We start from the raw sequence: 57,671 nt of genomic DNA, 5'->3' as shown, positions 1-57,671 counted from the left end.
CTGGGATCGAGTCGCGAAGCCCCATCTCACGTTCCGAAGCGGCGACGCACACCCGGTAGTCGCCCTGACGGCGGAAGAGCTGCGAAGACTCCTTCGTGTGGTCGCGCAGCGCCTGGAGCACGGGCATAGAAGCAGCAAGAAGACGATCCTCGCCTGCCGAAGAGGCGAGCTCTTGGAGGCGCGGGCCCAGAACGAAGCGTCCCTGCATGTCTCGGGCGACCATGCGGTGATACTCGAGGGCCACCGCAAGACGGTGGGCGGTCGGGCGTGCCAAACCTGTCGCGGAAACCAGTTGGGCCAAGGTGGCGGGACCCGCCTCCAAGGCGCCGAGAACCAGCGCCGCCTTGTCCAGAACACCGACTCCGCTCGTTGTCGAGTCCTCCATGCTCCACAGTCTGCCATCTCAAACGGTGAGACTTCAAGTCTTCGAATAGTGGAACGGCAGACGATGAATATCAATGGGGAAGAACGAATCGCACCCGACGACTCCACTTCCCCCACTCGCAGTTCTTCGCGCGAGGCGCGGAACAAACGCGAAATGCCCGGACCAAGGAGGAAGCGTGACCGGCACAATGGCAGAGAAGGTGTGGCGCGACCACATCGTGAAGCAGGGCGAGGGCGGAGCCCCCGACCTGCTCTACATCGACCTCCACCTTGTCCACGAGGTGACGAGCCCCCAAGCCTTCGAAGGGCTCAGGCTCGCAGGCCGCAAGGTCCGCCGCCCGGAGCTGACGATCGCCACCGAGGACCACAACACTCCGACCCTCGACATCGACCTGCCGATCGCCGACGAGACGAGCCGCCTGCAGATCCACACTCTTCGCCACAACGCGAAGGAATTCGGGATCCGCCTGCACTCCCTCGGCGACGCCGACCAGGGAATCGTGCACGTCGTCGGCCCGCAGCTCGGACTGACGCAGCCCGGCATGACGATCGTCTGCGGCGACTCGCACACCTCCACACACGGCGCCTTCGGAGCCCTCGCTTTCGGCATTGGGACCAGCCAGGTTGAACACGTCCTCGCGACCCAGACCCTGCCGCTCGCCCCCTTCAAGACGATGGCGATCACCGTGAACGGCTCTCTGCCTCAAGGTTCGACCGCGAAAGACATCATCCTTGCCGTCATCGCGAAGATCGGAACCGGTGGGGGGCAGGGCTACGTCCTCGAATACCGGGGACAAGCGATCCGCGAACTCTCCATGGAGGGGCGCATGACGGTGTGCAATATGTCGATCGAGGCCGGTGCCCGAGCCGGAATGGTCGCCCCCGACGAAACGACCTTCGAATACCTCAAAGACCGTCCGCACGCACCCGAGGGCGAGGAATGGGAGCGCGCCGTCGAATACTGGAAGACCCTTCCCTCCGATGAGGACGCCGTCTTCGACGCCGAGGTCATCCTCGAAGCGGCCGACATCGAACCCTTCGTCACCTGGGGCACCAACCCAGGCCAAGGTGTTCCCCTCTCCTCGAAGGTGCCTGACCCCAAGGACTTTAGTGATGAATCACAGCGTCTCGCCGCCGAAAGGGCCCTGGAATACATGGCTTTGAAAGCCGGCACTGCGATGCGCGATATCCGCATCGACACGGTCTTCCTCGGCTCGTGCACGAACGGGCGCATCGAGGACCTGCGGGCCGCAGCGGCCATTATCAAGGGACGCAAGAAAGCCGACTCCATCCGAATGCTCGTCGTGCCCGGTTCCGCCCGAGTCCGCCTGCAGGCCGAAGCCGAAGGACTCGACAGGGTCTTCACGGAGTTCGGAGCCGAATGGCGTAATGCGGGCTGTTCGATGTGCCTGGGAATGAACCCCGACACGCTCAGCCCCGGCGAACGCTCCGCCTCGACCTCGAACCGTAACTTCGAGGGCCGACAGGGCAAGGGCGGGCGCACCCACCTCGTGTCGCCACTGGTCGCCGCCGCCACAGCGGTGCGCGGAACCTTGTCGAGCCCGGCGGACCTCTAAGACTGGCGCGGAAGGAGAACACTCATGGACAAGTTCACGACTCACACCGGCATCGGAGTCCCGCTCCGCCGTTCGAACGTCGACACCGACCAGATCATCCCCGCGGTCTACCTCAAGCGCATTACCCGCACGGGCTTCGAAGATGCGCTCTTCGCTGCCTGGAGGAACGACCCGAACTTCGTCCTCAATCAAGACGCCTACCGCTCGGGCTCCGTCCTCATCGCAGGCCCCGACTTCGGGACCGGTTCTTCTCGTGAGCACGCGGTCTGGGCCCTGAAGGACTATGGCTTCCGCGTCGTCCTCTCCCCGAAGTTCGCGGACATCTTCCGTGGCAACGCGGGCAAGCAGGGTCTTGTCGCCGGGGTCATCACCCAGGAGGACTGCGATTCCCTGTGGAAAGTCCTCGAGAACGAACCGGGCACCGAAGTGACAGTGTCCCTTGAGGCTAAGACCGTCACCGCAGGTCCCGTCACCGCGTCCTTCGAGATCGACGACTATGCGCGCTGGTGCCTCTTGGAGGGCCTCGACGACATCGCCTTGACCCTTCGCGACGAGGACGCGATCTGCGCCTACGAAGCAAAACGTCCTGACTTCAAACCGACAACGCTTCCGGCGAAGTACTTGCCAAAAGAAGAGGTCGTCTCCGCGCGTCCTGTGAATCTTGGTGTGCCGAGTCTTCACGCAAGTGGAGGAAGGGGAGGCTCTTGTGGCGGGAGACTCTGCGTATAAGCCGAGTCTTCACGCAAGTGGAGGAAGGACCTGCTGCTCGGTCAAACGCGAGTGAAAGACGAGGATGAAGGCCCTGAATAGGCGCACATGTGGGGGAGTGAACGTCCCGAGGTGAGCGCTCGAAGCGCGTCCTGTCCTAGAGTTGTGCACAGTTCTAAAGGACAGATCGAGGAGACGATGACCATGCCCTCCGTGCTGCGCGTTGAAGGCGGCTACCCCCTCCAGGGAACCATCACAGTCCGTGGGGCCAAGAACTTCGTCCCGAAGGCGATGGTTGCGGCCCTTCTCGGCGATGGCCTCTCTCAACTGTCCAACGTCCCCCTCATCCGTGATGTCGACGTCGTCTCTGATCTTCTGCGCCTGCACGGCGTTGAGGTGAACTTCGACCAGACATCCGGCGTGATGACGCTCGACCCGAGGAATGTGAAGATCGCTTCGCGTTCGGATATTGACTCCCTTGGCGGGGCATCGCGCATTCCGATCCTCTTTTGCGGACCTCTGCTCCACCAGCTCGGGGAGGCTTTCATCCCCGAGCTGGGGGGCTGTAATATCGGCGGTCGCCCGATCGACTTCCACCTTGACACTTTGCGCCGTTTCGGCGCGGTCGTGGAGAAGCGTCCTGATGGTGTACGTATCCGCAAACCCGCTGAAGGACTTCGCGGTGCCCTGATCGAGCTTCCCTTCCCCTCCGTTGGCGCGACCGAGCAGACCCTCCTCACTGCTGTTCGCGTTGAGGGCATCACGATTTTGAAGGGTGCTGCCGTTGAGCCGGAGATCATGGATCTCATTAACGTTTTGCAGAAGATGGGTGCGATCATCTCGGTCGACACCGATCGGACGATCCGCATTGAAGGGGTCTCGACTCTTCACGGATACCGCCACAATGCCCTTCCCGATCGGATTGAAGCCGCATCCTGGGGGGCTGCGGCCCTCGCGACTCGCGGCGATATTTATGTGCGCGGCGCCCACCAGCCCGATATGACGACTTTCCTCAACACCTACCGCAAGGTCGGTGGTGCCTTCGATATTGACTCCGAGGGGATCCGCTTCTACCACCCGGGCGGTGAGCTCAACTCGATCGCCCTCGAAACTGCGGTGCACCCGGGCTTCATGACCGACTGGCAGCAGCCCCTCGTTGTCGCCCTCACGCAGGCGAGGGGTCTGTCGATCGTTCATGAAACCGTGTACGAGAATCGTTTCGGCTTCACTAAGGCCCTGCGCAAGATGGGTGCGAATATCCAGGTCTACCGCGAATGCTTGGGCGGCACCCCCTGCCGTTTCGGACAGCGCAACTTCTTCCACTCTGCGGTGATCTCCGGTCCGACGCCTTTGCACGCCGCAGACATCACGGTCCCGGATTTGCGCGGCGGATTCTCCCATCTCATCGCGGCGCTCGCCGCCGAGGGAACATCCACGGTCTCCGGCATTGACGTCATCTCCCGGGGCTATGAGCATTTCACGACGAAGCTCAAGCAGCTGGATGCTCGCGTCGGATACCTCGACGCATGAGCGCCATCCGTCACGAAGACAAGCCCGAGGAGCGCGTTTCGAGTCCTGTGCGTCAAGAGGGCAGGAGCATCCACGTCCTCGTCTCTTCCATGTCCGCAGGAGGACGCTCCGTCGCAGTCGGCCCCAATGTTGTGCGCGCCCTTCGCGCCGGAGGGTGGTCCGTGCGCGTATCTGTGACGACCGCGAGTGATGATCCCGTGGCCCTGGCGGCCGCATCCGAAACCTCAGTCGTCGCAGGACTAGGTGGAGACGGTTTCCTTTCGGCCATCGCCCGTGGATGCCACGAAGCGGGCCTGCCCTTCGCGCCGATCCCCGGCGGACGCGGGAACGACTTGTGTCGGGCCCTCGGCATCGGTCACGACCCGATGCAACGCGCCCGCTCACTGGCAGAACTCGGTTTTCGCTCATCACAATCGGATCAGGAACTGGCCTTACGCCTCAAGCCCCTCGATGGGATGTGGGTGAAGAGCGAGGACGGGCGCACGACCCTCGTCCTGGGTTTGGTGTCCTTGGGTTTGGATGCGAGGGCGAATATCCTCGCGAACGACTCTTTCCTCATCTCTGGGCCCCTCGCTTACGGCTACGGGGCTTTTGGCGCACTCGCCTCTTATCGTCCCTCAAGGATTCTCGCGATGGTGGACGGAGTCGAACGCGAATTCACAGGGTGGATCACCTCGGTGTCGAACTCGGGTTGTTTCGGTGGAGGTATCCGCCTCGTGCCCGAATCCGACCTGCACGATGGGCGGATCGAGCTGTGCCACGTTGGGGCCCTTCCTCTTCGGCAAGCGGTCCCGGTGCTCGCAGGTGTGGTCGTGGGGCGAGCCGAAGGACACGAGGTCATTGAGGTTGAACGTGTTAAAGAAGTGGAGATCCTCGAGCCTCGTGGCATGACCGCGATGGCCGACGGCGATCGAGTTGCCGACATCCCCTTCACGGTGATCGGCGCGCCCCATGCGGTGGACGTTCTCGTCTGAGCGGCGCTCCTCGCTAGACTCAAGGCCATGACGAGTTCAATCACGGGTTTCTATCGCTTCGCTCAAGCCGTTTTGACGCCGATCATGACTCCTTGGGTGAAGATCAGGGCCACGGGAACTGAGAACATCCCAGAAAAGGGTCCCTATCTGCTCGTGTTCAACCACTTGTCGGATGTGGATCCGCTGTGCGTCTGCTGGTATTTCATGAAACGGGGTGTCCCCGTGCGTTTCCTTGCGAAGAAGTCCATGTTCGGCGTGCCCGTCTTCGGCAAGATCATCAACGGTATGGGATTGATCCCCGTTGATCGGGAGAAGAACCCATCCCAGGCTCTCCTTCCTGCGACCCGAGCCTTGAACAGTGGTGAGGTCGTGTGCATTTGGCCTGAGGGGACTCACACCCAAGAACCGGATATGTGGCCGATGTCCTTCAAGACGGGTGCCGCTCGCCTCGCACTCGACACGGGTGTGCCCGTCATCCCGGTTGCACAGTGGGGGCCGCAGGACATTATGGATCGTTTCGCCTCAGTGCCCGATATGCGCCCTGGCCAGAAGGTCTCTTACACCTTCATGCCCCCTGTGAAGATGGACGATCTCATCTCGGAAGCCGGCTCGAAGGACCACGAGGCCGTCGAAGAACTCACCACGCGGATCCGCGATGCCGTTACTGCGGGTGTTGAGGACCTTCGCGGGGCGAAAGCTCCGGAGCGGATCTGGAAGGCCTACACGAAGGCCGGCCCCTGGTGGGAAGACGAGCAGAAGCAGAGGGCGAAGAAGGCGAAGAAGGCCGCGAAGAGGAAGAGGAGCTGAGCCACTCGGATCTTGGGCCGACTGGGGTCTTGAGGTTGGCCCGCACGGGGGGTGCCTTGAATTCAGGCTCCCCTTCTCCCAGAGCTCCACCTCAGCGCTTCACTTTTGAATGTCAATGACCATTCGAGTCGGGTTCTTCAAAAAGCCGATCTGGAACTTCCTCGCCTGGTCCATGCCGATCACGATATGCGTCGTGTCTTCGAAGGTCCCATCCTCGCGAACATCAAGGGGCCCGAGCTCAAGATTGCGCTCGCCCGCGTAATACTCGGCGTTGAGTTCATCGCTTGAGGGCATCGCTGTGCCCGTGATCGCGAGGTCGAGGAATGCGTCACCTGCGACAGGAAGCGGTCGGCCTCGGCCCAGTTCGACAGGAGCATCCGTCCAGGATTGGAAGTATCCGGGGACGCCTTCGCCGCTGAATTCGACGACGACCCGGTAAAAGCCCTCGTGATCGCCTAGACGTAGATCATGGAAGACCATGGGCGCCTCGCCCACCTGAGCCATGAGAGGCTCAAGGGAGGTGACCCACTGCTCGCCGTTGATCGCTGAGAGGGCTTGGGTTTCTGCGGGGTCTTGAGTGGAGGGAAGAGCCGAGGACTGGGAAGAGGACTGCGCGTGAGGTGCAGGGGTGCTGTGAGCGGATTGGGGAGCCTGCGAGGAGGACTGCTCGCCTGGAGTCGCCTGGCAAGCTCCGAGGACGAGCAGCGAAGCAATGAGAAGCGGGGCAGAGATGAAAGGACGAGACACTACTGACTCCTTGAGCACTGTGAGGCGAGGACTACAGGTAGGCTCTCACACATGAGTGATGAACGTGCCTACTCGCGCGCCACAGTCCTGGGCACCGGAGCCTGGGGAACGACTTTCGCCCAGATTCTCGCCGATGCGGGACTAGAGGTCTCGATGTGGGGTCGCAACGCGGACGTCGTTGAGTTCATTAACTCCGGTGAGAACGCGAGCTACCTGCCAGGAATTGAACTATCGGAGCGGATCAGCGCGACCAGCGACATCGCTCAGGCCGTCGAGGGCTCGCAGATGATCGTCGTGGCCGTGCCGGTCGCTGCGGTCCGTCCCACCCTCGAGTCCGCTCGCGACCACCTCGCTGAGGATGCGGTCTTCCTTTCTCTTGCCAAGGGGCTCGAACTCGAGAGCCTGTTACGCGTGGACGAGATCATCGCTCAAGCGAGTGGAGCCGATGAATCGAGGATCGCCATCCTCTCCGGCCCCAATCTTTCGCGCGAGATCGCCGAGCACAACCCCACGGCAACCGTCATCGCCTCGACGAATCTTGAGCTTGCGAGTTCCCTCGCGAAAAGCTGCCACACCTCCTACTTCCGTCCCTATGTGTCGACCGATGTCATCGGCTCAGAGATCGCGGGAGCTGCGAAGAATGTCATCGCCGTCGCGATCGGCGCCGCAGAAGGCATGGGCTTTGGCGTGAACACGAGGGCGACCCTCATCACCCGAGGTCTTGCGGAAATCACTCGCCTGGGAACTGCGCTGGGCGCGGACCCCCAGACTTTTTCGGGGCTCGCGGGAGTGGGGGATCTCATGGCGACCTGCTCCTCGCGCCTGTCACGCAACTTCTCTTTCGGCCACCGGGTTGGTCAGGGGATGAGCGTCGAAGAGGCGATCGCCCTTTCTCCCGGCGTCGTTGAGGGTGCCCGTTCAGCAGAACCGATCCTCGCCCTCGCGAAGTCTTTGAACGTGGACGTGCCGATCATCAGTGCCGTCGTATCAGTCGTCCGAGATGGGGCTTCCATCGAGCAGATGGGGCAGATGCTCCTCTCGCGTCCGCAGAAGATGGACGGATGGAGGATCGAACTCGTTTAGACATGCTCCTTCGAGGCGATACTTAACGCGGGTTGGCCCTGCTTGAAGTGGTGTGAACTGCGGTCTTGAGGGGACGGCGCTGACTCTGGTCTAAGGCGCGCGGCCCCTCGAGTGGGGGAGGAGACTTCCTGGGCGATACCCTGGTGCCCATGACTCAAACCTCCAAGCGTCGCGTCCTCATCGTGTTCGGCGGTCGTTCGGGCGAGCACGAGGTCTCGTGCGCGACGGCAGCCGGAATCCTCAAGGCCATTGATCGGACGAAATGGGATGTTCTTCCCGTCGGCATCACCCACGAGGGCGAATGGGTCCTCGTCGAAGACAACCCCTCACTCTTGGAGTTTCGCGAGGGGCGCGGACAATCGGTTCAAGCGGGCGCCTCGAGAGTCGTCCTTGCTCCCGGCTCTGGTTCTCTCCTGGAAGTCACCTACGAGGGCGATCCCGCGTCCCCCGAATCGAAGGTTGCGAATGTGCGCGACTTGGGGCATGTGGATGTGGTTTTCCCACTCCTGCACGGACCCTACGGTGAGGATGGAACAATCCAGGGCCTGTTCGAGATGGCGAATGTGCACTACGTCGGCTGCGGCGTCACCTCGAGCGCGATTTCAATGGACAAGCATCTGACGAAGACTGTCCTGGCAGCTGCGGGCATTGATGTCGGAACCTGGGAGCTCATCACCCCGATGGACTGGGAGGATGACCCTGAGGAGTGCGCGAGGCGCGTAGGGGAACTCGGCTACCCGGTGTTCGTTAAACCTTGCCGGGCGGGCTCCTCGATCGGCATTACCCGAGTCGATTCCCCTCAGGGTTTGGCGACGGCGATTAAGGAAGCGCAGAACTCGGATCCGCGTGTCATCGTGGAGGCGGCGATTTCGGGGCGCGAGATCGAATGCGGCGTCCTTGGGGGCACTGGAATGCGTCCGAGGACCGCTCCATTGGGTGAGATCGAGGTCCCTGAAGGCGAGTTTTACGACTACGAACTCAAGTACATCGACACCGAAGCGATCGGCCTGGTCTGCCCGGCGAAGGTTGCTCCCGAGTTCGAGGCGCAAATCCGTTGGACCGCAGCGAAAGCATTCGAAGCCCTCGAATGCGAGGGGCTTGCCCGGGTGGACTTCTTCCACGACGAGGAAGCGGGCACGGTCATCATTAACGAGGTCAACACAATGCCCGGTTTCACTCCGATCTCGATGTATCCGCAGATGTGGAAAGCGGCAGGAATGGGCTATGCAGCCCTGATCGACGCGCTTCTTGAGCAGGCTCTTGAACGCGACCTCGGTCTTCGCTGAGCCCCTGGGGTCTGTGGGGCGCAGACTGAATGGGACCGAACTCATGGGACTTCGGCCCCGAAGGGACAGTCATCGCGTCCTCGGCGATGAGGAATGCCGGGTATCTTTGAACGTATGACAACGAAGCCAAAAGTTACTCTTGCAACTTCCTCCGCAATGTCGAATCTGTACCACGGCGAGGAAGGCCTACTCGACGCGCTCGCTGAACGCGGCTGCGACCCGAGCATCAAGATCTGGAATGACCCGGATGTTGATTGGACGGACGCTGGAACAGTCATTGTCCGTTCGGTGTCGGACTATCCTCTCCAGCGTCAGGCTTTCCTTGAGTGGACCAAGAAGGTCCCAAGGATCTTGAACCATCCGGATATTCTCGAGTGGAACACCCACAAGACCTACTTGCGTTCCCTTGAAAAGCGCGGTCTTCCCACGATCCCGACGGCGTGGCTGGAACCGGAGCAGAATCTGTCGAAGCATCAGATCCACACGCGCTTCCCGGCTTCCGGCGAGTTCATCGTCAAACCGGCGGTGTCTTCAGGCGTGCGGGACATTGGCCGGTACACGACCGTATCGACGGCGCAGCGCCAGGCCGCTATTGCTCAGGTTCAGCAGCTCCTGGGCGCGGGACGTACTGTCATGCTTCAGCGTTATCTCGAAGAGATCGATACGCACGGTGAGATTTCGCTCGTGTTCTTCAATGGTCTGGTGTCCCACGCCGTTGAGAAGCGAGCGGTCCTCCACCCTGCGACGATCACCGAACCCACTATGCACGAGGCTGTGGTCACTGCGGAAGCCGCTGATCACATTGCCTGGCAGTGGGGCGAGCGGATTCGTCGGGTCCTGCACGCGTATGTTCGTGAGCGCATTGGACGCGACGAGCAGTTCCTCTTCAACCGTGTTGACATTGTGCCCGATGACGAGGGTTCCTTCCGGGTGATGGAGGTGTCGCTCGTCGATGCCGACCTCTACCTTGCGGCAACTCCTGAAGCGCTCGGCAATTTTGCTGACGCGATCTCCGTGCGCGCCCACTGGTGATGAGGAGTCTGGCTGAGCGTGCCTGTTGAAATGAGCCCCCAGGCTTTCGAGGATCTCGTCGCTGAGGCTCTTGAGGAGATCCCCGATGAGTTCTGGGATCGCCTGGACAATGTCGCGATCTTCGTCGAGGACGAGCCGCCTGCCGATATGGAGCCCGATACTCTCGGCGTGTATGACGGCGTTGCTTTGACGCAACGATGTGATTATGTGGGTGTTCTGCCTGACAGGATCCTTGTGTTCCGCAAGCCGACTCTGGCGATGTGCGAAACGGAGGAGGAAGTCGCCAAAGAAGTCCGCATCACCGTGATCCACGAGGTCGGACACTATTTCGGAATCGACGACGAGGCCCTCCACGAGCTGGGTTGGGCGTAGACGTTGGAAGCTGGGCAGGGCGCGTCCCTTACGGGGCGCGCCCCGTTTTCTGCGTTGAGGTTTTCCTTGTCGTGGAGCGGGGGGGAACTAGTGACGTGCCGGATGCCACTTGCCCCTGATCCTCCTGGATTTCGCGTGGCGCGCATTCTTTGCTAGAGTTCCCTTCGTTGCGTGTGAAGCGCATCGATGGTGGCTGTAGTTCAGTTGGTAGAGCACCTGGTTGTGGTCCAGGACGTCGCGGGTTCGAGTCCCGTCAGCCACCCCAGATAAGACCCCCGGAAGCCTGCATTCCGGGGGTTTTGCGTTGCACTGCTTGGGACGTGTTCTCCAATTGGATCGTCGGCTATGCGATCGGGTCCCACACGAAAAGGCACTCCGCATTGCATGAGATGCGCCTGTTCAAAGCCCTTTTTGTATGCCAGGCGACCTTGCTGGATGCATTGTGCGCAACCGTTCGGGAGTGGCCAGTTTCGGTCGAAGGGAACTCCACAAAGCTCTCATCCCTAGTGTCACCACAACCTGCACCAGAACTCCTCCGGTTCCGTATTACCGTCACAGCTGAAACTCGGTTAGGCTGTCCTCACTTTGTTGTGTGTCCTATTCTCCAGAACGAGGTTCCCCATGAAATTCCGTCGTCCATTCGCTGTGTCTGCGGTCACCGCCGCCACAGTGGTCGGAGGTGTCTTCCTCTCGTCTGCCACCGCGCTCGCTGCGGATCAGCCGCCCTTAGCGTGTACCGGTCTGGGATTCCAGTGTGCAGGTCCGAACTCCTTCGGCAGTCTCTCCGCCTCCTATACGACTGACCAGCCTGGACCTGACACAGTCTGGAGCACCCCGCAGGTCGGCCTACTAGACTCGCCGCCCGACGCCCTGGACGTCGACCCAAGCGCCACGGTCACGAGAACCTACGAGATCACCATCCCCTCTCAGGTTTCACCGACCTCGCCGCATAGGGTCTCGCTGCTTATTGAGAACGGCAACGGCTTGTTCGCCCACCCCGCGGACATGCGCTTCCACATCACTGACGCCTCGGGGAACGAACTGCCTGGCGGAACGTGCTCTCCCGAGGAACAAAAACTTCACCCGGGTGAGCAGACGACCGTGACCTGCACGGTCCCCGAAAGCGGAGCGCGGCTCACCGCGTTCCGTCGTGGGGATTTCGGAGGGGAGAACCTGGCCGCCTGGACCTTGGGCTCTCAGACGCAGCCCGCGCCGGCGGCCCCGGAAGCCCCTAGCGTTGAGCCTGTGGTCACTGCCGACGGCCTGGCCGTGACCGGGAAGGTGGACGGCGAGGGGACATGGCGAGCAAGCGTCTCTGTCACCCGTCAGGCCCCCGATGCCAACGGCAAGGAGGCCGTCTACACCCCGGAGATCACCGTGGACGACAAGCCCGTGGCGGCACCCTCCTTCCGCATCACCACCAAGGCCCCGGCCCCGGCCTCGAACGGATCATCCAGCGCCTCCACAGCACCCAGCGATGCGACTCCCCCCGCCGCGTCGGATGCCAATCCGACTAAGCCGGTGACCAAGAGCGCCAAGAACTCTGGGAGACTGGCCAGGACCGGTGCGATGAGCGTTGGCCCACTCGGTGCCGCACTCCTGCTGACCGCAGTCGGCACTGTGGCGTTGGCGTTCAAGCGCGGACGCCGCGTCTGAGCGAGCCTGCGCGACCTCCGAACAAGCGCCCCAGCCACAACCACAGGCACCAGCACAAGTTGGTGAAAACCAGATGAAACACCCTCTATAAAACCTGGGGCTTGACGTTTTAGGGGCAAGCTCTGACGAGCCCCGTGTGCCACGGGCCGATAGGTGCACGAAAAGAGCTTGAGGAGCTGGCGCCTCTTCGAACACTGGATTATCGTCCCGCCGAGCTGTCGATCAAGTGCTTGGCAGCGGAATAGTGCGAGGTGGACGACACACTCCAGCGATCATTGAGGCGCTGCTCCTGAAGCATCGTCTATGAAGGTCCGAAGCACCGTCTGTGAAGGTGGGGTCGGGTAGACTCATTCGAAGGCTCTTGGCGGGGCATCCTGCTACGAAGGTCCAGCCTCGCAAGGGCGCCGAATCACATGTGGCGAGGTGCGAGAGCAATGACACCCACGTCTGAAACCCCCATTCCTGTGGCCATCGCATTGAGTGAAGTACAACGGGCTTCGCGCAATGCGAGACGATTCTGGAACCTCCTCTACGCCGTTGGCACCGCCACAGCTATGGCCTTGATAGTGGGGATACTCCTTGCCACTTTGGGGCACTCGGTTCAAGCGATCGTCACCGGGGTGGCCACACTCCTCGGAGGTGCTGGGAGCGCCTTCTTAGTGAAGATGAAGAACGATGCTGTGGAGGAGCTCGAGCGTGCCAAGAGCACACTGCTGGAGCATTGGAAGGAAGCGGGGACAACCCGTTCAACCACTCGAGGAGTCGGCGAGGGCATGGGTGACCTTGTTGAGAGCCTCATGTCCATCATCTAGGTCTGAGGAGGGCACTAGCCCTGGCGCGAGGGCCCTCGCCTCAATGCGGGACCTCCGCCGATATCGATCGCGCTTGTGCGTCTAAGAGAGGTACTTCGGATCGTGAATCGTGGGGAATGCAGTGTTGATCCGGACTTGCCGCTCACCTGCCGCTGACTTGAATCGAGCCGCTGCCTTCCTCAAGACATCAGAGAGAAGCTTCGGAGCGCTCGTGCCACTCACATGGCTCAATCAGTGAAGACCGGGGGAGTCGCAAGCAAGAAGCTCATTTGACGTGAAAAGCCCCGGAATCTCGAGGATTCCGGGGCTTCCTGGAGCGGATGACGGGAATCGAACCCGCGTGATCTGCTTGGAAGGCAGAGGCTCTACCATTGAGCTACATCCGCAACGCACGAGGCGTGCAGGCACAATCTTAACCGGCAAAGCGCTCGATTGCGAATTATCCGCTTCGGCCCCTTATGATCTAGGAAGCGAAGAGCTCGTACAGGCTCTGTCACGGGGTGTGGCGCAGTTTGGTAGCGCGCCTGCTTTGGGAGCAGGATGTCGCAGGTTCAAATCCTGTCACCCCGACTTCTCACAAGCCCCAGAACCTCATTTCCAGAGGTTCTGGGGCTTTCTCGCGTATCCGATGCGACTAGTCAGTGCACTGCGAGATGCGAGCCGCAGGGTCACCGGGAAGAGACGAACGCAACCTGAGAAAGGCGATGAGTGCTCGCGCCTTGAGTGGGGAAGAGAATCGACGGAGAAGAGCAACGGCGAAGAAGAATCAGTGTTTGCAGCTTGAAATCTCGTGTTCGGCATGCGTGCGGGACTCGAGTTGGAAGGTCGAATGCTCGATCGACACGGGGAAATGCTCGGCGACGCAGTCTTGGAACTGGTGGAGAAGAGTGGTGGCGTGCCCATCGGCGAAGCACTCATCAGCGAGGACGATGTGTGCGGTCAAGACGGGAAGGCCCGTGGCGATCTCGTAAGCGTGCAGATCGTGAACGTCGAGAACATGGGGGACTGAGGACAGATGCTCGTGAACCTCCGACAGGTCGAGGCCCTTGGGGGTCGATTCCATGAGGATCGAGCCTGCTTCACGGATGATTGTGATCGCCCTGGGAACGATGAAGGCAGCGATGAGCATACCGGCGATTGCGTCTGCGCGGGTCCAGCCGGTCAAGGCGATGATGGCGGCGGAGGCAATGACTGCGACCGAACCGAGGGCATCGTTGACGACCTCGAGGAAAGCGGCGCGCATATTGAGGTTCGCGCCGCGCCCACTCGCAAGGATAAGGATTGACGCGACATTGCCTACCAGGCCCACGATGCCGAAGACCAGGAGCCCGACTGAGGCGATCGGGCGCGGGGTGATGAGCCGTTCGATGCCCTCAATGAAGGCGAAGGTGCCGACTCCGAGCAGAACAGTGGCTTGTGCTCCCGCCGCGAGGACTTCGGCTCTGCGCAGCCCCCAGGTGTGCTCCGAGGTTGCGGGTTTTTCAATGAGCGAGGCCGCGGTCACAGCGATGGCGAGTCCGGCGACATCGGTGAGCATGTGCCCGGCGTCGGCGAGAAGGGCCAGTGATGAAGTCCAATACGCCCCGATGACCTCGGCAATGAGAATTGTCGTCGTGATGATGAGCGTCAAGATGAGGCGTCCGCGATGCGCGGAGGAGTGAGAGTGAGAGTGAGCGTGAGAGTGGCTCATGGGAGATGAATGCCTTCCTTCTGCCACTCCGTGGCCCCCCTCAAAGGCGAGGAGGCAAGGGTGACCTTAGTAGTGGCGTCCCTGCTCAGGGTACACATGATGATCGCCTTCAGGAAAGGAATGCTGAAGCTCGCGACTGCTCAAAGCTGGGGTGAGGAGAACGCTCGGCCCATACGGATAGTGCAGAGGCTCACAGGCGGATAGCGCAGAGGCTCGCATACGGATAGTGCAGAGGCTCACGCCGGCAGATTCGCCTTGGAGATCGTGGCTCGCACGTCAATACTCTGATTCGCCCTGGCAGGAATCGCCGCCAGCGAAAGCTTCTCGCCCAGAAGCTTCGCGAGCGCCTTCGTCGAGTCGTCCTCGCCGTGAACGCAGAAAACCTGCCGGGGAGCGGGCTTGAGGGCCCCCACCCAATCGAGCAACTCAGAAGCATCCGCATGCACTGAGAACTCCTCGTCTCGCACGACCCGGCAGCGCACCGCCACCTCCATTCCGTGCATCTTCACAGAAGTCGCACCATCAAGGAGCGAGCGTCCTCGCGTCCCGATCGCCTGATAACCAGTGAGGATGACGCAATTGTTCTCCCCGGGCAGCATGCGCTCGAGATGATGCAAGACTCGGCCCCCGGTCGCCATGCCGGATGCGGAAATAATGATCGTCGGCCTGCCGAAAGTGTTGAGCGCCTTCGATTCGTTCACGCTTCGTACTTCATGCAGATCCAGGTGGGACAAACGCAATCCCCCCGCCTCCTCGCAAAGCTCATCGGCCTGGCTTCGCGCCCGATAGATCTCCAGGGAAGACAAAGCCATCGGCGAATCGACGAACACGGGCACATCCGGGATGCGCCCCTCGCGCAACATCTCATCCAAGGCGAGCAGGACCACTTCCGTGCGATCCACGGCGAAGGCCGGTATGAGGATGCTGCCGCCTAAATCCACAGTGGAACGGATCGCCTCCGCAAAGGCTTCGTGGGCGGGACCTACAGGATCAGGATGTTCACGGTCACCGTACGTCGACTCGACGAGAAGCAGGTCCGCGCCTTCAGGGATCTCCCTCTGACGCAAGACCGGATGGGTGGCGCGCCCCAGATCGCCCGAGAAGAGGATCGAACCGTCCGGGGTCGACAGGCGGATCGAGCCCGAGCCGAGGATGTGCCCCGCCCTCGTCCAAGTCGCTTCCATACCGTCCCCGAGGTCGAGGGGACGAGCAAACTCGATCGTGCGGAACATGGGGAGGGTACGCTCAACATCCCCGATTCGATAGAGGGGCTGCGCGTTCGCATGGCGTGAGAAGCCGTGAGCGTTCGCGAAGTCCGCGTCGCGTTCCTGCAAGAAAGCAGAGTCGCGCAAAATGATCTCGGTCAGCGCGAGGGTTGAGTCCGTCCCCCAGATCGCGCCATTGAAGCCCTCTTTCACGAGCCTGGGCAGATACCCCGTGTGGTCCATGTGTGCGTGGGTGAGGAGAACATCGCTGATCGACGAGGGCGGAACGGGGAATCTGGACCAGTTGAGCAGGCGAAGTTTCTTCTGCCCCTGGAACATGCCGCAATCGATGAGGATTCTCCTGGGACCTGAGGGAGTGTCGAGGTCGATGAGGTACTTCGAGCCGGTGACCGTGCCAGCTCCTCCGAGGAAAGTCAGACGTGTCGCAGCCATGACACAAGTGTGCCTTGCGTCACTGCCTGGTGGGGGAGTTTCGTAGGCGGGGCGGGCAAAAGGGTACGACGACGAGTGGAATCGGCTGCATTACAGCCCTGAGGCGCCTGCGACGGCGACACCGCCCGCCGCCTGTCGTAGACTGGCCGAGTTGTCATGCGCCCTTTCGGGCGCCCCATACCCGTAAACGTTTTGGAGTGCACGCACGTGAAGAGCACCGTTGAGACTCTCGAGCCCACCAAGGTCCGCCTCACCGTTGAGGTCCCCTACGAGGAGATGTCCTCCGAGATGGCCAAGGCCTACAAGGATATCGCCGAGCAGGTCTCCATCCCCGGCTTTCGCAAGGGCAAGGTGCCGGCCCGCATCATCGACCAGCGTTTCGGCCGCGCCGCCGTCATCGAGCAGGTCGTGAACGAAGTCCTTCCGGGCCACTACTCGGACGCCGTCGCCGAGCAGGGACTTCGCCCCATGGCTCAGCCCGAGGTTGAGGTTACCGAGATCCCGAACACCACCGGCGAACAGGGCGGCCAACTGATCTTCACCGCCGAGGTCGCCGTCGTCCCGGACTTCGAGCTGCCCGAATTCGACGAGAACACCGTCATCACCGTCGACTCCACCGAGGTCACCGAAGAGGACGTCACAGCCGAACTCGACGAGCTGCGCGGACGCTTCGCGACCCTCAAGACCATCACCCGTAAGGCGAAGACCGGCGACTACGCGACGATCGACATGATCGCCACCGTCAACGGCGAAGAAGTCGACTCCGTCTCCGAGGTTTCCTACGAGATCGGTTCGGGCACGATGCTCGACGGCCAGGACAAAGCCCTGCGCGGCACCAAGGCCGATGACGTCGTCACCTTCGTCTCCACCCTCAAGGGCGGCGAACACGAAGGCGAAGAGGCCGATGTCACCATCACGGTAAAGAACGTCAAGGCCCGCGAACTGCCCAAGGCCGACGACGACTTCGCTCAGATGGTCTCCGAGTTCGACACGATGGACGAACTCATGGAAGACCTCAAGACCCAGGCCGCCTCCTCGAAGTCCTCCCAGCAGGCCCTCCAGGCTCGCGACAACCTCCTCGACCACCTGCTCGACAAGGTTGAGATCCTCCTGCCCGAATCGGTCGTTGAGCACGAGCTCAGCCACCGCCTTGGCGAGGACGCGAAGCCGAAGGAGAAGAAGGAGACCCGCGCGGCCATTGAGAAGGAGATGCGCTCCGAGCTCCTCTCCGAGGCGATCGCCAAGAAGCTCGACGTCCAGGTTTCACAGCAAGAGCTCATCGACTACGCGATCCAGATGTCGCAGAACTTCGGCGTTGACATCAACCAGCTCTTCTCCTCACCGCAGCAGATGTCGGCCGTCATCGCCGACCTCGGACGCGCGAAGGCCCTCATCGAGGTCCTGCGTCTCGTGAGCGTCAAGGACTCTGAAGGCAATGACGTTGACCTGTCCGCCTTCCTCGGTGACACCGCAGAGGAGGCTTTTGAAGCTGAGACGCTTGAGGAGACAAACGTCGAAGCCGCAGATGGGGAAGAGACCTCCGTCGAGGAGTGAGCTTCTCAACTGTGAGAGTGTGGGCCGACATCCTTAGGTGATGTCGGCCCACACTCGTCACCTGGCCACTCGCCCTCGAGCTTCGGATGCGCCGACAGCGAAAAGAGGGCGCGCGGGCCGCGCCCAACGATCCACAAGCGGTAGCTTGGATGCCAGCAGGATCCGATAAGAGGATCCATCGAATAGAGGAGGAGCACGTGAGCGACGCGCAGATGGCCAGGGGAGGCGCCGATTCAATGGCGAACCTTTCCGACTCCGTCTACCAGCGACTCTTGAAAGAGCGCATCATTTGGCTCGGAGGAGAAGTGCGCGACGAGAACGCGAATGCGATCTGCGCGCAGATGCTTCTCCTGGCAGCCGAAGACGCCGAGCGTGACATCTACTTGTACATCAACAGCCCCGGCGGCTCCGTCACAGCGGGCATGGCGATCTACGACACGATGCAGTACATCAAGCCCGATGTGGTCACCGTCGGGATGGGTCTTGCGGCCTCAATGGGGCAGTTCCTCCTCACCGCAGGAACACCCGGCAAACGCTATATCACGCCGCACACTCGCGTCCTCCTCCACCAGCCCCTCGGTGGGGCGGGGGGTTCCGCAACCGAAATCCGCATCAATGCCGACCTCATCCTCAAGATGAAGAAGGAACTGGCGGAGATCACCGCGCAGCGCACCGGCAAGTCCGTCGAACAGATCGAAGTGGATGCGGATCGCGATCACTGGTTCAGCGCGCGCGAGGCCCTCGAATACGGTTTCGTCGACCGCGTCATCGAGACCCCGCAGGAGATCGGTCACCGCGTTGAAGAAGGAGCGAAGTGATGAGCACCACCCCGTATTTCGAGGGCATCGCCCGCACCATGCCGCAGTCTCGCTACGTCCTGCCGAGCTTCGAAGAACGCACCGCCTACGGCTATAAGCGTCAAGACCCCTATGCCAAGCTTTTCGAGGATCGCATCGTCTTCCTCGGCGTCCAGGTCGATGACGCATCCGCCGATGATGTCATGGCGCAGCTCCTCGTCTTAGAGTCGCAGGACCCCGATTCCCTCATCACGATGTACATCAACAGTCCCGGCGGTTCCTTCACCGCTCTGACTGCGATCTACGACACGATGCAGTACATCAAGCCGCAGGTCCAGACCGTGTGCCTGGGGCAGGCCGCTTCCGCTGCCGCAGTGCTGCTCGCCGCAGGTTCGCCCGGCAAGCGCCTCGCACTGCCCAACGCTCGTGTCCTCATCCACCAGCCTGCGATGGAAGGCGTGCAAGGGCAGGCCTCCGATATTCAGATCGTCGCTGATGAGATCGATCGGATGCGCCTGTGGTTGGAGGAGACTCTCGCCAAGCATTCGGGCACACCGGTTGAGCAGATTCGCCGCGATATTGAGCGCGACAAGATCCTCACTGCCGCTCAGGCGAAGGAATACGGTCTGATCGATCAGGTCCTCGCCTCCCGCAAGGGCGAGTAATACCGAGAATCGCTTTGGGGGTCACAGCATCATCGGATGCTGGGACCCCCAACACTTATTCGATTACGGGGTGCTCAGTGTGGCGAATGGCGTCACATGGAGGCCTCAATTAGGCTGAAACTGTGAAGCGTGTGCCCACCATCGTGGGCGCCCCGAAATAGTGGGAGGCCAGCCGTGGCTCGATTGACCGACGGAGCTGAACTACTCAAATGCTCCTTCTGCGGGAAGAGCCAGAAGCAGGTTCGCAAGCTCATCGGCGGTTCCGGTGTCTACATCTGCGACGAGTGCATTGAGCTGTGCAACGAGATCATCGAAGAAGAACTCGGCGAAAAGTCCACTGAGACCTCCTCAACCCCCCTGCCCACGCCCCGCGAAGTCAAGGAGTTCCTCGATTCGTGGGTGATCGGCCAAGACAGAGCCAAACGTGCACTCTCTGTTGCCGTGTACAACCACTACAAGCGGGTTCGCTCGCGCGAGGCCGGTAATGAGGAGGACATGCTCGGCACCAAGTCGAATATCCTCCTCCTGGGCCCAACGGGCACCGGAAAGACGCACCTTGCGCGCAGCCTCGCCAGGCTCTTGCACGTCCCCTTCGTGATCGTCGACGCGACTGCCCTCACAGAAGCCGGATACGTCGGCGAAGACGTTGAGAACATCCTCCTACGCCTCATCCAAGAGGCCGACGGCGACATTAAGAAAGCCGAGCGCGGCATCATCTACGTCGATGAGATCGACAAGATCGGGCGCAAAGGCGAGAACGCCTCCATCACCCGGGATGTCTCTGGCGAGGGCGTCCAGCAGGCCCTCCTCAAGATCATTGAAGGGACGGTCGCCTCAGTGCCCCCGCAGGGCGGGCGAAAACACCCCCACCAGCAATTCCTTGAAATCGACACCTCCGGGATCCTCTTCATCGCCGCCGGCGCCTTCGCAGGCATTGAAGACATCGTGAAAGCCCGCATCGGGCAGCGATCCACAGGTTTCGGTTCCGATTTGAAATCGAAAGCGGAGATGGGGGACCTGTACGAGGCGATCACCCCGGAAGACCTCCATAAGTTCGGCATGATTCCCGAATTCATCGGTCGTCTCCCCGTCCTGACCTCCACGAAGGAACTCGCCGAGGAAGACCTCGTGAAGGTGCTGACAGAACCCAAGAACTCTTTGCTGCGCCAGTACCAGCACCTCTTCGAACTCGACGGGATCGACTTGGAGTTCACTCATGAGGCGCTGCTCGCCATTGCCGCCCTCGCCAATGAACGCAAGACAGGGGCGCGTGGCCTGTCCTCGATCATGGAACAGACCCTGTCGGACCTCATGTTTGAGCTTCCCAGCCGAGACGACGTCGCACGTGTCGTCATCACCCGCGAGTATGTTGAGGGAACAGGGGAGCCTGAACTCTACGCGCAGCGAGGCGACGACATTCGCTCCGCTTGAGGGGCGGGGAAATGAACGGGGGAGAAGCCATGAGTGAGTCGGGGCACGAAGCGAATCGTGTCAATCATGGGCCTGCGGATCCTGCTGGTCTTGACATCCCCCCAGAGCTCGCCGCTGCGCGCCAAACGATTGACAATATTGACGCGGCCCTCGTCCATATCCTCGCTGAACGCTTCCGCTGCACTCAGCGTGTCGGCCACATTAAAGCCCTCAACGAACTGCCGCCCGCTGATCCTGCCCGTGAGGCTCGTCAGGTTGCCCGCCTGCGGGCCCTCGCCGAACAATCTGGTCTCGACCCTGATTTTGCTCAGAAATTCCTCGCCTTCATGATTACCGAAGTCATCCGCCACCACGAGGACATCAAAGCCGAGTACGAGAGCGGCGAGTAAAGCCAAGGCGGGCATGATCTGCGCTGGCCTCATTCTCTCTGTAGGGCCTGGCCTCATTCTCTCTGTAGGGCGGGGGACAGCATCCTGTGCTCTTAGGCGCTGATCCTCTCGCTTTAGGGTAGCGTCCTTCACATTTTGCGCATTCTTGGCTGAGTTGCTGCTTCCTTCGAGGAAACTCCCAGAAAAGCTCCCTTAAATGTCAGACAGCGAGCGGGACCCGCCGCACTGACACCGAAAAATACAAGGAGTCTTCACATGAAGAATCACCGATCCGGCCACATCCTTGTCGCTGCCGGCCTGGCACTCACCATGGGCCTTCTCGGCGCCTGCTCTTCCAATGCCTCGGGCGACAAGCCCGGTGCCAACGCCTCGAGCACCGTCAAATCCGCAGAGGACGCGACCCTCATCTTTGCCCAGTGCATGCGCGACAAGGGCTTCGATGTGCCGGACACCGGTCTGACCGCAGACAACCTCAACGACACCTCCGACGCCTTCAACGATGCGATCAACGAGTGTCAGCAGAAGGTCGGCCCCGCCCTCGGCGAGGAGAACGACCTCACCAAGGATCCCGCGGCTCAAGAACAGCTCGTCAAGGGCGCTGAATGCCTGCGCGACCTCGGCTACGACGTCGCAGATCCCGAGGTCGGCAAGGGCCTGAATGTGAAGGACATCCCCTCCGATGCCCTGCAGAAGTGCTTCAGCAACCAGGGGGCGCAAACCAAATGACCGCGGAGTCAACAGACACGAAACCCGCGCGTAAGCGCCGCAAGGTGATCATCGGCGCCACCATTGTTCTGGCATTAGGGCTCGTCGGAGTGGGAACGGCTGCCGCCCTCGGCACCTTCTCCGCCGCTGAGAAGAACGAATCAGAAGGGAACGTCTTCACGGGCTCCACTGATGTCGTCACGCGCGGCACCCTTGAAGGCGAGACCACGGCAGTCGGGACCCTGCACTACGCAGACCGCTACAAGTTCCGCGGCGCCTTTGAAGGCGTCGTCACGAAGCTGCCAACCCCCGGCACGACCCTGACACAGGGCGACATGATCCACCAGATCGGTGACGAACCCAGCTACCTCATGCACGGCAACACTCCTGCATGGCGCACCTTCGAACCCGATATGAGTAACGGTGAGGATGTCACCCAGCTGGAAACCGCGCTCCAACAGCTCGGCTACTTCACTGGGGAACCGAATTCTCACTACGACTGGCTCACACGTTCCGCGATCCAAAAGTGGCAGAAAGACAACGACCTCGTCCAGAACGGCATCCTGCCGCTGGGCCGCGTGGTCTTCGCACCTGAGGACCTGCGCGTGGGGACCATGATCGCTCGCGTCGGGGATCGCGCGAATGCCGAGACGGACCTGTTCAATGTCTCAAGCACGCGCCAGATTATCAGCGCCAACCTCAAGCTTTCCGACCAGAAGCTCGGTGTGGTGGGCAATAGCGTCAAGATCCGCCTGCCCGGCGGGGAGACGACCACGGGGACGATCTCCGCTGTGGAGCCTCCGACGGATAAGTCCGCTGCGGGTGACCAGAAGAACTCTGATTCTTCGCAGGACTCGAGTTCCGAAAAGGAACGGATTATCCCGATCACTGTGACGCCCGACGACCCGGAGGCGACGAAGAACCTGCAAGAGGCTTCAGTGACTCTCGGACTCATCAGCGAAAAGCGCGAAAACGTTTTGTCGGTGCCCTTGAGTGCCCTCATCGCCCTCACTCCCGACCAGTTCGGAGTCGAGGTGGTGAATGATGACAACACCACGCGCAAGGTGCCGGTGACAACTGGCCTCTTCGCCGGGGACCGTGTCGAAGTGACCAGCGACGAGCTGTCTGAGAACCAGCGCGTGGTGGTGCCCGACCGATGAGCCGAATCCTGTCACTGCATGACGTGCGCCGCACCTATGGCGAACCGCCCGTGGCGGCCTGCGCCGGGGTCAGCCTCGCAATCGAGCGGGGGGAATTCGTCGCGATCGTCGGCCCGTCGGGGTCGGGCAAGTCCACCTTGCTCAACCTCATCGGGACCCTCGACCGTCCCACCTCGGGCACGGTTGAGATCGATGGGATCGACGTCTCGCGGCTCTCGGACCGCAAGTTGTCGGCTCTGCGCGCTCACCTCATCGGCTTCGTCTTCCAGCAGTTCCACCTCTCTGAAGGCATGAACGCGATCGATAACGTCGCCGACGGCCTTCTCTACCTCGGGGTACCACGCGCTGAAAGACGACAGAAAGCTGAAGCTGCTCTCATTCGCGTTGGACTGTCCCACCGCCTCTATCACAAGCCCCATCAGATGTCGGGCGGCGAGCGTCAGCGCGTTGCCATCGCCCGCGCTGTTGTCGGCGATCCGCCGCTGCTGCTGGCAGACGAGCCCACGGGCAACCTCGACTCCGTGTCGGGTGCGTCCATCGTAGAGCTGCTCCATGAGCTCCACGAACAGGGCACCACCATCGTCGTCATCACTCACGACAACGATCTCGCCTTGCAGCTGCCCCGACAGATCGCCATCAAGGATGGGCGCATCGTTCACGATTCCGCCGCCAAAGAGGTGGCCCATGTCTGAGCACTCCATGAATATGCATTCAAAACTGCGTTGGTCTGACGTGGCGCGCCTGGGTGGAACCGGGATCCGCGCCCGTCCGACGCGCGCGATTCTCTCCGCACTGGGGATCGCCATCGGTATCGCCGCCATGGTGGGCGTCATCGGCGTTTCCACATCCAGCCAGGCGCAGCTCGCCGAACAGTTGCGTGCACTGGGCACCAATATGCTCACCGCTCAGGCCGGTAACGACCTGTCTGGTGTGTCCACGAAGCTGCCCAGTGACGCAGTCGGACGAACCCGCCTGATTGATGGCGTTGAGAAGGCGACCTCCACCTCCACGCTTTCGGGAGTGTCGGTCTACCGTTCCCGCCTCGTCGACAAGAACGCGACGGGCGGTACGATCACCATGGCTGCCGAACAGTCCCTGCTTGACGTTGTCGCCGGTTCGGTCGCAAAGGGCACGTGGCTCAATGACGCCACAGCCGGCTATCCTGCGACGGTTCTGGGAGCCAGAGCCGCTCAGCTGCTCGGCGTCGTCAATCCGGGCACCCAGGTCTGGATCGGCAACACATCCTTCACGGTCATCGGCATCCTCGACCCCGTGACCCTTGCACCCGAACTGGATAATGCCGCGCTGATCGGCACGGAAATTGCGAAACAGCAGTTCGACTACAAGGGTGAGCCGACCACGGTCTACGAGCGTTCGGCCGAGGACAAGGTCGAGGACGTGCGTGCCCTGCTGGGCCCCACCCTCAGCCCGAAGAATCCGACTTCGGTCGAGGTTTCGCGCCCCTCTGACGCCCTCGCGGCCAAGAACGCGGCAGATCAGACCTTCACTGCTCTGCTGGTCGGAGTCGGTTCGATTGCTCTGCTGGTCGGTGGCATTGGCGTGGCGAACACGATGATTATCTCGGTGCTGGAGAGACGAAGGGAGATCGGCTTAAGGCGCTCTCTGGGCGCTATGCGCGGTCATATCCTCATCCAGTTCCTCGCCGAAGCACTTCTGCTGGCCTTCTTGGGCGGAGCCGCCGGGTGCGTGCTCGGCATTGGCGTCACGCTCGGCATGAGTGTCGCTAACGGCTGGCCCTTCACCCTGCCGTGGTATGTCGTCGTCGCGGGCCTGTCGGTCACGATGCTCATTGGCGCTGTCGCGGGTCTCTACCCGGCGGTTCGCGCCTCGCGTACCCCTCCGACCGCGGCGCTCAACGCCCAGTAGGAGCTCAGCTCAAAAGGCGCATCCAGCCCTGGAAGGGGTATTCACGCGAACAGTTGGGCCCGCCGACCATATGGTCGGCGGGCCCAACTGCATGCTGCCAGCATCCTGCGCCCCAGGGTGCGGTCACCAGCTTTCGCTCCCGTAATCGGGGGCTCAGGCTTGCGTGGGACTCAGGCTTGCAAAGGTGACTCAAGTGCGGAGGGAAACTCGGGCTTGTACAGGGAACTCATGCCTGAACAGGGCCGCCGTAGAGCTCATCAATGATGGGGGTGAGACGCTGCACCGCCTCACCGCGTTTGACTTTCAAAGAGGGAGTGAGCATCCCATTCGCCTCGGTGAAATCCGATGCGAGGACCGTGAACTTACGGATCGACTCGGCGCGGGACACATGAGCGTTCGCAGAGTCCACAGCCTTTTGCAAGGAGGCAAGAACTTCGACGTTCGTCCTCGCATCGGCAACACTCATGGGAGGCAGGCCGTGAGACTCCAACCACACGGGAAGCATTTCCGCATCAAGGGTGATGATCGCCGACACGAAGGGCCGCTGATCGCCGACAACGAGGACCTGCGAAATCAAAGGATGAGAACGCATCGGGTTCTCCAAGAGGGCCGGGGCGACGTTCTTGCCCCCAGCGGTCACGATGATCTCCTTCGCACGCCCCGTGATCCGCACATAACCGTCACGATCCAAAGAACCCAAGTCTCCTGTCTTGAACCATCCATCTTCGGTGAAGCAAGCAGCGCTCGCCTCGGGGTCGTTATTGTAGCCATGGAAAACAGAGGGACCTTTGAGGAGAATCTCGCCCTCGTCGGAAATCTTGAAGGACATAGGCGGCAATGCGGGGCCCACGGTCCCGATCTTCGACAGACTGGGGGTATTGACCGACACCGGCCCCACTGTTTCCGTCAGACCGTAGCCCTCCAAGACGGGGATGCCCAACCCCCGGTAGAAGTGGCCGAGCCAGGTCGCCAAGGGAGCGCCGCCCGACACGATGTAGCGCGCGTTACCGCCCACCAGTTTCACAATATTCTGGTAGACGAGTTTGTCCGCCAGAGCACGCTGGGCTCGCAGCGAACGCGAGGGCCCCTCAGCGGTGTCCAAGGCCTTGGAGTATTCAATCGCCACATGGGCCGCCCAGCGGAAGATTGTTTTCCTCGCGCCTTTCGAGGCTTTAGCGTCAGCCGAGTTGTAGATCTTCTCCAAGACGCGAGGCACCACCAGCAGGTAGGAAGGCTTAAAGGACGCGAGGTCGGGCAGCAGGTTCTTAATATTCGGAACATGGGCCAAAACCCCGTTACCGCTGATTTGGAAAACCTGTAAGAAACGGGCAAACACATGCGCGAGGGGAAGGAAGAGCAAGAGGCGCGAGTCCTTCCCCGCTGCGATTTCCGGCATCCACGCGTGGGCGTTGAGGCACAGGTTCGTGAAGTTCTCGTGGGTGAGCACGGTGCCCTTAGGGGTGCCGGTCGTTCCCGAGGTGTACACGATCGTGGCGATATCGTCTTTCCTCAGGGCATCAGTGCGCGCCGTGACTTGAGTGCGGGGAATGCCCGCGCCCTCTGCGATGAGGGTCTCAATCGCTTCGGAGTCGAGGGAGAGAACGGTGACGCGGTGGCGGCCGCTCCGCTCAGCGGCGGCGCGCACGATCTCCGCCATTGACACGGTCTCGGTGATGACCAGGTCGACTTCGGCATCGGAGAGGACATGGGTGACTTGCTCGATTGAACTCGTCTCGTAGATGGGCACCGGGATCAAACCCGCGCTCCAGGATGCGAAGTCCAGGAGAGTCCACTCGTAGCGGGTGCGGCTCATGATCGCGATTCTTTGACCTGGCGCTAATCCTCGTGCGATGAGCCCGGCCGCGACCTGTTGGACTTCCTCGTAAAAACCTCGGGCACTCAGGGGCCGCCATGCATCGCCCATGCCAAGTTTTCGCAGGATCAGGGGACGAGGAGCTGAACGCTGCACTCTTTGCTTGAGGAGGAAAGGAATTGTCGTTGAGTCGTCGATGCGCACGAGGGTCGGAGCATGCCATTCGAGGGCGTTCGTCGCGCCCTCTTCTGCGAGTTCGGCGTCCTGAGCGAGGTCCTCCTCGACGGGATTTTCATCTGGGGTCATCGGAGCTCCTATCCGGGTGTGCATGAGGGGAGTGCATCCAGCCTAAACCGTGTGTCGGCTTGGATAAGGGGGAAGAGAAGATGATGAGGAAGGAGGATCGGATGCCTCAAAGGGCACGATCAGCTTCGCTCCAGCCACCACTAAGGACAGCGGGCCTGAGATGCTGCGCTGGGAAAGAGGGGTTTTGTCGTAGTAGCGCTGAGGTGGACGGAAGACGAGAAGAACTCTATTCGGCGAGGGTCGTGCGGCGTTGGATGAAATCGTGGAAGCCAGGGACTGTGAAAGCGACTCTGCCGAGCTCGGGTGAGTAGATGAGACCCTTGGAGATGAGAGAGGCCCGGATGGGCCCGAGAGACTGCACCTTCTTGCCCAAGCGCTCGGCAATGGAAGAAGTTGTCGAGGGCTGAGGGCCGTCGAATACCATCGCCGATAGGTAATTCCGTTCTGCGGGCGTCGCCCGATCCCAACGGGCCGGAAAGAAACCCGAGTCGAGCTGTGCGAAACCGAGAAGAAGAGCGTTACGGGCGTCGTGCACGGTGAAAGGAGAACCCTCGGCGACCCTCCACATGGCGGAGCCGAGCTCCTGGATGAAGTAGGGGTAGCCTTGGGAGGCCTTGGCAAGGATTCCGAGAGCTATATCGTCGAATTCTGCATCCATGGCGTGTGCGGGGCCGAGGAATGCCGCACGGGTCTCTTCGGCGTTGAGGGAATCGATAATACGAACATTGAACATCCTCTCCGCGTAGGACTTCGTTTCTGCGAGGATCTTGGGAAGATTCGGTAGTCCCGCTCCAATGATGTAGAAAGGCAGTGCACGTTGGCTGCACTCGTGCTGGCACGAGAGCAGAGCTGCAAGCAGACCGGGGTCGAGGTCTTGGAGTTCGTCGATGAAAAACGCGATTCCCTTGTTTTCGTCGCGGAGGACCTCTGCGGTGTCGATGACGGCGTCGAGTAGATTGAGTTCATAGTTGCTCGTCGACGCCCGACCGGGGTCTCGGGCAACGCCGAAGGACACATCGGTGAGCCCGAGGGAGATGTTGAAAGATGTGATCGTGGCGAGCATCTGACGGACGCGCGATGTGGATGCCTGTGCGGATCGGGCGAAAGATGCGGCGTTCAATCCCTGGATGAGGATCTGGCGCGCCGTGGTGGCCCCGGCTGTTCCCGGACTGGCTTCAAACTTCACTGCAACCCAGTCCGCGTTCTCTGCCTCCTGAAGCATACGGTTGAGCAGCACCGTCTTGCCGACGCCGCGCAATCCGAGGAGGAGAATCGGCTGATCGGGGCCAAGACTACGGGCGCTTCGGGTGATGAGTGAAGAGAAGAGCTTAAGATCCTCGTTACGGCCGACCAGCTCAACGGGCGGGCGGCCAGAGCCGGGGGTGTAAGGATTCGATGACGCGTCCATGCACTGATTATAGCTTCGTATAACCCTGTATAGGGTTTTGTTATACAGGGCTATACAAAGCTATACGGGCGAGCTTGCGACGTGTGAGAGCCAGCGCTCCTCGAAGCACCAATGACGCCAAGTGGGCACCGGCGAATGCCGATGCCCACTGGTCGGGATCACAAGGATCAGGCCTTCTTGCGCTTGGCCGGAGCCTCGCCGAGTTCGAAGGAGACGACGCGAGTTTCAGCCTCGCCATCTTCGGCCGCCTCGTAGGAGACAAGCTCAAAGGACCCCTCGACCTTCGACGCGGCGCTGAGATCCGCGAGAACCCCCTCGATCGCCGCCTTCGAAGCCTGTGGCACCTCAAGGCTGACCTTGAGGAAAGGCGTACGAGGAGACACCTTCGCCTCCGACTTCACTCGGCGCAGCGCAATAAGTGCTGCGGATGCGGCGCGCAGCACCTCCGGGTCACCGGCCACGTCCTCGAGCCCCTCAAGCGTCGGCCACGGAGCACGATGGATCGAGCCGGGGCGATACCACGACCAGACCTCTTCCGTCACATAGGGCAAGAAGGGGGCGAGCAGGCGGATCACCGTGTCAATGACAATCGCGAGCACGGTCCTGGCTGAAACGGCCTCGTCCTCGGCCCACTTGCCATCGCGGTTGTAGGCGCGCTCCTTCACGAGCTCCAAATAGTCATCACAGAAAGTCCAGAAGAAAGACTCCGTGACCTCCAAAGCGCGCGAATGATCGTAAGCGGCCAGAGCATCGCTCGCCACCGAAATAACACGACGCAGCTCGGCGATCACCGAACGATCCAACTCCAACGAGATCCGAGCCGGATCAAGATCAAGAGCCGTGTTCTCCCCGCCCATCGTCAAAGCGAACTTCGAAGCGTTGAAGACCTTGATCGCAAGGCGACGGCCGATCTTCATCTGTGCCTCATCGAAGGTCGCATCAAGGCCGAGCCTGGCTGAAGCCGCCCAATAACGCACCGCGTCCGAACCGTACTTCTCGAGCAGGCCCATCGGCGTGACGACATTGCCCTTCGACTTGCTCATCTTCTTATGGTCAGGATCGAGGATCCACCCGGAGATGCCCGCGTGCTGCCACGGAAGAGCCTCGAACTCAAGGTTCGCGCGCACGACCGTGGAAAAAAGCCAGGTGCGGATAATGTCTTGACCCTGAGGACGCAGATCCATCGGGTAGGTCCGTTCGAACAGGTCCTCGTCATGAAGCCAACCGCAGGCCAACTCAGGGGACAGGGACGAGGTCGCCCAGGTGTCCATGATGTCGAGCTCTCCGACGAAGCCGCCAGCCTTGCCGCGCTGCTCTTCGGAGTAACCGGCGGGTGCATCGGTCGAAGGATCAACCGGGAGGGCGTCTTCACGAGGAGTGATGACCTTCGAATAGTCGACCTCGCCGTTCTCATCGACCTCGTACCACAGCGGGAAAGGAACGCCGAAGAAACGCTGCCTGGACACGAGCCAGTCGTTATTCAGGCCCGTCACCCAGTTCTCGTAGCGGACCCGCATGAAATCCGGGTGGAACTTCAGGTCGCGGCCACGGCCCACCAGCTCCTCGTTGAGGTCCAGCCTAGAAGCCGGATTCGTCCAGGGCTTACCGCCATTGCGGATATACCACTGGCGAGAGGTCACGATCTCAAGGGGCTTATCGCCCTTCTCGAAGAAATTCGTCTGACGCACGGTTTTCACCGGTTCGCCGCGCAATTCACCAGACTCCCTCAAACGGGCGACCACGGCCTCGCGGGCACTGAAGGTTGTCTTGCCCGCAATCTCGGCGAAAGCCTCGCGCCCGCCGTCGGAGACGATCCACTCGGGAGTCTCAGCCTGGATGCGCCCATCCTTGCGCAAGATCGCGCGCAAAGGCAGCTCAAGATCGCGCCACCAGTCGATGTCGGTGGTGTCGCCGAAGGTGCAGCACATGGCGATGCCCGCGCCCTTGTCCATTTCAGCTGCGGGGTGGGCCAAGACGGGAACCTCCACACCGTACACGGGCGAGGCGACCTTCGTGCCGAAGAGCGGCTTGTAACGCTCGTCATCCGGGTGGGCGACGAGGGCGACGCAGGCGGCGAGAAGCTCAGGGCGGGTCGTTTCGATGCAGACGTCCTGGCCGTTCTCGATCGGAGCTCCAAGGGCCGATGCTTTCGCACCCGCATCCGCATCGCACAGGTGGAAGGCGAGACGATGATAAAAGCCCGGGTACTCGCGGGATTCGAGCTCGGCCTGGGCGACCGCCGTCTGGAAGGTGATGTCCCACAGGCCCGGAGCTTCGGACTGGTAGGCCTCCCCGCGTTCGAGGTTGCGCAGGAACGCGGCCTGGGCGATCTTGCGGGCGCGCTTACCGATGGTCTGGTAGTTCTGCTTCCAATCGACTGAAAGCCCCAGGTAGCGCCACAGGGCCTCGAATTGCGCCTCGTCCTCGACGGTGAGGCGTTCACACAGCTCCACGAAGTTCTTGCGGGAGATCGGCTGCTGGTCACGCGCCTTGATGGACTTGCCCTCACCGCCCTCGTGCGGGGGAACGAAATCCTCAACGTAGGGCAGGGTCGGGTCGACGCGCACACCGTAGTAGTTCTGCACGCGGCGTTCCGTTGGCAGGCCGTTGTCGTCCCAGCCCATCGGGTAGAAGACGGCCTTACCGGTCATGCGCTGGAAGCGGGCGACGACGTCGGTGTGCGTGTAGGAGAACACGTGGCCGACGTGGAGGGAGCCCGAGACCGTCGGCGGGGGAGTGTCGATCGAGTAGACCTGTTCGCGGACCGCGGTGCGATCGAAGGCGTAGACGCCGTCTTCCTCCCAGGTCTTGCCCCATTTGGCTTCAAGGCCTTCAGCGCCGACGCGCTCGGGCACCTTCGGGGCGGGAACTGAGGTCGCAGTGGTGTCGGGACGCTCGCCCATAGTCTGTATTCTCCATCCGAGTCGTGGACATGTACCTGCCAAGCTTAATCGTCCGAGATGCCCTGGGCCAAAGGCTGATGCCGCGTCAATCCTCACGAGGGCGGCATCGGTGGCAAGGAAAAAGGGGACTAGCAAAAAGAGGAAGGAAAAAGGGATGTCACTCCAGCTCAGGCGCCGATGTGGGCGGACAGTGTCAGGAGGCTCGAGGCGTGAAGGGGCCCCGGATCCTCAGGCTTAGGGGAAGGCTCGGACGACCTCGACCGTCTGCGTGACGCAGGGGTTCCGGCGAAGCCGCCTACGCGCCTATCTTGTGCGGGTGGAGATCTCGGCGTCGCGCGCGATCGCAGCTTCGACGGCGCTGATCAGGCACGTCGACATGCCCTGCGCTTCAGCGGCGAGCAGCCCCGCGATCGTCGTGCCCCCGGGTGAGCAGACCCTATCGATGAGCTCGGAGGGAACCGTGCCCTGCTCGGAGGCCTCGAGGACGAGCTCGGCCGAGCCCGCGAGTGCCTGAGCGGCGATTGCAACGGAGACCTCCTTCGTCAAACCGTGCTTCACCCCCGCCCTGGCTAAGGCCTCGATGATCTGGAAGACCCACGCGGGAGAGCATCCTGCGAGGGCCTGGAAAGCAGGGAAGTCCTTCTCCTCAATACGGATCGAACGACCCACCTTGTTCATGAGAGCCTCGACCGCAGCCACCTGCTCCTCGGATGCGCCTAAGGAGCAGATCGCGCTCATCGAGCGGCCGATCTGCGCGTTCACGTTCGGCATAACGCGGATGATCGGTACGGCCGCGCCGAAGTCCTTCGCGATCGACTCCACGGTGCGTCCGGCGGCGAGGGAAACGACGCACATTTCGGGGCGCTCGCGGACGATATGCGCGATCATCTTGATGACCGCGCTTTGCACATGGGGTTTCACGCCGAGGATGAGGATGTCGACTTGGTGGGCGAGGGAACCATTGGAGGAGGCGACGCTTGCGCCGAGCTCGGCTGCGAGCGCGGGAGCGTGGACCCCGTGAGCGTCGGTGAAGAGGAAGTCCGAAGCGTTCATTCCGGCTGCGACGCCACCTCTGGCGATGGCGGCGACCATGGCACCTGAACCGATGAATCCGATGCGCATGATGGGGTCCTTCCTGGTTGAGGGAGCGATATGAGAGCTCGGACACACCCTAGTACGTGCATGCTCGGTGGCGCACAGGCGTCCACGAGCGGAACTGGCGGAGACTTTAGCGGCGACGAGTCCCGAAAACGGAACGGGTGATCTCCGAGCCCGCAGTCCGAAGCACTTGGCCGATCACGGATTCAACCTGCTTCGCACGACGCTCGGCCTTGCGTTGCCTTTCGGCCTCCGCCTTCTCGCGGGCCCGCTCCTCGGCCCGTTCAGCCCGTTCCTTCTCCTTGGCGAGAGCCCGTTCGAGGGCGGCTCGCTCCTTCTCCTCTTGCTTCGCCTGCATCGCCGCTGCTTTCTCGGCCTCGAGGAGTTCTCGCTTCTCAGCTTCGAGTCGAGCCTTTTCAGCCTCGGCCTCTTCCATGCGCTGCATGAGCTTTTCTTGCGCAGAATCGGGATTCACTGCGGTCGAGTACTTCGAAGCGATCGGGGAAGCGGAGAGGGTCAGGGCCAGGGTCTGTGCAGAGGCCGGACCCATGAGGGAGGCGGGCGCCCACATGGAGGTCGGAGACACGGGGGTCGGTGTGCCGTGCTCGTTGAGAACCGTGACGACCGCTTGACCGGTGCCGAGGTTCGTCAGGATCTCCGCAAGATCGAGGGAGGTGTTCGGGAAGGTCTGAACACTCGCTTTGAGGCGCTTGTGCTCATCGGGGGTGAGTGCGCGAAGCCCGTGCTGGATCCGCGAAGAGATTTGGGCGAGGACATCGGCGGGAATGTCCTTCGGGGTTTGAGTCACGAAGACGACGCCAACTCCTTTTGAACGGATGAGGCGCACGGTTTGAACGACTTGGCGGATGAACTCTTTCGTCGCATCCGCGAAGAGGAGGTGGGCTTCGTCGAAGAAGAACACGAGGCGCGGGAGCTCGAGGTCACCGACCTCGGGAAGTGTGGAGTACAGGTCGGCGAGGAGCCACATGATGAGTGCGGACACTAATGCGGGACGCTGGGAGATGTCTCCGACGTCGAGTAGAGAGATCACGCCTCGGCCCTCGGGGGAGAGGCGGAGGAGATCATGGGTGTCGAAGCTGGGAGCGCCGAAGAATTGTTCGGCCCCTTGAGATTCGAGGACCGTCAGAGCCCTAAGGATGACACCCGTGGTGGCCTTCGAGACTCCGCCGATGTTCGCAAACTCGGGGGCTCCTTCCTCGGAGGTGAGGAAGGAGATGACTGTGCGCAGATCCGGAAGGTCGATGAGTTCGAGTTGTTCTTTGTCGGCCCAGGCGAAGATGAGCTGGAGGGCCTGTTCCTGCGTGGAATTGAGGCCGAGTGCTCGCGCCAGGAGGAGGGGGCCGAAATCGCTGAGGCTTGTACGAATCGGAATGCCCGTGAATTGGTTTTTCGCATCACCGAGGGTGAGCAGATCGATAGGGAAGGAGTCGGGGGTCCAGTCTTGACCATTCGCTGCGGTGCGGGCGAGGAGTTTTTCGGAGGAGGCGCCCTTCTCGGCGAGGCCGCTCAAATCGCCCTTCACATCGCATAGAAGGACTGAAGAGCCCGCTGCGGATAGGCCTTCACTGAGGAGTTGAAGAGTGCGGGTCTTGCCCGTCCCAGTCGCTCCGGCGACTAGGAGGTGACGGTTGAACATGGAAAGGGGCATCTTCGTGGTCGTGCCGACAACGCGCGTCGTACCGTCGAGAAGAGTACCGATCGTGATCGAGGGGGTGGAGAAATCGTAGGCTCGGCGGATCTCATCAATGAAAGCCGAGGACGAGGGAGAAGAATCCGATGAGGAAGCCTCTTGTGGTGAGGAGTCTTCTGCGGATGAGTGTCCTTGACAGGGGGCTTGTGGGGAAGGTTCTTGTGGGGAGGACTGTGCGTCCGCCGGATCGGGCTCACCAAGCGAATCGGACCCTGCAGCGCTGACAGCTTCGAGTTTGAGGCGCAGCGCCTCCGCCTGCGCATGCGCCGCTTCGGCTTCCGCTTGTCTCGCCCGGGCCTCGGCCTCGGCGAGTTGAGCCTTGAGATCGTCGATGTTCTCGCTCATTGCGTCCCTTTCCCCGGGCATCTTCGCACCGTTGTGAACATCGTAGGGGGAGGAAGCGTCATGTGCGCTCCCCCAGACAGAATCCAAGAGCGCAGGACACTACCGTCCACATACGCAGGAGGTCGAAATCCCCGATCCACAACGACAGATGACTTCAGGTGAAGCTGAAGGAAACACCCCCTAGCGTCACGGCATGGACCTTCTGAGGAGGCTACGGCTGAAACGCTTGACCCGCGCGGTCTACAGCGCGAAGGAAAGTGCCTCGCGCGAACGCCCAGAACGTGTCATCAGGCTCCTCCCTTCGCCTTTATCTGCCCTTGTCCTCGTCCTTCTCCTCCTTGTGCTCGCAGTTTTCGGCATCGTGCGCGCACAAATGCCGGGCAACGCGCACGCCATCGATTCGGCGAGCGACTCAAGGCAAGAGCCAGAAAACGGGCAGAGAGCCCTCCTCATGGACGAGGAGTACGGGGGAGCCGGAATGAAGAAAGATCCAGATGAGGATGGGAAGGAAAGCCCAGGAGCTTCCGGCTCCCCATCATCCTTTCCAAGTGGCGGCAACAAGGGCGGCGCTCTTCTCATCGTTCACGTCGCCGGGGCGGTCAAAGACCCGGGCGTCGTGCAAGTGCCCGCAGGCTCCCGGGTCATTGACGCCCTCAACGCCGCCGGAGGAGCCCTGCACGAGGCGAACCTCGACGCCGTGAACTTGGCGCGGCCGGTGAACGACGGGGAACAAATCCTCATCCCCACAATCGGGGATCTGGGGGCGAATGGACTCGAAGGAACGCAGGCCTTTGCCCATCCCCAGGGCGCCTCCGCCTCTTCGTGCGTGGACATCAGAACCGCCGATGCCGCGGCTTTCGAAACCCTCGATGGGATCGGGCCGAAGCTCGCCCAAAGGATCATCTCCTTTCGCGAATCCTCCGGCCCCTTCGAATCGGTCGAAGACTTGGACGCCGTCCCCGGGATCGGACCGGCCCTGCTGGCGCGCCTGCGTGAAGGAGTGTGCCAATGAGCTCCACCGAGCACGAGGCCATCCCGATCATGTTGGATTGGCGCCTGTTCCCCGCAGCCTTGACGACATGGGCGTGCACCTGGTGGGCGGTGTCCAGGTCGTGGGGAGGGGCTCATAACCTCCTCATGCTCGGCTTGTTCATCGTCGCAGCCGCTTCGACTCATTCCCTGTGCTCCACACCCCGAGTAGGAGGACGCCACCAGCTCACACCCGCAGGTTCCATCAGAAGCGCCCTCCTCGCTCTCGCAGCGGCTGGCTTGGCGGCGCTCGCGGTCGGTGGACTCGCCCGTGCCTCCCTCCAATCGTGCGAGGCGAATGAGGCGGCTACAAGGGGAGCTCTCATCACCCTGAATGGCCGCGTCGACGCAGACCCCAAGATCTCACACGGCTCTTTCGGGGCGAGGAAAGAACACGTGAATATCACGGTCCTCAGCGTCGGGAAAGAGGAACTCCCTTCGCCTCCTGTGCGCCTCATGCTCCGAATACAAGGCGGACACGAGCTCTACTACGGTGACATCGTGAGAGTCAGAGGCCTCATCGATCCCACTTTCCCTGGCGCCCTGCCCTATGCGGGGAGCATGAGTACGACTCCGGTTCTTCTGGAAAGACCAGGTGGTTATGTGGGCATCACGAGGCGATTCCGTCTCCACCTCGAAAGGGCTGTCGAAGGGCTCGACGAACAGGGCCGAGCCCTCGTCCCAGGAATGGCGATCGGCAATGACCGGGCAATGAGTGAAAAACTGGAAGAGGCATTCCGTGCGTCCAGTTTGAGTCATTTGACCGCAGTGTCGGGCTCGCACATGGCAATCGTTCTCTCAAGTGTCCCACTCCTCCTGCCCAGGAGCCGACGCGCAAGAATCCTCGGCGCGCTCACGGTCCTTGTCCTCCTCGTCATGGTGGTCGGCCCAACTCCGGCGGTCATGCGAGCCGCCGTGACAAGCACAGCGGGAATCCTCGGACAGGCTCTGTCGCGCGGAGGACAGGGCCTTGCCGCACTGAGCCTGACAGTCCTCGTCATTGTGCTCCTCGACCCCTGGGCGGCCAGAGATTTCGGCTTCGCCTTGTCCGTTTGCGCGACCTTTGGAGTGCTCGTTCCCGCTGCGGCCTGCCGGAGATGGGGCAAGAAACACCTGAAAATCGAGGGCCGAGTAGGGCGCTTCTTCAATCGACTCTTTGAACTCGTGTGCGTGTCGGCTTGGTGTCAGATCATGACGATTCCGATCCTGCTCCTGCTCGACCCGGCCCTCCCCGTCTATTCCCTCGCGGCGAATATTGCCGCGGCTCCCGCTGTCGCGCCAGCGACTCTCCTCTCCCTGAGCGCTGCGCTTGCCGCTCCTTTTTCGCTCCAGGCCGGAAAGGTCCTGGCTCTCCTCGCCTCTTATGCGACCGCCTGGATCGCGAAGGTCGCGCTCGTCTTCTCCTCCCTCCCAGGGGCGAGGAGCGAGCCGAAGGACCTGATCGGGGTGGTGCTGATCGCACTGGTTTTGGGCGTTGGTGTCCTGATCTTGCGCTCGCTTCGAGTAGGGGCGCGTAATGCCTGGGGGACGTGCGACACTTGAGGTCGCATTCGAGGGAAGGGATTTCATGGCGGCACCTAGAGGGAAGAAGACTCCCGTCCCAGTCGAGCTCGCGCCGGTGGTCCTCATCAAAGGCAAGGAGGGCCTGCTCATCGACCGGGCTATGGCCACGCTGCGCGCTCAGGCCTATGAACAAGACCCGAATCTGGAGCGTAGCGATGTGCAGGCCTCGAGCTATCAGGCCGGTCACCTGGACGTCCTCACTTCCCCTTCGCTCTTCGGCGAAGCGCGCCTCATTCTCATTCCCGAGCTTGAACAGATGTCGGGCGCCCTGGCTGATGACCTCCTTGAGTATGTGTCCTCTCCGGCGCCCGATGTGTGGATCATCGCCATCCACCCGGGCGGCAATGCTGCGGGTAAAAAAGTCGTCGAAGCGATCGCGAAAGCCGGATTCCCCGTTATTGCGGCCGAGGAGATCAAGAATGACCGCGACAAGCTTGAGCTCATCAAAGAGGAAGTCCGCAGCGCTCATCGCAGGATGAACGCGGACGCGATGCAGGCGATCGTTGACGCGCTCGGATCTGATTTGCGTTCAATGATGGCGGCGGTCAATCAGCTCCTCACAGATGTCGAGGGAAACGTGACAGTGGAAGATGTACGCCGCTATCACGCCGGTCGGATTGAAGCGAGTGGTTTTGATGTCGCGGATGCCGTGATCGCGGGCGATGCGGCGAGGGCCCTCACGTTGCTGCGTCACGCTTTTGCGACAGGTGTCGAGGGGATTCCGATTGTCGCGGCCATCGCGATGAAGATTCGCGCTATGGCGAAGGTATCGGCATCGGGGACGGGCAAAAGGCTTGGCATGGCCCCCTGGCAGATTGATCGTGCGAGGCGCGAGCTGCGCGGGTGGAGCGACCCTTCCCTCGCCGGGGCGATCAAGACATTGGCCTTGGCTGATGAGGAGCTGAAGGGCGCGTCGAAGGATCCTCAGCGGGCTGTTGAAAAGGCCGTCATCACCCTGTGCCGTCTTCACTCGAGACCTTGAGTGGCGCTGGGCGTTGAAGGACGCTGGGCCTTGTAGGGTGCTGGTGCCCCAGGCGAGAGCCGGGACGCGAACCGCCCTACACGGCAAGAGCTGGAGAGTGCTGATAACGCAGGCGGGCCGCCCCGCTCGGGGCGGCCCGCCTAGCACAAGAGGCTGGATTCAGCCGAGCTTGGAGACGCGTCGAGCAAGCTTGGACTTGCGGTTCGCGGCCTGGTTCTTGTGGATGACACCCTTCGAGACGGCCTTGTCGAGCTTGCGGGAAGCGGCCTTGAGGCACTCAACCGCTGCTTCCTTATCGCCGGCCTCGACGGCCTCGCGGGTCTTGCGAACGAGCGTCTTGAGCTCGGACTTCACAGACTGGTTGCGCAGGCGGCGCTTCTCGTTGGTGCGGATCCTCTTGATCTGGGACTTGATGTTTGCCACGGTGGGAAAACTCCTTGACAGATTGAAAATGCTGGGTCGGTGAGGGCTGTGTCAGAACCGGGACCGGGACGTGGGGACATCCGCAAACGGTTCAGACCAGACCCCCTGCCCGACCGGGCTGGGAGTCCGACTAACAAGATTACCAGCGTCGCAGACGCGCATGCTAATCACTGAAGGCTCGCGGCGCGTGAATGCGCTCACTTCACGCCTCGTACATTCTCCTGTCTTCACGTCGGGGACGAGTCGCGTTCCCGGTGATGGGGCCACAGCTCTCAGGTGCGAAAGCGGCTGTAGCCGATCCACAGAAGCGCCGGGCGCCTCGCCTATCCACAGCTTCGAGCTCCCTGCCTCGACGAGACAGATGAATCCACGGACAGTGGAGTCACGGCACAGACATACAGCGCCCTGGGCGCTTGGCGAAGAGGAATGAGCATGAGCATGAAGACGGGATCGCCCACGAATGCCGCCACAACACAAGACCAGGAAGAAACCTCCGCCCCTCGGATCAGCCCGGAGCAGGCGGGGATTGAAATGGCGCTCGACCTTGCTTCGAAAGGAGACCTCGAGGGTGCACTTCAACTCGGCCGGGTTCTTCTCGACGAGCTTGAGGAAAGCGAGGAGCCCCTCGCTCGTATGGCTTTCTATCGCCTCCTCGTCGAGTGGAGCTCACAGCTGGAACGACCAATGGACTGCAAGAAATTCGCGTCGCGCGCTGTTCAATGGGGATCGAGGACGCTGGGGGAGACTTCACAAGCAGTGCTGATGGCGCGCAACTCCGAGCTCTACTGGATGTGCGAGGTCGGCTACGACCGCCTTGCCGCACGGCGATTCCCCGCTCTACTCGAGGACGTGAGCCGCGCGCTCGGAGCGGATTCAGAACTGGCATGGGCAGTGAGGGTGAACTCCGCGATGCCCCTCAAAGCCTCAGGAGACTTCGAAGGTGCGAGCATGCTCTACCGCGAGCTCATCGTCGACATGGCGAGAATACTGCCCGCCGATGACGTCCTGCTCATGACGGTTCGCGACAACCTCGCCGAAGTACTGGAATTGGCCGGCCACTACGGGGAGGCCAAAGTGATATTCGATTCCCTGCTCGAAGAGGCGAAGCGCCTATGGGGCGGAGAGGATCCGAGGGTCTTGAGGATCCGCACTGAAATTGCGCGCCTGCGTTTCCTCCTTGGGGACGAGGAAGGGGCGGTAGAGGAATGGAAGGAACTCGGAGAGCTCAGTACGCGCCTTCTGGGGCGCCACCATCCGCGCAGCGTCCAGATCTTCTCCCTCCTTTTAGCGGCAGCCCTCGACCTCGAGGATGAGGAGATGGTGAAAGAAGTTGCTGAGCGCTTCATCTCCGATCCACCCCCGGAGTTCGATGCTCTGGATCTGGAGGGTTTTGCTTTGCTACTCGGCGAAGAGGCGGTGCGCAAGAGCGTGCGCATTCGCGGTGCCGGGCGAAGCGGGGAAGAAGACGGGATAGTGTCCTGATGGGAGCAGCACGCAGATAGACAGGAGTCGGAGGCCGGAGAGGAATCGGGACTCGAATGGGAGTCGGGGGCTCGGAGGGAAGCCAGTGTCTGGAGAGGAGTCGAGGCCTGGAGGGGAGTCGGGGGCTCGGAGGGGAGTCGAGGCCTGGAGGGGCGTCAAGGCCCCGGATGTGCCCGACTTCGCCCCAAGGCAGTTGGCGCCGGTAGCGGGGATGATGGGACGATGGAGAGGCTAATTCGATGGAGGTTGATGTGCCGATCCCTACGCCCACTCAAGTTGAGTCGATTCGACCTGCTCACACCGAGCAGAGCCGCATCCGAAACTTCTGCATCATCGCGCATATCGATCACGGCAAATCGACGCTCGCGGACCGCATGCTCCAACTCACCGGGGTCGTTGAACAGCGCGACATGCGCGCCCAATACCTTGACCGCATGGACATTGAGCGTGAACGCGGAATCACGATCAAATCCCAGGCCGTGCGCATGCCTTGGGCGCTCGGTGATGAAGCCTACGCGCTCAACATGATCGACACACCCGGGCACGTCGACTTCACCTACGAGGTCTCCCGTTCCCTTGCGGCCTGTGAAGGAGCTGTCCTCCTCATCGACGCCGCTCAAGGTATCGAGGCGCAAACCCTCGCGAACCTGTATCTCGCAATGGAGAACGACCTGGCGATCATCCCGGTCCTCAACAAGATCGACCTTCCCGGCGCCCAGCCCGAGAAATACGCGGCCGAGGTCGCTGCCCTCATTGGTTGCGAGGAGGACGAAGTCCTCAAAGTTTCGGGCAAGACCGGCGAAGGCGTCTGCGAACTTCTCGACCGCATCGTCGAGGTCGTGCCCGCCCCCACGGGAAACCCGGATGCCCCGACCCGCGCAATGATCTTCGACTCCGTCTACGACACCTACCGCGGCGTCGTCACCTACGTCCGAGTCGTCGACGGTCGTCTCTCCACACGCCAGCGAGTCAAGATGATGTCGACGATGGCAAGCCACGAGCTGCTGGAAATCGGCGTCATCTCCCCAGAACCCACCCCCGCTGAGGGCATCGCCGCAGGCGAGGTCGGATACCTCATCACCGGTGTGAAGGACGTGCGCCAATCCAGGGTCGGCGACACCATCACCTCCCACATCGCCGGAGCGCAAGAACCCCTCGCAGGCTACCAAGACCCCAAACCGATGGTCTTCTCCGGCATTTACCCGGTTGACGGTACCGACTTCCCGAACCTGCGTGACGCCCTCGAACGCCTCCAGCTCAATGATGCGGCCCTCACTTTCGAACCGGAATCCTCTGCGGCCCTGGGCTTCGGCTTCCGCTGCGGCTTCCTCGGACTGCTGCACCTGGAGATCATCCGCGAGCGCCTCGGACGCGAGTTCGGCCTCGACCTGATCGCGACCGCGCCGAACGTCGTGTACACGGTGAAAGCAGAAGACGGCGAGGAGATCCGCGTCGAGAACCCCTCGGCTTTCCCGGAGGGCAAGATTTCAGAGGTGCGTGAGCCCCTCGTGGACGCCACGATCCTCACTCCAACGGATTTTACCGGCACAGTCATGGAACTGTGCCAAGAGCGCCGCGGCACGATGAAGGGCATGGACTACCTGTCCGAAGAGCGCGTCGAGCTCCATTATTCGATTCCGATGGCGGAGATCGTGTTCGACTTCTTCGACCAGTTGAAGTCGAGGACCCGCGGATACGCTTCCTTGGACTACCAGGAGAATGGGGAACAGGTCGCTGATCTTGTGAAGGTCGACATCCTCTTGAATGGTGAGCGCGTCGATGCTTTCAGCGCGATCGTCCACAAGGACGCGGCCTACGGCTACGGTCAGAAGATGACGAAGCGCCTGAAGGAACTCATCCCCAGGCAGCAGTTCGAGATCCCCGTTCAGGCTGCGGTGGGGGCGCGCGTGATCGCCAGAGAAACCATCAAAGCCCTGCGCAAGGACATGCTCGCCAAGTGCTACGGCGGCGACATCTCCCGTAAGCGCAAGCTCTTGGAGAAGCAGAAGGAGGGCAAGAAGCGCATGAAGTCGATCGGGCGTGTCGATGTCCCTCAGGAGGCCTTCATTGCGGCCCTCACTTCTGATGTTCCGAGCGGGAAGAAGTGAAGGGCGTGTCCGAGCGAGCTTCTTTGCGTTCCGGTGGGGCGAAGGCAGGTGAGGTCTTCCTCGCGCGAACGAAGTCCTTCACCCGCCGCAGCCGTGAGCTTCCTGCGAATCTTCAACGCACCTGGGATGAGCACGCTTCGCACTATGTCATTGAGGTCGAGCGCGGCCTGGGCTATACGACTGTCGCCGATTCCGTGCACTTCGACCCCGAGAAGCTGTTCGGCCGCCGATCTCCGCTGACCATTGAAATCGGTTCGGGTACGGGAGAACAGATCGTTGAGGCGGCCCGCACTCACCCGGATCGCGACTACCTCGCCTTCGAAGTCTGGCTCCCCGGCATTGCGAAGCTCATCTCGAAGGCCGTCGGAGCGGGGGTGGAGAACATTCGAGTCGTCGAGGCCGATGCCCAGCTGGCCCTGCCGATCGTTTTCGACGAGGCCATCGCCCAGGAGGTATGGACCTTCTTCCCCGACCCTTGGCGCAAGGCCCGCCACCACAAGCGCCGTCTCGTCTCCGCTGATTTCGCGCCCGAGGTTGCGCGCGTCCTCGAAGATGGGGGACTGTGGCGTTTGGCGACCGACTGGGATGATTACGCCTGGCAGATGCGTGACGTGATCGAAGGGTGTGAGCTTTTCGAGAATCCCTACGAGGGCGAACGCCCCGACCCGAATGACCCCGAACCCTTGCGCGGCGGATTCGCGCCACGCTTCTCGGGTCGTGTCGAAACGCACTTCGAGACCCGGGGAATTGATGCTGGGCGAAGAGCCCACGACCTCGTCGCCGTGAGGCTTCCACGTGAAGGCGCCTCTTCGGAGGATGAGTGAGCCCCGCTTCGCCGGAGGGGAGCGCTTGGCCAGAAGACGGGAGCCTCGAGGCCGCCCTGGCTGAAAGGGACTCGTGTCGGCCCCTGAGCCTGTACGTCCACGTCCCCTTCTGTTCGGTGCGTTGCGGCTACTGCGATTTCAACACCTACACGACCGGGTTTGGCCCGGGCGCCGCCCCCGGTGACTACGCGCCCTCGATCCTCGCCGAGGCCCGGCTCGCCACCCGGATCCTCGCCGATGCCGGATGGGCGCCACGAGCGGCGTCAACGGTGTTCCTCGGCGGGGGAACGCCGACATTATTGGCAAGTAGTGAGCTCGCCCGGATCCTCGACCATCTGCGTTCCACTTTCGGAATCGCTGAAGACGCGGAGGTTACCGTTGAGGCGAACCCGGATTCGATTGACGCTCAAGGTCTTGAAGAACTTCGCGCCGCCGGGGTGACGCGAGTGTCTTTCGGCATGCAATCCGCCGTGCCCTCCGTTTTAGCGACCCTCGATCGAACGCATGATCCCGAGCGTGTGCCGATCGTCGTTGAGGCGGCGAAGGATACGGGCCTTGATGTTTCCCTCGACCTCATTTATGGGGCGCCGGGGGAGAGTCTTGAGGATTGGAGATGCTCCGTCGAGGTGGCGATCGGATTGTCGCCCGATCACATCAGCGCCTACGCCCTCGTCATTGAAGAGGGAACGAAGATGGGGCGCATGCTTTCCCGCGGCGCCATACCCGAGCCCGACTCTGATGAGGAGGCCGCGAAATACGAGCTTGCGGATGCCATGCTCGCTCAAGCCGGATACCGCTGGTACGAGATCTCCAACTTCGCCAGAGCCCAGCGCGGTGAGGACGACATGGTAGCGAGCGAGCTTCGTTACGCCTCGAAGCACAATCTTGCCTATTGGAGGGACTGTGACTGGTGGGGTCTGGGTCCTGGAGCCCATTCTCATGTGGGCCGCTACCGCTGGTGGAACCTTAAACATCCCCGAGCCTATGCGAGCAGAGTATCGGCGGGCATGAGTCCGGCAGCCGCCGGGGAGATCCTCGACGCTGATTCGCGCAGTCTCGAGAAAGTCATGCTCGCCGTGCGCACCGCTGAGGGGCTCGCGATCGCGGATGTCCCCAATCCGCAGGTCATCGACGATTTGAGCGCCGAAGGACTGATCGAGAAGAAGGCGGTGCTGGACTCTCGGATCGTCCTCACCCTTCGCGGAAGGCTCCTCGCGGACGCAGTGACGCGTCGACTCATGGGGTTCTAAAGGCGGCACCTCACGGCCCTGTCGACATCGCGGACAGGGGACGTCTCGCCGACGGGGCGTCTCGCCGATAGGCGCCGTTCAGAGCTGCGTCGGCCTTGTCGTGAGGCCGCATCGTAGCTTGCCCCCAGCGGCCCTTGAAGAGGGTTCTTCCCAGCCGGTGTAGGCTTTTTCGGGATAGTTCACAAGAAGAGAGCCATCAATGTCTTGTCCACAAACAGAGTCGACCGGAGTCTCCATCAGGGAGTTGACGATTCGCGGAATCGTCATCGGCGGCATGATCACCATCATCTTCACAGCCGCGAATGTCTACCTCGGCCTCAAGGCCGGCCTGACCTTCGCGACCTCGATCCCGGCGGCCGTCATCTCGATGGCGATTCTCCGCTACTTCAAGGACCACAGCGTCCAAGAGAACAACATCGTCCAGACCATCGCTTCTGCGGCGGGAACGCTATCCGCGATCATCTTCGTCCTCCCCGGTCTCGTCATGATCGGCTGGTGGCAGGGCTTCCCGTACTGGCAGTCCGTCGCCGTGATCGCCTTGGGCGGAGTCCTCGGCGTCATGTACTCGATCCCCCTGCGCAGGGCCCTCGTCACCCACTCCGATCTGCCATACCCCGAGGGCGTCGCCGCAGCCGAAGTTCTGCGAGTCGGCGACTCCACTGAGGGTGAGGAGGAGTCGCGTCGGGGTCTCCTTGCGATCATCAAGGGCGCAGTCACCTCCTCGGGATTCGCGATCCTTGGCTCTGCCAAGGCCGTGGGCACTGAGATCGGCACCGTCTTCACAGTCGGCGCCGGCGGCACCATGGCTTCCGCATCCTTGTCCTTCGCTCTCCTGGGTGTCGGCCACCTCGTTGGCATCGCTGTCGGCATCGCCATGATCGTCGGCCTGCTCATTTCCTACGGCGTGCTCCTCCCGATGCGCAGCTGGGGCCTGGTGGGCGACCCCGCGAGTGCGTCTGAACTCGTCTCAACGATCTTCCGTTCCGAGGTTCGCCTCATCGGCGCCGGAGCGATCGCCGTCGCGGCCGTGTGGACGCTCCTCAAGCTCCTCGCCCCGATCATCGGCGGGATCCGCGACTCTCTCGCCTCCTCCTCGAAGCGCGCTTCCGGAGAGGTCCTCCCCCTCAGTGAGCAGGATCTGTCCGGCAAAGTCGTCATCGGCGTGACGATCGGGTCCATGCTTCCGATCGGAGTGCTGCTGTGGCTGTTCCTCAAGGACACTCCACTCGTGCACCATTGGATCGGGCTCGTCCTCGTGTCGATTCTTTTCATTCTCATCACAGGCCTCGCAGTCGCCTCGGTCTGTGGATACATGGCTGGTCTGATTGGCGCATCGAACTCTCCGATCTCCGGTGTCGGCATCCTCGTGGCCATCGCTGCGGCCCTCGTGGTGAAGGCCGTTCACGGCACGATCACCGGCGATGAGCTCTCCGTCCTCGTGGCGTACACGCTCTTCACCGCGGCGCTCGTCTTCGGCATTGCGACGATCTCGAATGACAACCTGCAGGATCTCAAGACCGGGCAGCTCGTCGGGGCAACCCCCTGGAAGCAGCAGCTCGCCCTCATCATCGGTGTCGGCTTCGGTGCGATCATCATCCCGCCGGTCCTCAACCTCATGCACAGGGCCTTCGGCTTCCAGGGCGCTCCCGGTGCGGGGCAGAACGCTCTCGCCGCCCCTCAGGCGTCCCTGATCTCCGACCTCATCAAGGGCGTCTTCGGCGGCGACCTCAACTGGGGCCTCCTCGGGACCGGCGCTCTCATCGGCATGATAGTCATCATCATCGATGAGGTCCTCAAACGCGCCACGAAGAGACTCTCCCTGCCCGGTCTTGCCGTCGGCATGGGCATGTACCTGCCAATGGCGATCACCATTGTGATCCCGATCGGCGCACTCCTGGGCCTCCTGCACGACCAATGGGCCGAGCGCCAGGCAGATCCGGAGAAGGCCAAGCGCATGGGCACTCTCGTCGCGACGGGCCTCATCGTCGGCGAGTCCCTCTGGGGCGTCGTCTATGCGGGCATCGTCGGCTTCTCCGGCAAGGACACGCCGCTCGCGCTCTTCGGCGAATCCTTTGCGACCCCGGCACAGTGGATCGGCACGATCCTCTTCGTCGCGGCCGCCACGTACCTGTACAAGGACATGCGCTCGAAGGCGAAAGCCCACTGATCGCGGGGGTCGTCATCGTATAGTCCTCGCGCCTCCCGGCTCCCCACCAGGGGAGCCGGGAGTTTCCTTTCGGCTTTCGGGCTAGAGGGCGCCAAGGCCGCTACAGTGTCTGGGTGGTTTCCGACTTCTTCGACCCCTACGGCTCTGATGTGTTGAGCAATGACCCCCACCGTGAGGGGCCGAATGCGATCCGCCCACGTTCGACCCGGGTGCACCTCGAAGTGGGAATGGTGCTCGAGGACGTGGCGAGCTCATGGGTGGGCGCGGTCGTCCGCGTGGAAAAATCCGGGGGAGTACACCTGGTCGAACTCGAAGACCGCAGGGGGCGGACTCGTTCTTTCCCCTTGGGTGCGGGGTTCTGGCTCGAGGGGCGCCCCATCATTGCCCTCCCGCCTCGTCCCACACCAATGGAACAGGCGAAGAATGCCTCCGGGCTCACCACTGCGAGGGGGCGGGCACTGACCAACTCCGGTTCGATCGCGGCTCCTAAGTCGGCTGCCAGAGTCGCCAGGGCCTCCAGGATCTGGGTTGAGGGACGTCATGACGCCGAACTCGTTCAGCATGTGTGGGGTGATGACCTCGCAGAAGCGGGTGTTGTCGTTCAACTCCTCGAAGGCGTCGACAAGCTCGAAGAGGTCCTTGAAGTTTTCGGCCCGAATGATCGGGTTCGTGCTGGCGTCCTCGTTGACCATCTGGTCCCCGGATCGAAAGAATCACGAATCGCCGAGGCTGTGACTCGGCGCTGGCGGGAGGGCGTTCTCGTCCTCGGCCACCCCTATGTGGATATTTGGCAGGCGGTGAAACCCTCTCGTCTCGGCTTGGAGGCCTGGCCGCAGATTGAACGGGGAATCGATATCAAACACGGGACGCTTGAAGCACTCGGCTGGCCCCACGAGAACCAGGCGGATATCGCCATGGGCTGGAAGCGGATCTTATCGAGGGTGCGCAACTACAAGGACCTTGAGCCAGCGCTCCTTGGAAGAGTTGAGGAGCTCATCGACTTCGTGACCGCCCCGGGTCTTTCCTGAGCCCTGGGGCCGAAGCTGCGGGGCAGGAGTATTATTGGCACTCGGAAGTGATGAGTGCCAGGGCCTTGAGAATGCCCGCCCGGGAGCGCGAAGGAGGAAGCCCATGAGCGATGATCGCAGGCTCGACGTGCTGTGTGCGATCGTCTCCGAGTACGTTCACACGCGCGAACCCGTCGGCTCCAAAGTCATCGCCCAGCAGCACGACATCGGGGTCTCTTCTGCGACGATCCGCAACGACATGGCTCTCCTTGAGGAGGCAGGCCTCATCTACCAGCCGCATACGAGCGCAGGCAGAGTCCCCACCGATAAGGGCTACCGCGTATTCGTCGACTCTTTGGCCTCCGTCAAACCAATGAGCGGGCCAGAGCGTAACGCGGTCGAATCCTTCCTCACGGACTCTTGCGATATTGACGAGGTCGTCGCGAAGACCGTGCGCCTCCTCGCACAGGTCACACGTCAGGTCGCAGTCGTCGAATATCCAACACTCATCCGTGAACGCCTGCGCAGGTGTGAACTCGTCGACCTCGGTCCGCGCCTGCTCGTCATTGTCGTCACCCTGAGCGGACACGTCGAAGAACGCATACTTGAGTTCCCCGCTCCGCTCGCACCAGAGACGATCACCCTCCTGCGTGAACAACTCAACGCCCTGTGGGAGGGACGCTCCGCCGAGGAGATCCTGCCCCGCATCGACGAGGCCCTATCAGCGTGCCCTCCTGCGCAGCGCATGATCGCAGAGGCCGTGTGCACTGCCCTCGTGGACCTGCTCCAGGCGACGGGCGAATCGAGGATCGCGATCGCCGGAATGTCGAACCTGGCCCGCGGGGCGATTGATTTTCGAGACATCGCGCCCCTGCTGGACGCCCTCGAAGAACAAGTCGTCCTCATGAGGCTCTTCGCCGAGCTCGGAGCCGACGATGACATCCACGTGTCGATCGGAACAGAGAACCCGCATGACGCCCTCATTGAGGCGAGCGTGGTCGCAGGAACTTATCGTTCCTTCGGACAATCAGGGGATGGACTCGCTCACCTCGGCATCGTTGGACCAACACGAATGGACTACGCTCGCACGATGTCCGCCGTAAGGGCCGTGGCCGCTTATCTCACGCGTTTCCTCGACCGATGAGCCCCACCCCTCCACATTCGGCACACCCCGCCCTCTTCAACCCGATCCAAGCAAGGAACGAATCCTGGTGAACGACTACTACGAGATCCTCGGTGTTACCCGCGACGCGAGTCAGGACGAGATTAAAAAGGCGTACCGCAAGAAGGCTCGCCAACTCCATCCCGACTATGCGGGACCGGAATCTGAGGAGGCCTTCAAGGAGCTGTCCATCGCCTATGAGGCCCTCTCCGACCCGGAGAAGCGTCGTCTCTACGATGCAGGAGGTGCGGATGCACTTCGTGGTGGCGCCTCCCCCTTCCAAGGCGCGGGTGGTTTTTCCGACTTCTTCGATGCGATGTTCTCAGGCTTTTCCGGCGCCTCCTCCGGACCGGCCCCGCGACGCAGGCGCGGAGCCGATCAGCTCATCGGCGTGGACATCACCTTGAAGGAAGCGGTTTTCGGCACTCAAAAGACAGTCTCTTTCGCCACCTACATCGAATGCGAGACCTGTCATGGTTCGATGTGCGCCGAGGGCACTCAGCCGGTCACCTGCTCGAACTGCGGCGGTTCGGGCACGGTCACGCGGATCTCCAATACGATGTTCGGCCAGATGCAGTCACGCGCTGCCTGCGGGGCCTGCGGGGGCTATGGCACGGTCATCTCTTCCCCATGCCAGGAATGCGCCGGTCAGGGACGAGTTCGTTCACACCGGAGCTATCCGATCGACATTCCCGCCGGCGTCACCGAGGGCACGCGGATCAGGGTTCCCAATAAGGCCGAGGTCGGTCCTGGCGGCGGTCCACAAGGAGACCTCTACCTGGAGATTCGTGAACTCACAGATGAGGTGTTCGTGCGCCGCGGGGATGACTTGCACATGTGGACCACAATCCCGATGACCACGGCCGCTCTTGGTACCGACTTTATTTTGTCGACATTCGACGGGGAACGCACGGTGACGATCCCCGCGGGCACTCAGCCCGGTGAAGAGATCATTCTCAAAGAGCTCGGCGTCGGACGCCTCCAACGTCCCGGACGCGGTAATCTCCACGTTCACATTGAAGTGGAGATCCCGAAGAAACTGGATGCGCGTTCGCGTGAACTCCTCGAAGAACTCGCGGCGCTGCGCAAAGAAGGAAGGGTTGAACCCCAGCGTCGCGATCACTCGATGTTTGAAAAACTCAAAGAGAAGTTCGCCGGACAGTGACCAGGCCCGTCTTCTACTTCAGCGATCCTGTCAGCGAGCTTTCGCAGGCTCAGCCTGGCGAGGTGTTGCGCCTCGGAGCTGAGGAGGGACGACACGCGGCGACAGTTCGTCGGATCCGTGAGGGCGAGGGTCTTGATCTGGTCGACGGACGCGGAACCCGAGCCCTGTGCGAAGTCGTCTCGGCTGATAAACAGGGACTCGATTGTCGTCTCCTCTCCCTCGAGTACGAAGAGGCCCCCCGCGTCCGACTCGTCCTCGTTCAAGCCCTGGCCAAGGGCGGACGCGATGAACAGGCGATTGAGATCTGCACGGAGATCGGCATTGACGGTGTCATCCCTTGGCAATCGGATCGTACGATCGTGCGTTGGGCGGGACCGAAGGCGAAGAAGGGGCGGGCGAAGTGGGAGAACACGGTGCGTGCCGCAGCCAAGCAGGCTCGTCGCGCCTGGGTTCCCCTCGTCGAGGACGTGGTCGACAGCCGAGGACTCCTTCAAGGTATTGAGACGCTCATCTGCCAGGGCGGACGCGCCTTCATCTGTCATGAAGAAGCAATCGCGACGCTGAGCGAGCATTTGCGGGCTCATCCTCTCGCCGAATGCGAGCCTGGCAGCCAGATCTGGATCATCGTGGGACCCGAGGGCGGGATCTGCCCGGAGGAGACTTCAGCCTTTGAGCAGGCGGGGGCCGAGCTCATCGGCCTTGGTCGTAATGTTTTACGCTCATCGACTGCGGGCGCAGTGTGCCTGACCTTGCTGAGCGCGGCCCTCAATCGCCTCTGAGCGCGGGTTTCGAGGCTTCGAAACCCGCGTCCAGGTGCACGAGTGGAGCCTGCTTTCAGATGCAGGGGTGCCACCCGAAAGCCCCGCTGTTCAACAAGCCCCAGTACAAGAAGCCCCAGCAATGGGGACCAGGAGGAGCATACGAAGATCAGGACAAAGAACCCCTGATTGAGAAGGTCAAAGTATGCGAGTGCCCGGGCTCAAGCACAATGAGATCCTCATGAGAGTTGAAGGCGTTCGGCGGGCAGGTCATCGGCTCCACCGCAATGCCCTCGCGATCCAGGACCTCCGCCGTGTAAACCTGCACCCACTTCGCATCAGAACTCAAAGCAACACTCATGCCGCTTTCTGGGTCGCGGATCGTCACAGTCCATTCGCCTTCAGGCAAATCAGTGAAGGCATGATCAATGGTTAAATCGCCAAGAATGCGCGGCCGAGTGAAATCGCGTCCCATTTCAGCGACCGGGCGTTTGCCCACGGGGGTGAGCTTCTCGTCGACCTCGAGGATGCTCGTGGCAGGAATAGAGAGCTCATAAGAATCATTAGGGGCCCCGTTGAGAGTCACATACGGGTGGGAGGAGACCCCGTAAGGGGCGGCCTGAGTCCCAATGTTCTTCGTGTGCACGCTGACGCTCAGACCCGAATCCGCGTTCAGCGCATAGGTGACCCAGGTTTCGAGCGCCCAGGGATAGCCCTTACGGGGCGCAAGGAAAGCCCCGAGGGTCGCAGAGTCCTGATCCGCGTGAACGATGTCCCACTCCACCCAGGACATGAGGCCGTGGAGAGCAGCCCCCGTTGAACGCTCAGTGCGATCGACCTCGTAACGCGCCCCATTCCACTCATAGGTGGAATCCGCGATGCGATTGGGCCAGGGGAGGAGCATTTTGCCCAGATGACCCGCAGGGATCTCCTCAACACTGTGGGGAATGACGAGATCGTGGCCCGCGAGCGACAATCCCGCCAGGCCAGCACCGACGGTGACGATCCTGGCCCGATAATCGCCGGATTCAAGAACGATCTCACGGCCGGATGCGCTGCGCGTGCTCATGGGGACTCCTTCATCGGTAAAACTTCTCAGCGCCCCATTTTAGGGCGCTCGAGGCCCACTCACCGCCTGGCACGCACGGCAGGTAGCATCGGGGAGAACCCCACAAGGGTACTCGTGTACGGAAGGACTGTGCTGACTCAATGGCTCTGATCGATGAACTAGACTCTGCTCGTCTCGACGCGCTCTTTGCGAGCACCGGTGATGAGGCGAGCCGTATCGCACGCAATGCGGTGACCAATGCCGGGATTGATGCGGCTTGCCTTGACCGTGCGAAAGTAGTGGGAACGCCCACTGTGATGTCCCATCGCCTCGATCAGTGGAAGGCGACCTCGCAGAAGAAGTCGGGACGCTGCTGGCTGTTCTCTTCACTCAATCTTTTGCGCGATACGACGCGCGAGCGCATTGGGGTGAAAGACTTCGAGTTCTCCCAGAACTATGTGTTGTTCTTCGACAAATTGGAGCGCGCGAACTATTTCCTCAGGGACATGGTCGCATGCGCCTCCGAGCCTGTGGATTCTCGCCTCGTGCAATTCCTCTTATCGGAGGTTTTAGGTGACGGCGGCCAGTGGGATATGGCGGTCTCTCTCTACCAGAAGCACGGGCTGGTCCCCAAGGAGGCGATGCCTGAGACACAGTCCTCTTCGAATACTTCTCGGATGAATACACGCCTGCAGGTTTTGCTGCGCCGCAGCGCCCTCGAGGTGCGCGAGCTCCTCGCCTCCGGCGCCTCGCCAGAAGAGGTCGAGGCCTTGATCTCCACGGTCCTCGATGCCGTGTGGCGCATCCTCGTGATCTGCCTGGGGGAGCCTCCGCGTTCCTTCGACTGGGAGTGGCGCGATGATGCGGGAGAATTCCACCGTGACGGGACCGTGACCCCGAAGGAGTTCTTTGATCGTTATGTCGGTGTTGACCTGAGCGAATACGTGTGCCTCGTGGATGATCCTCGTCGCGCACACGCCAAAGGGCAGGCGCTCACGGTCGAGCATCTGGGCAATGTCATCGGAGGGCGACAGATCCGCTACATCAATACCGAGATGGCGACGATCAAGAAGATCGCCTCGCGGATGATCGCCCGAGGTGAGCCGGTCTGGTTCGGCGCGGATGTTTCCCAGCAGTCCGAGCGCGATCTTGGTCTGCTCGTCGAGGAGCTGCACGACTATTCGGGACTCTTCGGCGTCGACTTGAAGACAACGAAGGAGCAGCGCGTCCTCAGTGGCGAGTCCGCGATGAATCACGCCATGCTCTTCACCGGAGTCGATATCGACGAGGACGGGCACCCGCGCCGTTGGCGCGTTGAGAATTCCTGGGGCGAGGACGTGGGGGAGAAGGGGTTCTTCACCATGGATGACGCCTGGTTCAGCGAATACGTCTTTGAGGTCGTCGTGAAGATCAGTGAGCTGCCAGATGAGCTCAGGCCCGCTGTGACCTCCGAGCCCCTAGTCTTGCCGGCGTGGGATCCGATGGGGACTCTCGCCTGATCATTCGTGATGCGCTCATGTGCGTTCTTCGCCTCCGGGCGTGTGCGAGTACAGGGGAGTGCCTGACGGTGGAAGAGCGAATAAGGAAAGAGGGGGAGGCCTGGGCCTCCCCCTCTTCGAGTCGCGGTCTACTTCGCGAGCTTTTCGCGCAAGACGATATCCATGATGCGCAGGTTCATGACAATGAACTTGCCCAGCTGGTAGATCTTATTGCGGCGATGACGCAGCGTTGCGGGCGTCGGCAGGGGCGCGCGCTGAATCCGTGTCTGCTGCTCCGGATCGAGCTCTTCGACTGAAGGCTTATCACTCATCGATCTTCTCCTTTGGGAAACAGGATCACTCGGGGATCAGGGTCCAGCCGATGCGGCCTTTGGCCTTGTGAATGAACAGGTAGTGGAGCATGAACTTGATCCAGTGACCGAAGAGGCCGATCTCACCACGGGTGTGATAGGGGTGGCGTCCTGTCAGAGGATACTTCTTCTCATCGGGCACGATCGGGTACATGATCATCGCGGCTGCGGAACCGCTCATAAGACTCGCACCGGTCGATGCGACACATGAGGCGCCCATTTCGGTCATCGATGCGCGCTTCGCTGGCTTGTTCTTGCCCTTGATGTGGTCGACGATGGTTTCAGCAACCGTGCGGCCAATGGTGCCGGAGGGCTGACCCGTGCGCGGCGGAGCCGGGGCGACCGGGGTGCCGTTCGGGGTTGAACGGGGCTTCGAGATCTGGTGCGGCGGCGCGAAGGAGATGCCCGCTGCGAAGAGATTGTCGTAGGTGGGGTTCTGGTAGGTCTTGGGCCAGTCTTCGGCATCCCAGTCTTCGTAGGCCTTACCGGAGTAGTCGGCATCGACCTTCATGAAGCCGGAGGGGGCGAAGATCGTGCTCGTAATATCCGATCCGTCCTTGGCGAAAGCCTTGAAGGGATGGCCCGAGAATGGTGGGAGGAGCATCGCGAAGTCGAAGTCGAGTTCGTGCTCGCTTCCGTCGAGGGTCTCGTAGACGAGGCTGCCCTTGTTGACTCGCTTGACGGCAGCACCGGAAATGGCTTTGACGCCGCGTTCGCGGAACAGGGATTCGGTCCACAGCTGGGAAGTCGTCATGAAGCCGTTCTGCTTGAAACGCATTCCTCCGACGCCGAAGTCACCGAGCTCGTATTCGTTGGTGATGTAGACGACCTCGCACAGGTCGCGCACACCGGCTTCGCGAAGTTCGAACTCGACATTGAAGGCGTATTCGAAGGCGGCGCCCTGACAGGTGCAGGTGCCGTGGCCGGTGCCGATGACGAGGCGCTGAGGCTTGCCCGCCTTGGCGGCCTCGATAATCTTCTTCAGTTCCTTTTGAGTCTCATCCGCGTGATCGGCGGTGCACACGGACAGCGAGTTGCCGCCATTGTCCGGGCCGAGGCCGGGGGTGGCATCGAAGTTGAGCTTCGGGCCTGTTGCGTTGATGAGGTAGTCGTAAGCGATGAAGTCGGTGGTGCCGGCCTTACTCGGATCGGTGTATTCGATCTTGACGACGGGGGTTTCGTCTTCGCCCCGGCCCTCCGGGTAGATTTCGAAGGCCTTTGCCTGGTGGAAGATGATGCCCTTCTTGTCGTAGACGGGGCGGAGCGGGAAGAGGACCTTTGACTTGTCCATTCGGCCCGTTCCGACCCAAATATTCGAAGGGATCCAATTCCATTGGGAGTTGGGACTGATGACGACGACTTCGTGCTGCTTGGAGAGCATTCGACGCAGGTGTTGGGCGGCTGTATGGCCTGCGACACCGGCGCCGAGTACAACGACACGTGCCATGGTTGTGTGCACCTCGGTTCTTAGGAATCTGCGTCGGCTTCCTGACCGCCGCAGGTCCAAGTATATCCACAGAAAGCAGAAGTTGGGACTAATGACCCATTTTCGCCTTCGTGAACCGCGAGAGTCGCATGAATCTGCGCATTCAGGCCGGTATACGTCAGCGATGTAAGTCCCGATTGCGCCTTATTCGATCCTGAATTGCGAGGAAGGGCCTTACCCCGGGAGCAGACTGGACGCCATTCCGCCGAGTGGCATTGCGCTCAGTTCCGGAAGTGTGCCCCGGCTGCCTGAGTCTCGGCCTGCGAGGCCGGAGTCTTGAGCGGATCAGCGGCGAGCCCATCGCGCTGCGGGGACGAAGCGGGATGCAGCGGCGAACATGCGAGAATCGAAGGAGTCAGTCTTCAATCGTGCTCAGCCACGACGGGTTCACAGCGATTCCTTCAACGACGGATTCCTCCCGATGCGGGCCGAGGGAGTCGATGGTGAGGAGGCTCTCCTTGCGTCCTTTCGCCCAGTCGTAGCGGGCGAGTTCCAGAACCTGACCGGGATCCTCCCCGTAGTCGAGGGCGTAGGCGTAGTTCCTCGTCAAATGGAAGCTCTGTGGCCAGAAGTCGGGGCCGGTGTTCGTCGCCGTGAACGCCTGGCGGGCGATGGCGCTGTCCAGATCGACAACGAATCCTCTGCCGTCGAAGAGGACGACATAGGCGGTCTTGCCGTCTTGGAGGAATTCGGGATTCGTGAGGTCATCGGCTCGCAGGCTGATGGGGACCCCAGCTTCATCAACCCACGGTACGACGGAGCGTGTTCCGTCGGTGAGGTTCCAGACGATGAACGCGGGAGAGCCCTGCTTCCGCTTGTCCCTCTCCTCGGGCGCCGGATGCGCCTCAAGGCGCCGGAAGCCGGGGAAGTAGACCTGATTCTCCCGGCAGGCGATGTGCTTCGAGCCGCTGAAGCTCTGCTCGTCCAGGGGGGCGCTCGCGAGTACTCTTACGGGTTCATCGGGGTCTGAGGGGAGGAGCTCGGCGAGGAACTGGTAGTGCGCCCCCTCGTCTGCAACGATGTCCGGAGAAAGGTGTGCAATCGCCTCGTCCCTGAGGGAGGGTGCCCACGATGTTTCGCCGATCATGAAGAAGCGGCCGTCGCAGGAGCCGAAGTTGGTGAATACTCCGGGCGCCTCGACTCCTGTGAATCCTTCGGAGTCGCCGTGGACGAGATATTGGATGAAGTCGGTGCCATTTCCCCCTTGGTTGTAGAAGGTCGTGTAACCGCCGTCGTGCGGGTGGGGGTAGCGATCGAGTTCGTGGTACTGATGGCGGCGCTCTTGGAGATGGAGGCCCGAGTCGTCGATGAACCCTTCGTGATCGGGCATGCCGAAGTACAGGCCGTCCTCGGTCCACAGCGGAGTCGCGTACTCCATGATCCCCGTTTCGCGAACGCGCGCCGCACCCTTCTCATTCACGAGGGCGAGGTAGCCTTTCGACCCCTCGCCGTAAAGGGGAGTGACCCTGCCGCTGAGCTGGATGGCGAGAACCGCATCGTCGAGGGCGAAATCCTCCTCAGAAGCGGTGATCGATGCCTCGGCTCCGTCTGCCGACGAGCTTTGAGGGGCGTCCGGATCACTCGCGGAAAACAGGGGCGTGCAGGCGCTAGCGAGGCCGAGAGTACTCAGGATGAGAAGGGGGAGAAGGGCGCGTGTGTTCCTCGTCATTTCTTACAACCTCTATTGCACTTCCCAGTTCTGTTTCGTATAGGGGGATTTTTCGATATCGTAGGGAAAGATAAATCCCGGAATGGATTCGCTCCCGTCGAGATCGACTCCGGTGGTTCGCAGATAGGCGAGCCAGACGAGCTGAGAGCATGTGAGGGTGTTTGGATGAAGGTTTCGCCTGCTCGCCGGAACTGTTGGGTAGGGGTATCCTCTTAAGGACGTATAGGCGTAGTCGGCGGCGAGGTTCTGAGCGTGCTGGCTCAATGTTGTTTCGAAGAGTTTCGTGCCGGATGGCCCTGCGATTTCATTCGTGTAATGCCAATTGCTGAGGGTGTTGGGACCGCTTGCCTCGACGACCCAGTAGGTGTCGCCGTAGATTCCGGTATGCCCGTGATTGAAAACATGAGTCGAGGGGCTGATATAGATGTCGCCCTTGTAATAGGAATCCGGAAGGTTGGGGTACGCTGCGCGTGTCCGGGTATCGCCTGAATCGCTGGGTGCTTGTCTGCCGGTTGATTGGCGCATTGCCTCGTCGTTGAGGCGAGTTGCTTCAATGATTTGTGCTAGGAATTGATCGGGGGGCAGGCCAGCTTCCTCGGCCTGATTCTTAAAATCGCTAAGAATCTCATCTGCGGGCACTTCTTTCAATGAGGGATAAACTTCGATAAGTTTGTCTACCAAGTCCCGATCGTTAGCGCTCGTTGGCGGAGTAGTGCCGATAATGCTGAGAAGGGAAAGGGTGAGCACTACTATTGTTTTGAAGAGCGTGCGGTTCATCCTTGGACCTCTCAATCAGTGGGATGAGGAACTTTTGTTTAATACTGTCGAATCTTCGGAGAAGACGACGAAGATATCCGGGAAGGTACGAGTTCAGGAGTTCGCGGAATGGTCATCGTGGAGTCCATTCACTGTGATTGAACGGAGGCTTCGCCGCTCGCTTCTTCTACGGCCCTCCGCATGGCCTCGTCGTTCATGCGAACCGCCTCAATGGCATTTCTGAAGTACTCCTCGGGCGTTATGCCCATTGTCTCGGCGTCCTCGACTTCTTTAGTGAGCTCTTCTAGAAGAACATCGTTCGGTAGAGTTTTTGTCTCAGGGAAGAGTTCGCAGAACTCTTCGAGAGTGTCTGGACTGACTCCGCTCAGTGGAATGATTCGACAGTTGCCGATCTGCGAAGCGCTTTGATCAGTATCCTCGGCGGAGCTCTGAGC

50 protein-coding genes and 3 tRNA genes (1 of these 53 running past the window's edge) are annotated in these 57,671 nt (G+C 61.5%); 35 read left to right on the top strand and 18 right to left on the bottom strand.

What is annotated here, in order from left to right; genetic code table 11:
- Nucleotides 1–385, bottom strand: partial view of an IclR family transcriptional regulator gene (locus JFX23_RS06585; protein WP_005964512.1) — the 5' portion only. Its footprint begins 350 nt before the window's first position; 385 of the gene's 735 nt are visible here — the first part of the coding sequence; its start codon is at nt 383–385; its stop codon lies off the left edge, out of view.
- A 175-nt stretch (nt 386–560) separates the two neighbouring features.
- Between JFX23_RS06585 and leuC the strand changes: the two genes are divergently transcribed.
- The 5 genes from leuC (at nt 561) to JFX23_RS06560 (ending at nt 5,980) form a co-directional block, all read left to right on the top strand.
- The gene (leuC, locus tag JFX23_RS06580) at nt 561–1,961 is read left to right on the top strand and encodes a 3-isopropylmalate dehydratase large subunit (RefSeq protein WP_198776245.1); all 1,401 of its coding nucleotides are present in this window, start codon (nt 561–563) and stop codon (nt 1,959–1,961) included.
- Nucleotides 1,962–1,985: 24 nt separating this feature from the next.
- Complete coding sequence (leuD, locus tag JFX23_RS06575; protein WP_198776244.1) at nt 1,986–2,690, top strand: 3-isopropylmalate dehydratase small subunit; 705 nt, start codon at nt 1,986–1,988, stop codon at nt 2,688–2,690.
- 183 nt (nt 2,691–2,873) lie between these two features.
- The gene (murA, locus tag JFX23_RS06570) at nt 2,874–4,199 is read left to right on the top strand and encodes a UDP-N-acetylglucosamine 1-carboxyvinyltransferase (protein WP_040314369.1); all 1,326 of its coding nucleotides are present in this window, start codon (nt 2,874–2,876) and stop codon (nt 4,197–4,199) included.
- On the top strand, nt 4,196–5,173 hold the full coding sequence (locus JFX23_RS06565) for a diacylglycerol/lipid kinase family protein (protein ID WP_198776243.1): 978 nt from the start codon (nt 4,196–4,198) through the stop codon (nt 5,171–5,173). The genes murA and JFX23_RS06565 overlap by 4 nt, the downstream gene beginning before the upstream one ends.
- A 27-nt stretch (nt 5,174–5,200) precedes the next feature.
- A complete protein-coding gene (locus JFX23_RS06560) occupies nt 5,201–5,980 on the top strand; it encodes a lysophospholipid acyltransferase family protein (protein ID WP_198776242.1) in 780 nt (259 codons plus the stop codon).
- A gap of 99 nt (nt 5,981–6,079) precedes the next feature.
- Here JFX23_RS06560 and JFX23_RS06555 read toward each other — a convergent pair whose 3' ends face one another.
- Complete coding sequence (locus JFX23_RS06555; protein ID WP_198776241.1) at nt 6,080–6,727, bottom strand: AMIN-like domain-containing (lipo)protein; 648 nt, start codon at nt 6,725–6,727, stop codon at nt 6,080–6,082.
- Between the two features lie 51 nt (nt 6,728–6,778).
- Between JFX23_RS06555 and JFX23_RS06550 the strand changes: the two genes are divergently transcribed.
- The 7 genes from JFX23_RS06550 to JFX23_RS06520 all read left to right on the top strand — a co-directional run bounded on the left by JFX23_RS06550 (nt 6,779) and on the right by JFX23_RS06520 (nt 12,968).
- Nucleotides 6,779–7,810 (top strand): NAD(P)H-dependent glycerol-3-phosphate dehydrogenase, encoded by a 1,032-nt coding sequence (locus JFX23_RS06550; protein ID WP_198776240.1) that lies wholly within the window; start codon nt 6,779–6,781, stop codon nt 7,808–7,810.
- 149 nt (nt 7,811–7,959) lie between these two features.
- On the top strand, nt 7,960–9,096 hold the full coding sequence (locus JFX23_RS06545) for a D-alanine--D-alanine ligase family protein (protein WP_198776239.1): 1,137 nt from the start codon (nt 7,960–7,962) through the stop codon (nt 9,094–9,096).
- 114 nt (nt 9,097–9,210) lie between these two features.
- Nucleotides 9,211–10,128 carry an ATP-grasp domain-containing protein gene (locus JFX23_RS06540; RefSeq protein ID WP_198776238.1) on the top strand — a complete coding sequence of 306 codons (918 nt, stop codon included), beginning with the start codon at nt 9,211–9,213 and terminating at the stop codon, nt 10,126–10,128.
- Between the two features lie 18 nt (nt 10,129–10,146).
- Nucleotides 10,147–10,500 (top strand): metallopeptidase family protein, encoded by a 354-nt coding sequence (locus tag JFX23_RS06535; RefSeq protein ID WP_198776237.1) that lies wholly within the window; start codon nt 10,147–10,149, stop codon nt 10,498–10,500.
- A gap of 189 nt (nt 10,501–10,689) precedes the next feature.
- Nucleotides 10,690–10,765, top strand: a tRNA-His gene (locus JFX23_RS06530).
- Between the two features lie 356 nt (nt 10,766–11,121).
- Entirely contained in the window at nt 11,122–12,156 is a 1,035-nt protein-coding gene (locus tag JFX23_RS06525) for a hypothetical protein (protein WP_198776236.1), read from the top strand.
- A gap of 434 nt (nt 12,157–12,590) precedes the next feature.
- The gene (locus tag JFX23_RS06520) at nt 12,591–12,968 is read left to right on the top strand and encodes a TRADD-N-associated membrane domain-containing protein (RefSeq protein WP_198776235.1); all 378 of its coding nucleotides are present in this window, start codon (nt 12,591–12,593) and stop codon (nt 12,966–12,968) included.
- 312 nt (nt 12,969–13,280) lie between these two features.
- On the opposite strand, the gene JFX23_RS06515 is transcribed toward JFX23_RS06520, so the two are convergent.
- A tRNA-Gly gene (locus JFX23_RS06515) sits at nt 13,281–13,354 on the bottom strand.
- A gap of 110 nt (nt 13,355–13,464) precedes the next feature.
- Between JFX23_RS06515 and JFX23_RS06510 the strand changes: the two genes are divergently transcribed.
- Nucleotides 13,465–13,538, top strand: a tRNA-Pro gene (locus JFX23_RS06510).
- Between the two features lie 196 nt (nt 13,539–13,734).
- Here JFX23_RS06510 and JFX23_RS06505 read toward each other — a convergent pair.
- Together JFX23_RS06505 and JFX23_RS06500 are read right to left on the bottom strand one after the other, a co-directional pair.
- Entirely contained in the window at nt 13,735–14,658 is a 924-nt protein-coding gene (locus tag JFX23_RS06505) for a cation diffusion facilitator family transporter (RefSeq protein ID WP_198776234.1), read from the bottom strand.
- A gap of 236 nt (nt 14,659–14,894) precedes the next feature.
- Nucleotides 14,895–16,316 (bottom strand): MBL fold metallo-hydrolase RNA specificity domain-containing protein, encoded by a 1,422-nt coding sequence (locus JFX23_RS06500; protein WP_198776233.1) that lies wholly within the window; start codon nt 16,314–16,316, stop codon nt 14,895–14,897.
- A gap of 207 nt (nt 16,317–16,523) precedes the next feature.
- Between JFX23_RS06500 and tig the strand changes: the two genes are divergently transcribed.
- From tig to JFX23_RS06455, 9 genes are all read left to right on the top strand, one after another.
- Nucleotides 16,524–17,870 (top strand): trigger factor, encoded by a 1,347-nt coding sequence (gene tig, locus JFX23_RS06495; RefSeq protein ID WP_198776232.1) that lies wholly within the window; start codon nt 16,524–16,526, stop codon nt 17,868–17,870.
- Nucleotides 17,871–18,082: 212 nt separating this feature from the next.
- Nucleotides 18,083–18,688 carry an ATP-dependent Clp protease proteolytic subunit gene (locus JFX23_RS06490; protein ID WP_040314365.1) on the top strand — a complete coding sequence of 202 codons (606 nt, stop codon included), beginning with the start codon at nt 18,083–18,085 and terminating at the stop codon, nt 18,686–18,688.
- Entirely contained in the window at nt 18,688–19,332 is a 645-nt protein-coding gene (locus tag JFX23_RS06485) for an ATP-dependent Clp protease proteolytic subunit (protein ID WP_198776231.1), read from the top strand. The genes JFX23_RS06490 and JFX23_RS06485 overlap by 1 nt, the downstream gene beginning before the upstream one ends.
- Nucleotides 19,333–19,506: 174 nt before the next feature.
- Nucleotides 19,507–20,763 (top strand): ATP-dependent Clp protease ATP-binding subunit ClpX, encoded by a 1,257-nt coding sequence (gene clpX / locus JFX23_RS06480; protein WP_198776230.1) that lies wholly within the window; start codon nt 19,507–19,509, stop codon nt 20,761–20,763.
- Between the two features lie 29 nt (nt 20,764–20,792).
- A complete protein-coding gene (locus JFX23_RS06475; RefSeq protein WP_233050649.1) occupies nt 20,793–21,152 on the top strand; it encodes a chorismate mutase in 360 nt (119 codons plus the stop codon).
- A gap of 255 nt (nt 21,153–21,407) precedes the next feature.
- Nucleotides 21,408–21,878 carry a hypothetical protein gene (locus JFX23_RS06470; protein ID WP_005964453.1) on the top strand — a complete coding sequence of 157 codons (471 nt, stop codon included), beginning with the start codon at nt 21,408–21,410 and terminating at the stop codon, nt 21,876–21,878.
- Nucleotides 21,875–23,017 carry a peptidoglycan-binding protein gene (locus JFX23_RS06465; protein WP_198776229.1) on the top strand — a complete coding sequence of 381 codons (1,143 nt, stop codon included), beginning with the start codon at nt 21,875–21,877 and terminating at the stop codon, nt 23,015–23,017. Before JFX23_RS06470 ends, JFX23_RS06465 begins: the two co-directional genes overlap by 4 nt.
- A complete protein-coding gene (locus tag JFX23_RS06460; protein ID WP_005964448.1) occupies nt 23,014–23,709 on the top strand; it encodes an ABC transporter ATP-binding protein in 696 nt (231 codons plus the stop codon). The genes JFX23_RS06465 and JFX23_RS06460 overlap by 4 nt, the downstream gene beginning before the upstream one ends.
- A complete protein-coding gene (locus JFX23_RS06455) occupies nt 23,702–24,904 on the top strand; it encodes an ABC transporter permease (RefSeq protein WP_005964445.1) in 1,203 nt (400 codons plus the stop codon). The genes JFX23_RS06460 and JFX23_RS06455 overlap by 8 nt, the downstream gene beginning before the upstream one ends.
- Before the next feature lie 226 nt (nt 24,905–25,130).
- Here the strand turns inward: JFX23_RS06455 and JFX23_RS06450 are convergent, their stop codons facing one another.
- The 5 genes from JFX23_RS06450 to JFX23_RS06430 form a co-directional block, all read right to left on the bottom strand.
- Nucleotides 25,131–27,023, bottom strand: a complete 1,893-nt coding sequence (locus JFX23_RS06450; RefSeq protein WP_198776228.1) for an AMP-dependent synthetase/ligase — start codon at nt 27,021–27,023, stop codon at nt 25,131–25,133.
- A gap of 226 nt (nt 27,024–27,249) precedes the next feature.
- Nucleotides 27,250–28,431: an ATP-binding protein gene (locus tag JFX23_RS06445; RefSeq protein ID WP_198776227.1), complete on the bottom strand. Its 1,182-nt coding sequence runs from the start codon at nt 28,429–28,431 to the stop codon at nt 27,250–27,252.
- Between the two features lie 167 nt (nt 28,432–28,598).
- Entirely contained in the window at nt 28,599–31,334 is a 2,736-nt protein-coding gene (gene valS, locus JFX23_RS06440) for a valine--tRNA ligase (protein ID WP_198776226.1), read from the bottom strand.
- A 303-nt stretch (nt 31,335–31,637) separates the two neighbouring features.
- Complete coding sequence (gene proC / locus JFX23_RS06435) at nt 31,638–32,456, bottom strand: pyrroline-5-carboxylate reductase (RefSeq protein WP_198776225.1); 819 nt, start codon at nt 32,454–32,456, stop codon at nt 31,638–31,640.
- Between the two features lie 106 nt (nt 32,457–32,562).
- On the bottom strand, nt 32,563–34,488 hold the full coding sequence (locus tag JFX23_RS06430; protein WP_198776224.1) for a helicase HerA-like domain-containing protein: 1,926 nt from the start codon (nt 34,486–34,488) through the stop codon (nt 32,563–32,565).
- 193 nt (nt 34,489–34,681) lie between these two features.
- On the opposite strand from JFX23_RS06430, the gene JFX23_RS06425 reads away from it, so the two are divergent.
- Genes JFX23_RS06425 through holA form a run of 3 tightly spaced genes read left to right on the top strand, consistent with a single transcriptional unit; the run spans nt 34,682 to nt 38,062 of the window.
- A complete protein-coding gene (locus JFX23_RS06425; RefSeq protein WP_198776223.1) occupies nt 34,682–35,500 on the top strand; it encodes a ComEA family DNA-binding protein in 819 nt (272 codons plus the stop codon).
- The gene (locus JFX23_RS06420) at nt 35,497–37,059 is read left to right on the top strand and encodes a ComEC/Rec2 family competence protein (protein WP_198776222.1); all 1,563 of its coding nucleotides are present in this window, start codon (nt 35,497–35,499) and stop codon (nt 37,057–37,059) included. The genes JFX23_RS06425 and JFX23_RS06420 overlap by 4 nt, the downstream gene beginning before the upstream one ends.
- Nucleotides 37,060–37,084: 25 nt before the next feature.
- Nucleotides 37,085–38,062 carry a DNA polymerase III subunit delta gene (gene holA, locus JFX23_RS06415; RefSeq protein WP_198776221.1) on the top strand — a complete coding sequence of 326 codons (978 nt, stop codon included), beginning with the start codon at nt 37,085–37,087 and terminating at the stop codon, nt 38,060–38,062.
- Between the two features lie 159 nt (nt 38,063–38,221).
- Here the strand turns inward: holA and rpsT are convergent, their stop codons facing one another.
- Nucleotides 38,222–38,485, bottom strand: a complete 264-nt coding sequence (gene rpsT, locus JFX23_RS06410) for a 30S ribosomal protein S20 (protein ID WP_198776220.1) — start codon at nt 38,483–38,485, stop codon at nt 38,222–38,224.
- 432 nt (nt 38,486–38,917) lie between these two features.
- On the opposite strand from rpsT, the gene JFX23_RS06405 reads away from it, so the two are divergent.
- The 4 genes from JFX23_RS06405 (at nt 38,918) to hemW (ending at nt 44,149) form a co-directional block, all read left to right on the top strand.
- Complete coding sequence (locus JFX23_RS06405; protein WP_040314171.1) at nt 38,918–39,967, top strand: P-loop NTPase family protein; 1,050 nt, start codon at nt 38,918–38,920, stop codon at nt 39,965–39,967.
- A gap of 239 nt (nt 39,968–40,206) precedes the next feature.
- Nucleotides 40,207–42,075 carry a translation elongation factor 4 gene (gene lepA, locus JFX23_RS06400; protein ID WP_233050648.1) on the top strand — a complete coding sequence of 623 codons (1,869 nt, stop codon included), beginning with the start codon at nt 40,207–40,209 and terminating at the stop codon, nt 42,073–42,075.
- Entirely contained in the window at nt 42,072–42,899 is an 828-nt protein-coding gene (trmB, locus tag JFX23_RS06395; RefSeq protein ID WP_198776218.1) for a tRNA (guanosine(46)-N7)-methyltransferase TrmB, read from the top strand. The genes lepA and trmB overlap by 4 nt, the downstream gene beginning before the upstream one ends.
- Nucleotides 42,896–44,149, top strand: a complete 1,254-nt coding sequence (gene hemW, locus JFX23_RS06390; RefSeq protein ID WP_198776217.1) for a radical SAM family heme chaperone HemW — start codon at nt 42,896–42,898, stop codon at nt 44,147–44,149. Before trmB ends, hemW begins: the two co-directional genes overlap by 4 nt.
- A gap of 78 nt (nt 44,150–44,227) precedes the next feature.
- On the opposite strand, the gene JFX23_RS06385 is transcribed toward hemW, so the two are convergent.
- Nucleotides 44,228–44,416 (bottom strand): hypothetical protein, encoded by a 189-nt coding sequence (locus JFX23_RS06385; protein ID WP_165544467.1) that lies wholly within the window; start codon nt 44,414–44,416, stop codon nt 44,228–44,230.
- Here JFX23_RS06385 and JFX23_RS06380 point away from each other — a divergent pair.
- The 5 genes from JFX23_RS06380 to JFX23_RS06360 all read left to right on the top strand — a co-directional run bounded on the left by JFX23_RS06380 (nt 44,349) and on the right by JFX23_RS06360 (nt 50,429).
- Nucleotides 44,349–46,316 carry an OPT family oligopeptide transporter gene (locus tag JFX23_RS06380; RefSeq protein WP_198776216.1) on the top strand — a complete coding sequence of 656 codons (1,968 nt, stop codon included), beginning with the start codon at nt 44,349–44,351 and terminating at the stop codon, nt 46,314–46,316. The two genes, JFX23_RS06385 and JFX23_RS06380, sit on opposite strands and share 68 nt — an antisense overlap.
- A 113-nt stretch (nt 46,317–46,429) precedes the next feature.
- Complete coding sequence (locus JFX23_RS06375; RefSeq protein ID WP_198776215.1) at nt 46,430–47,344, top strand: DUF3097 family protein; 915 nt, start codon at nt 46,430–46,432, stop codon at nt 47,342–47,344.
- 103 nt (nt 47,345–47,447) lie between these two features.
- Nucleotides 47,448–48,467, top strand: coding sequence for a heat-inducible transcriptional repressor HrcA (gene hrcA / locus JFX23_RS06370; RefSeq protein WP_198776214.1), 1,020 nt, complete (start codon nt 47,448–47,450; stop codon nt 48,465–48,467).
- Nucleotides 48,468–48,534: 67 nt separating this feature from the next.
- Nucleotides 48,535–49,650, top strand: coding sequence for a molecular chaperone DnaJ (gene dnaJ / locus JFX23_RS06365; RefSeq protein ID WP_198776213.1), 1,116 nt, complete (start codon nt 48,535–48,537; stop codon nt 49,648–49,650).
- Nucleotides 49,647–50,429 carry a 16S rRNA (uracil(1498)-N(3))-methyltransferase gene (locus JFX23_RS06360; protein WP_198776212.1) on the top strand — a complete coding sequence of 261 codons (783 nt, stop codon included), beginning with the start codon at nt 49,647–49,649 and terminating at the stop codon, nt 50,427–50,429. Before dnaJ ends, JFX23_RS06360 begins: the two co-directional genes overlap by 4 nt.
- A gap of 148 nt (nt 50,430–50,577) precedes the next feature.
- Here the strand turns inward: JFX23_RS06360 and JFX23_RS06355 are convergent, their stop codons facing one another.
- Entirely contained in the window at nt 50,578–51,477 is a 900-nt protein-coding gene (locus JFX23_RS06355; protein ID WP_005964392.1) for an aldose-1-epimerase, read from the bottom strand.
- Between the two features lie 140 nt (nt 51,478–51,617).
- On the opposite strand from JFX23_RS06355, the gene JFX23_RS06350 reads away from it, so the two are divergent.
- A complete protein-coding gene (locus tag JFX23_RS06350) occupies nt 51,618–52,955 on the top strand; it encodes a C1 family peptidase (protein WP_005964389.1) in 1,338 nt (445 codons plus the stop codon).
- A gap of 128 nt (nt 52,956–53,083) precedes the next feature.
- On the opposite strand, the gene JFX23_RS06345 is transcribed toward JFX23_RS06350, so the two are convergent.
- The 5 genes from JFX23_RS06345 to JFX23_RS06325 form a co-directional block, all read right to left on the bottom strand.
- Nucleotides 53,084–53,266, bottom strand: coding sequence for a hypothetical protein (locus JFX23_RS06345; RefSeq protein WP_005964386.1), 183 nt, complete (start codon nt 53,264–53,266; stop codon nt 53,084–53,086).
- A gap of 25 nt (nt 53,267–53,291) precedes the next feature.
- Nucleotides 53,292–54,752: an NAD(P)/FAD-dependent oxidoreductase gene (locus JFX23_RS06340; RefSeq protein ID WP_198776211.1), complete on the bottom strand. Its 1,461-nt coding sequence runs from the start codon at nt 54,750–54,752 to the stop codon at nt 53,292–53,294.
- 394 nt (nt 54,753–55,146) lie between these two features.
- Complete coding sequence (locus tag JFX23_RS06335) at nt 55,147–56,460, bottom strand: hypothetical protein (RefSeq protein ID WP_198776210.1); 1,314 nt, start codon at nt 56,458–56,460, stop codon at nt 55,147–55,149.
- Between the two features lie 12 nt (nt 56,461–56,472).
- Nucleotides 56,473–57,237, bottom strand: coding sequence for a hypothetical protein (locus tag JFX23_RS06330; protein ID WP_198776209.1), 765 nt, complete (start codon nt 57,235–57,237; stop codon nt 56,473–56,475).
- 128 nt (nt 57,238–57,365) lie between these two features.
- Nucleotides 57,366–57,671: hypothetical protein (locus JFX23_RS06325; protein WP_198776208.1), on the bottom strand; the 306-nt coding region annotated here is incomplete at its 5' end.

Source organism: Schaalia cardiffensis (assembly GCF_016405145.1).
Lineage (GTDB): Bacteria > Actinomycetota > Actinomycetes > Actinomycetales > Actinomycetaceae > Pauljensenia > Pauljensenia cardiffensis.
The sequence above is the reverse complement of the archived record's forward strand: the minus strand, read 5'-3'. Positions and strand labels throughout refer to the sequence as shown.

Bases quoted from the DNA above. Each gene is read 5' to 3' on its own strand.
- valS (WP_198776226.1), bottom strand. From the start codon at position 31,334: ATGGGCGAGCGTCCCGACACCACTGCGACCTCAGTTCCCGCCCCGAAG.
- JFX23_RS06450 (WP_198776228.1), bottom strand. From the start codon at position 27,023: ATGACCCCAGATGAAAATCCCGTCGAGGAGGACCTCGCTCAGGACGCC.
- JFX23_RS06545 (WP_198776239.1), top strand. From the start codon at position 7,960: ATGACTCAAACCTCCAAGCGTCGCGTCCTCATCGTGTTCGGCGGTCGT.
- JFX23_RS06455 (WP_005964445.1), top strand. From the start codon at position 23,702: ATGTCTGAGCACTCCATGAATATGCATTCAAAACTGCGTTGGTCTGAC.
- JFX23_RS06420 (WP_198776222.1), top strand. From the start codon at position 35,497: ATGAGCTCCACCGAGCACGAGGCCATCCCGATCATGTTGGATTGGCGC.
- leuD (WP_198776244.1), top strand. From the start codon at position 1,986: ATGGACAAGTTCACGACTCACACCGGCATCGGAGTCCCGCTCCGCCGT.
- JFX23_RS06345 (WP_005964386.1), bottom strand. From the start codon at position 53,266: ATGAGTGATAAGCCTTCAGTCGAAGAGCTCGATCCGGAGCAGCAGACA.
- JFX23_RS06550 (WP_198776240.1), top strand. From the start codon at position 6,779: ATGAGTGATGAACGTGCCTACTCGCGCGCCACAGTCCTGGGCACCGGA.
- JFX23_RS06460 (WP_005964448.1), top strand. From the start codon at position 23,014: ATGAGCCGAATCCTGTCACTGCATGACGTGCGCCGCACCTATGGCGAA.
- hrcA (WP_198776214.1), top strand. From the start codon at position 47,448: ATGAGCGATGATCGCAGGCTCGACGTGCTGTGTGCGATCGTCTCCGAG.
- JFX23_RS06335 (WP_198776210.1), bottom strand. From the start codon at position 56,460: ATGACGAGGAACACACGCGCCCTTCTCCCCCTTCTCATCCTGAGTACT.
- JFX23_RS06430 (WP_198776224.1), bottom strand. From the start codon at position 34,488: ATGAGCGAGAACATCGACGATCTCAAGGCTCAACTCGCCGAGGCCGAG.
- JFX23_RS06475 (WP_233050649.1), top strand. From the start codon at position 20,793: ATGAGTGAGTCGGGGCACGAAGCGAATCGTGTCAATCATGGGCCTGCG.
- JFX23_RS06470 (WP_005964453.1), top strand. From the start codon at position 21,408: ATGAAGAATCACCGATCCGGCCACATCCTTGTCGCTGCCGGCCTGGCA.
- JFX23_RS06505 (WP_198776234.1), bottom strand. From the start codon at position 14,658: ATGAGCCACTCTCACGCTCACTCTCACTCTCACTCCTCCGCGCATCGC.
- JFX23_RS06465 (WP_198776229.1), top strand. From the start codon at position 21,875: ATGACCGCGGAGTCAACAGACACGAAACCCGCGCGTAAGCGCCGCAAG.
- lepA (WP_233050648.1), top strand. From the start codon at position 40,207: ATGGAGGTTGATGTGCCGATCCCTACGCCCACTCAAGTTGAGTCGATT.
- JFX23_RS06500 (WP_198776233.1), bottom strand. From the start codon at position 16,316: ATGGCTGCGACACGTCTGACTTTCCTCGGAGGAGCTGGCACGGTCACC.
- JFX23_RS06380 (WP_198776216.1), top strand. From the start codon at position 44,349: ATGTCTTGTCCACAAACAGAGTCGACCGGAGTCTCCATCAGGGAGTTG.
- JFX23_RS06520 (WP_198776235.1), top strand. From the start codon at position 12,591: ATGACACCCACGTCTGAAACCCCCATTCCTGTGGCCATCGCATTGAGT.
- JFX23_RS06405 (WP_040314171.1), top strand. From the start codon at position 38,918: ATGAGCATGAAGACGGGATCGCCCACGAATGCCGCCACAACACAAGAC.
- JFX23_RS06490 (WP_040314365.1), top strand. From the start codon at position 18,083: ATGGCCAGGGGAGGCGCCGATTCAATGGCGAACCTTTCCGACTCCGTC.
- JFX23_RS06540 (WP_198776238.1), top strand. From the start codon at position 9,211: ATGACAACGAAGCCAAAAGTTACTCTTGCAACTTCCTCCGCAATGTCG.
- JFX23_RS06560 (WP_198776242.1), top strand. From the start codon at position 5,201: ATGACGAGTTCAATCACGGGTTTCTATCGCTTCGCTCAAGCCGTTTTG.
- JFX23_RS06425 (WP_198776223.1), top strand. From the start codon at position 34,682: ATGGACCTTCTGAGGAGGCTACGGCTGAAACGCTTGACCCGCGCGGTC.
- JFX23_RS06525 (WP_198776236.1), top strand. From the start codon at position 11,122: ATGAAATTCCGTCGTCCATTCGCTGTGTCTGCGGTCACCGCCGCCACA.
- holA (WP_198776221.1), top strand. From the start codon at position 37,085: ATGGCGGCACCTAGAGGGAAGAAGACTCCCGTCCCAGTCGAGCTCGCG.
- proC (WP_198776225.1), bottom strand. From the start codon at position 32,456: ATGCGCATCGGATTCATCGGTTCAGGTGCCATGGTCGCCGCCATCGCC.
- JFX23_RS06350 (WP_005964389.1), top strand. From the start codon at position 51,618: ATGGCTCTGATCGATGAACTAGACTCTGCTCGTCTCGACGCGCTCTTT.
- JFX23_RS06340 (WP_198776211.1), bottom strand. From the start codon at position 54,752: ATGGCACGTGTCGTTGTACTCGGCGCCGGTGTCGCAGGCCATACAGCC.
- JFX23_RS06385 (WP_165544467.1), bottom strand. From the start codon at position 44,416: ATGACGATTCCGCGAATCGTCAACTCCCTGATGGAGACTCCGGTCGAC.
- JFX23_RS06330 (WP_198776209.1), bottom strand. From the start codon at position 57,237: ATGAACCGCACGCTCTTCAAAACAATAGTAGTGCTCACCCTTTCCCTT.
- JFX23_RS06565 (WP_198776243.1), top strand. From the start codon at position 4,196: ATGAGCGCCATCCGTCACGAAGACAAGCCCGAGGAGCGCGTTTCGAGT.
- murA (WP_040314369.1), top strand. From the start codon at position 2,874: ATGCCCTCCGTGCTGCGCGTTGAAGGCGGCTACCCCCTCCAGGGAACC.
- JFX23_RS06355 (WP_005964392.1), bottom strand. From the start codon at position 51,477: ATGAGCACGCGCAGCGCATCCGGCCGTGAGATCGTTCTTGAATCCGGC.
- JFX23_RS06445 (WP_198776227.1), bottom strand. From the start codon at position 28,431: ATGGACGCGTCATCGAATCCTTACACCCCCGGCTCTGGCCGCCCGCCC.
- JFX23_RS06485 (WP_198776231.1), top strand. From the start codon at position 18,688: ATGAGCACCACCCCGTATTTCGAGGGCATCGCCCGCACCATGCCGCAG.